This is a genomic window from Psychromonas ossibalaenae ATCC BAA-1528, assembly GCF_000381745.1.
GTDB classification, from domain to species: domain Bacteria; phylum Pseudomonadota; class Gammaproteobacteria; order Enterobacterales; family Psychromonadaceae; genus Psychromonas; species Psychromonas ossibalaenae.
Map to the genome: position 1 here is coordinate 1 of NZ_KB907000.1, position 55,618 is coordinate 55,618.

57 protein-coding genes are annotated in these 55,618 nt (G+C 42.2%); 25 read left to right on the forward strand and 32 right to left on the reverse strand.

The window, feature by feature from the left end; genetic code table 11:
- From G327_RS24885 to ppiC, 3 genes are all read right to left on the reverse strand, one after another.
- Positions 1-230 (reverse strand): transposase family protein (locus tag G327_RS24885; RefSeq protein WP_019615716.1); only part of this gene is annotated, 230 nt, incomplete at its 3' end.
- 587 nt (positions 231-817) lie between these two features.
- A complete protein-coding gene (locus tag G327_RS0115515) occupies positions 818-1,177 on the reverse strand; it encodes a hypothetical protein (protein ID WP_019615717.1) in 360 nt (119 codons plus the stop codon).
- Positions 1,178-1,238: 61 nt separating this feature from the next.
- Entirely contained in the window at positions 1,239-1,517 is a 279-nt protein-coding gene (gene ppiC, locus G327_RS0115520) for a peptidylprolyl isomerase PpiC (RefSeq protein WP_019615718.1), read from the reverse strand.
- 208 nt (positions 1,518-1,725) lie between these two features.
- Between ppiC and G327_RS0115525 the strand changes: the two genes are divergently transcribed.
- The gene (locus G327_RS0115525) at positions 1,726-2,565 is read left to right on the forward strand and encodes a 2OG-Fe(II) oxygenase family protein (protein WP_019615719.1); all 840 of its coding nucleotides are present in this window, start codon (positions 1,726-1,728) and stop codon (positions 2,563-2,565) included.
- A 314-nt stretch (positions 2,566-2,879) separates the two neighbouring features.
- A complete protein-coding gene (locus G327_RS0115530; protein ID WP_019615720.1) occupies positions 2,880-3,842 on the forward strand; it encodes a YeiH family protein in 963 nt (320 codons plus the stop codon).
- A gap of 40 nt (positions 3,843-3,882) precedes the next feature.
- Here G327_RS0115530 and G327_RS27075 read toward each other — a convergent pair whose 3' ends face one another.
- Positions 3,883-4,050, reverse strand: coding sequence for a hypothetical protein (locus G327_RS27075; RefSeq protein ID WP_019615721.1), 168 nt, complete (start codon positions 4,048-4,050; stop codon positions 3,883-3,885).
- Between the two features lie 240 nt (positions 4,051-4,290).
- Between G327_RS27075 and epd the strand changes: the two genes are divergently transcribed.
- Positions 4,291-5,403 carry an erythrose-4-phosphate dehydrogenase gene (gene epd, locus G327_RS0115540; protein ID WP_019615722.1) on the forward strand — a complete coding sequence of 371 codons (1,113 nt, stop codon included), beginning with the start codon at positions 4,291-4,293 and terminating at the stop codon, positions 5,401-5,403.
- On the opposite strand, the gene G327_RS0115545 is transcribed toward epd, so the two are convergent.
- The gene (locus G327_RS0115545; RefSeq protein WP_019615723.1) at positions 5,341-6,264 is read right to left on the reverse strand and encodes a LysR family transcriptional regulator; all 924 of its coding nucleotides are present in this window, start codon (positions 6,262-6,264) and stop codon (positions 5,341-5,343) included. The two genes, epd and G327_RS0115545, sit on opposite strands and share 63 nt — an antisense overlap.
- 100 nt (positions 6,265-6,364) lie before the next feature.
- Here G327_RS0115545 and chrA point away from each other — a divergent pair, with 100 nt between their 5' ends.
- The 6 genes from chrA to G327_RS0115575 all read left to right on the forward strand — a co-directional run bounded on the left by chrA (position 6,365) and on the right by G327_RS0115575 (position 13,073).
- Positions 6,365-7,519 carry a chromate efflux transporter gene (chrA, locus tag G327_RS0115550; RefSeq protein ID WP_019615724.1) on the forward strand — a complete coding sequence of 385 codons (1,155 nt, stop codon included), beginning with the start codon at positions 6,365-6,367 and terminating at the stop codon, positions 7,517-7,519.
- A 387-nt stretch (positions 7,520-7,906) separates the two neighbouring features.
- A complete protein-coding gene (locus tag G327_RS0115555; protein ID WP_019615725.1) occupies positions 7,907-10,354 on the forward strand; it encodes a DmsA/YnfE/YnfF family dimethyl sulfoxide reductase in 2,448 nt (815 codons plus the stop codon).
- A 10-nt stretch (positions 10,355-10,364) separates the two neighbouring features.
- Entirely contained in the window at positions 10,365-10,979 is a 615-nt protein-coding gene (locus tag G327_RS0115560; RefSeq protein ID WP_019615726.1) for a DMSO/selenate family reductase complex B subunit, read from the forward strand.
- Between the two features lies 1 nt (position 10,980).
- Positions 10,981-11,826 carry a DmsC/YnfH family molybdoenzyme membrane anchor subunit gene (locus tag G327_RS0115565; protein ID WP_019615727.1) on the forward strand — a complete coding sequence of 282 codons (846 nt, stop codon included), beginning with the start codon at positions 10,981-10,983 and terminating at the stop codon, positions 11,824-11,826.
- A 120-nt stretch (positions 11,827-11,946) separates the two neighbouring features.
- A complete protein-coding gene (gene dmsD, locus G327_RS0115570; RefSeq protein ID WP_019615728.1) occupies positions 11,947-12,531 on the forward strand; it encodes a Tat proofreading chaperone DmsD in 585 nt (194 codons plus the stop codon).
- A complete protein-coding gene (locus tag G327_RS0115575; protein WP_019615729.1) occupies positions 12,531-13,073 on the forward strand; it encodes a 4Fe-4S dicluster domain-containing protein in 543 nt (180 codons plus the stop codon). Before dmsD ends, G327_RS0115575 begins: the two co-directional genes overlap by 1 nt.
- Before the next feature lie 443 nt (positions 13,074-13,516).
- Here G327_RS0115575 and G327_RS0115580 read toward each other — a convergent pair whose 3' ends face one another.
- Positions 13,517-16,165 (reverse strand): beta-N-acetylhexosaminidase, encoded by a 2,649-nt coding sequence (locus G327_RS0115580; protein WP_019615730.1) that lies wholly within the window; start codon positions 16,163-16,165, stop codon positions 13,517-13,519.
- 960 nt (positions 16,166-17,125) lie between these two features.
- Between G327_RS0115580 and G327_RS0115590 the strand changes: the two genes are divergently transcribed.
- Positions 17,126-17,872: a phosphatase gene (locus G327_RS0115590; protein WP_019615732.1), complete on the forward strand. Its 747-nt coding sequence runs from the start codon at positions 17,126-17,128 to the stop codon at positions 17,870-17,872.
- Between the two features lie 43 nt (positions 17,873-17,915).
- Here G327_RS0115590 and G327_RS0115595 read toward each other — a convergent pair whose 3' ends face one another.
- A complete protein-coding gene (locus G327_RS0115595; protein ID WP_019615733.1) occupies positions 17,916-18,689 on the reverse strand; it encodes a type 2 periplasmic-binding domain-containing protein in 774 nt (257 codons plus the stop codon).
- Between the two features lie 247 nt (positions 18,690-18,936).
- On the opposite strand from G327_RS0115595, the gene G327_RS0115600 reads away from it, so the two are divergent.
- Both G327_RS0115600 and G327_RS26160 read left to right on the forward strand, forming a co-directional pair.
- The gene (locus tag G327_RS0115600) at positions 18,937-19,857 is read left to right on the forward strand and encodes a type IV pili methyl-accepting chemotaxis transducer N-terminal domain-containing protein (protein WP_019615734.1); all 921 of its coding nucleotides are present in this window, start codon (positions 18,937-18,939) and stop codon (positions 19,855-19,857) included.
- Positions 19,858-19,892: 35 nt separating this feature from the next.
- Positions 19,893-21,569 carry a methyl-accepting chemotaxis protein gene (locus G327_RS26160; RefSeq protein WP_019615735.1) on the forward strand — a complete coding sequence of 559 codons (1,677 nt, stop codon included), beginning with the start codon at positions 19,893-19,895 and terminating at the stop codon, positions 21,567-21,569.
- A 17-nt stretch (positions 21,570-21,586) separates the two neighbouring features.
- Here the strand turns inward: G327_RS26160 and G327_RS0115610 are convergent, their stop codons facing one another.
- Entirely contained in the window at positions 21,587-22,072 is a 486-nt protein-coding gene (locus G327_RS0115610) for a MarR family winged helix-turn-helix transcriptional regulator (RefSeq protein ID WP_019615736.1), read from the reverse strand.
- Positions 22,073-22,169: 97 nt separating this feature from the next.
- Between G327_RS0115610 and G327_RS0115615 the strand changes: the two genes are divergently transcribed.
- Positions 22,170-23,432, forward strand: coding sequence for a multidrug effflux MFS transporter (locus G327_RS0115615; protein WP_019615737.1), 1,263 nt, complete (start codon positions 22,170-22,172; stop codon positions 23,430-23,432).
- Between the two features lie 269 nt (positions 23,433-23,701).
- Here the strand turns inward: G327_RS0115615 and G327_RS0115620 are convergent, their stop codons facing one another.
- Positions 23,702-25,057, reverse strand: coding sequence for an Lcl C-terminal domain-containing protein (locus tag G327_RS0115620; protein WP_019615738.1), 1,356 nt, complete (start codon positions 25,055-25,057; stop codon positions 23,702-23,704).
- A 50-nt stretch (positions 25,058-25,107) separates the two neighbouring features.
- Complete coding sequence (locus G327_RS0115625; protein WP_019615739.1) at positions 25,108-25,551, reverse strand: hypothetical protein; 444 nt, start codon at positions 25,549-25,551, stop codon at positions 25,108-25,110.
- A 198-nt stretch (positions 25,552-25,749) separates the two neighbouring features.
- Between G327_RS0115625 and G327_RS0115630 the strand changes: the two genes are divergently transcribed.
- From G327_RS0115630 to cobT, 3 genes are all read left to right on the forward strand, one after another.
- Positions 25,750-26,418: a response regulator transcription factor gene (locus G327_RS0115630; protein WP_019615740.1), complete on the forward strand. Its 669-nt coding sequence runs from the start codon at positions 25,750-25,752 to the stop codon at positions 26,416-26,418.
- Positions 26,415-27,758, forward strand: a complete 1,344-nt coding sequence (locus G327_RS0115635) for a sensor histidine kinase (RefSeq protein WP_019615741.1) — start codon at positions 26,415-26,417, stop codon at positions 27,756-27,758. Before G327_RS0115630 ends, G327_RS0115635 begins: the two co-directional genes overlap by 4 nt.
- A gap of 125 nt (positions 27,759-27,883) precedes the next feature.
- A complete protein-coding gene (cobT, locus tag G327_RS0115640; protein ID WP_019615742.1) occupies positions 27,884-28,942 on the forward strand; it encodes a nicotinate-nucleotide--dimethylbenzimidazole phosphoribosyltransferase in 1,059 nt (352 codons plus the stop codon).
- A gap of 61 nt (positions 28,943-29,003) precedes the next feature.
- Here cobT and G327_RS0115645 read toward each other — a convergent pair whose 3' ends face one another.
- The 4 genes from G327_RS0115645 to ald all read right to left on the reverse strand — a co-directional run bounded on the left by G327_RS0115645 (position 29,004) and on the right by ald (position 33,237).
- A complete protein-coding gene (locus G327_RS0115645) occupies positions 29,004-30,128 on the reverse strand; it encodes a M14 family metallopeptidase (RefSeq protein WP_019615743.1) in 1,125 nt (374 codons plus the stop codon).
- 243 nt (positions 30,129-30,371) lie between these two features.
- On the reverse strand, positions 30,372-31,163 hold the full coding sequence (locus G327_RS0115650; RefSeq protein WP_019615744.1) for a substrate-binding periplasmic protein: 792 nt from the start codon (positions 31,161-31,163) through the stop codon (positions 30,372-30,374).
- 159 nt (positions 31,164-31,322) lie between these two features.
- The gene (locus tag G327_RS0115655; RefSeq protein ID WP_019615745.1) at positions 31,323-31,640 is read right to left on the reverse strand and encodes a hypothetical protein; all 318 of its coding nucleotides are present in this window, start codon (positions 31,638-31,640) and stop codon (positions 31,323-31,325) included.
- A 442-nt stretch (positions 31,641-32,082) separates the two neighbouring features.
- Positions 32,083-33,237 (reverse strand): alanine dehydrogenase, encoded by a 1,155-nt coding sequence (ald, locus tag G327_RS0115660; RefSeq protein WP_019615746.1) that lies wholly within the window; start codon positions 33,235-33,237, stop codon positions 32,083-32,085.
- A gap of 175 nt (positions 33,238-33,412) precedes the next feature.
- Between ald and lrp the strand changes: the two genes are divergently transcribed.
- Complete coding sequence (lrp, locus tag G327_RS0115665) at positions 33,413-33,877, forward strand: leucine-responsive transcriptional regulator Lrp (protein WP_019615747.1); 465 nt, start codon at positions 33,413-33,415, stop codon at positions 33,875-33,877.
- 94 nt (positions 33,878-33,971) lie between these two features.
- Here lrp and G327_RS0115670 read toward each other — a convergent pair whose 3' ends face one another.
- Positions 33,972-34,868, reverse strand: coding sequence for a hypothetical protein (locus tag G327_RS0115670; RefSeq protein WP_019615748.1), 897 nt, complete (start codon positions 34,866-34,868; stop codon positions 33,972-33,974).
- A 357-nt stretch (positions 34,869-35,225) separates the two neighbouring features.
- A complete protein-coding gene (locus G327_RS0115675; protein ID WP_019615749.1) occupies positions 35,226-36,236 on the reverse strand; it encodes an Acg family FMN-binding oxidoreductase in 1,011 nt (336 codons plus the stop codon).
- 236 nt (positions 36,237-36,472) lie between these two features.
- On the opposite strand from G327_RS0115675, the gene G327_RS0115685 reads away from it, so the two are divergent.
- From G327_RS0115685 to G327_RS0115700, 3 genes are all read left to right on the forward strand, one after another.
- Positions 36,473-36,922, forward strand: coding sequence for a MarR family winged helix-turn-helix transcriptional regulator (locus G327_RS0115685; RefSeq protein WP_019615751.1), 450 nt, complete (start codon positions 36,473-36,475; stop codon positions 36,920-36,922).
- Positions 36,923-37,158: 236 nt separating this feature from the next.
- Positions 37,159-38,994: a glycosyl hydrolase family 28-related protein gene (locus G327_RS0115695; RefSeq protein WP_019615753.1), complete on the forward strand. Its 1,836-nt coding sequence runs from the start codon at positions 37,159-37,161 to the stop codon at positions 38,992-38,994.
- A gap of 118 nt (positions 38,995-39,112) precedes the next feature.
- Positions 39,113-39,646, forward strand: a complete 534-nt coding sequence (locus G327_RS0115700; protein WP_019615754.1) for a hypothetical protein — start codon at positions 39,113-39,115, stop codon at positions 39,644-39,646.
- Here the strand turns inward: G327_RS0115700 and G327_RS26900 are convergent.
- The 13 genes from G327_RS26900 to G327_RS0115765 all read right to left on the reverse strand — a co-directional run bounded on the left by G327_RS26900 (position 39,643) and on the right by G327_RS0115765 (position 50,651).
- Positions 39,643-39,792: a hypothetical protein gene (locus G327_RS26900; RefSeq protein ID WP_019615755.1), complete on the reverse strand. Its 150-nt coding sequence runs from the start codon at positions 39,790-39,792 to the stop codon at positions 39,643-39,645. The two genes, G327_RS0115700 and G327_RS26900, sit on opposite strands and share 4 nt — an antisense overlap.
- A gap of 44 nt (positions 39,793-39,836) precedes the next feature.
- Positions 39,837-40,127 (reverse strand): ssr3402 family protein, encoded by a 291-nt coding sequence (locus G327_RS0115710; protein ID WP_026339392.1) that lies wholly within the window; start codon positions 40,125-40,127, stop codon positions 39,837-39,839.
- A gap of 71 nt (positions 40,128-40,198) precedes the next feature.
- Entirely contained in the window at positions 40,199-40,426 is a 228-nt protein-coding gene (locus G327_RS0115715; protein WP_019615757.1) for a hypothetical protein, read from the reverse strand.
- A gap of 197 nt (positions 40,427-40,623) precedes the next feature.
- Positions 40,624-41,055: a hypothetical protein gene (locus G327_RS0115720; protein ID WP_019615758.1), complete on the reverse strand. Its 432-nt coding sequence runs from the start codon at positions 41,053-41,055 to the stop codon at positions 40,624-40,626.
- A gap of 69 nt (positions 41,056-41,124) precedes the next feature.
- Positions 41,125-42,012 carry a DMT family transporter gene (locus G327_RS0115725; RefSeq protein ID WP_211217241.1) on the reverse strand — a complete coding sequence of 296 codons (888 nt, stop codon included), beginning with the start codon at positions 42,010-42,012 and terminating at the stop codon, positions 41,125-41,127.
- A 357-nt stretch (positions 42,013-42,369) separates the two neighbouring features.
- On the reverse strand, positions 42,370-42,624 hold the full coding sequence (locus G327_RS0115730; RefSeq protein ID WP_281167237.1) for a DUF3574 domain-containing protein: 255 nt from the start codon (positions 42,622-42,624) through the stop codon (positions 42,370-42,372).
- A 9-nt stretch (positions 42,625-42,633) separates the two neighbouring features.
- A complete protein-coding gene (locus tag G327_RS26905) occupies positions 42,634-42,771 on the reverse strand; it encodes a hypothetical protein (RefSeq protein ID WP_157601167.1) in 138 nt (45 codons plus the stop codon).
- Between the two features lie 53 nt (positions 42,772-42,824).
- Positions 42,825-43,043, reverse strand: a complete 219-nt coding sequence (locus G327_RS0115740) for a hypothetical protein (protein ID WP_019615760.1) — start codon at positions 43,041-43,043, stop codon at positions 42,825-42,827.
- Positions 43,044-43,116: 73 nt separating this feature from the next.
- Positions 43,117-48,144: a diguanylate cyclase gene (locus tag G327_RS0115745; RefSeq protein WP_019615761.1), complete on the reverse strand. Its 5,028-nt coding sequence runs from the start codon at positions 48,142-48,144 to the stop codon at positions 43,117-43,119.
- Between the two features lie 494 nt (positions 48,145-48,638).
- Complete coding sequence (locus tag G327_RS0115750) at positions 48,639-49,004, reverse strand: MmcQ/YjbR family DNA-binding protein (RefSeq protein WP_019615762.1); 366 nt, start codon at positions 49,002-49,004, stop codon at positions 48,639-48,641.
- Between the two features lie 94 nt (positions 49,005-49,098).
- Complete coding sequence (locus G327_RS0115755) at positions 49,099-49,506, reverse strand: GNAT family N-acetyltransferase (RefSeq protein WP_019615763.1); 408 nt, start codon at positions 49,504-49,506, stop codon at positions 49,099-49,101.
- Positions 49,507-49,639: 133 nt separating this feature from the next.
- The gene (locus tag G327_RS0115760) at positions 49,640-50,131 is read right to left on the reverse strand and encodes a DUF1993 family protein (RefSeq protein WP_019615764.1); all 492 of its coding nucleotides are present in this window, start codon (positions 50,129-50,131) and stop codon (positions 49,640-49,642) included.
- A gap of 52 nt (positions 50,132-50,183) precedes the next feature.
- Complete coding sequence (locus G327_RS0115765) at positions 50,184-50,651, reverse strand: hypothetical protein (RefSeq protein WP_019615765.1); 468 nt, start codon at positions 50,649-50,651, stop codon at positions 50,184-50,186.
- 96 nt (positions 50,652-50,747) lie between these two features.
- On the opposite strand from G327_RS0115765, the gene G327_RS0115770 reads away from it, so the two are divergent.
- Together G327_RS0115770 and G327_RS0115775 are read left to right on the forward strand one after the other, a co-directional pair.
- On the forward strand, positions 50,748-51,191 hold the full coding sequence (locus G327_RS0115770; RefSeq protein WP_019615766.1) for a MarR family winged helix-turn-helix transcriptional regulator: 444 nt from the start codon (positions 50,748-50,750) through the stop codon (positions 51,189-51,191).
- Positions 51,192-51,385: 194 nt separating this feature from the next.
- Positions 51,386-52,189: a hypothetical protein gene (locus G327_RS0115775; RefSeq protein WP_019615767.1), complete on the forward strand. Its 804-nt coding sequence runs from the start codon at positions 51,386-51,388 to the stop codon at positions 52,187-52,189.
- 235 nt (positions 52,190-52,424) lie between these two features.
- Here G327_RS0115775 and G327_RS0115780 read toward each other — a convergent pair whose 3' ends face one another.
- Positions 52,425-53,306 (reverse strand): aminoglycoside phosphotransferase APH(3'), encoded by an 882-nt coding sequence (locus tag G327_RS0115780; protein ID WP_033298457.1) that lies wholly within the window; start codon positions 53,304-53,306, stop codon positions 52,425-52,427.
- A 136-nt stretch (positions 53,307-53,442) separates the two neighbouring features.
- Positions 53,443-53,763 (reverse strand): DUF3024 domain-containing protein, encoded by a 321-nt coding sequence (locus G327_RS0115785; RefSeq protein WP_019615769.1) that lies wholly within the window; start codon positions 53,761-53,763, stop codon positions 53,443-53,445.
- 316 nt (positions 53,764-54,079) lie between these two features.
- Here G327_RS0115785 and G327_RS0115790 point away from each other — a divergent pair, with 316 nt between their 5' ends.
- Entirely contained in the window at positions 54,080-54,364 is a 285-nt protein-coding gene (locus G327_RS0115790) for a type II toxin-antitoxin system RelB/DinJ family antitoxin (RefSeq protein WP_019615770.1), read from the forward strand.
- Between the two features lie 102 nt (positions 54,365-54,466).
- Positions 54,467-54,619 carry a type II toxin-antitoxin system YafQ family toxin gene (locus tag G327_RS27205; protein ID WP_211217242.1) on the forward strand — a complete coding sequence of 51 codons (153 nt, stop codon included), beginning with the start codon at positions 54,467-54,469 and terminating at the stop codon, positions 54,617-54,619.
- A 240-nt stretch (positions 54,620-54,859) separates the two neighbouring features.
- On the opposite strand, the gene G327_RS0115800 is transcribed toward G327_RS27205, so the two are convergent.
- Positions 54,860-55,291, reverse strand: a complete 432-nt coding sequence (locus tag G327_RS0115800; protein ID WP_169337243.1) for a P-loop nucleotide/nucleoside kinase family protein — start codon at positions 55,289-55,291, stop codon at positions 54,860-54,862.
- Between the two features lie 83 nt (positions 55,292-55,374).
- Here G327_RS0115800 and G327_RS26590 point away from each other — a divergent pair.
- Positions 55,375-55,618 (forward strand): transposase family protein (locus tag G327_RS26590; RefSeq protein WP_019614455.1); only part of this gene is annotated, 244 nt, incomplete at its 3' end.

A 55,618-nucleotide genomic window follows, 5' to 3' on the forward strand; every position in this document is an offset into this window, starting at 1 on the left:
ATAACACGAGCAATAGTGTCATGCCGAGGTATCCCGGATTCAAAAGGACGATATTGACGAAGCCAATCAAGCTTTATATGGCCGAAGTTTTCAATATCCTCCCAGCCTTCAGAGCCAGACATAACGGCACTAATAGCGAGTAAAAGAATATCGAGTAAATTATGTTTCTTACATCGTTCAATACGAGGGTCTGAGATGGAATCGAAGTATTTCAAAAAAGTAGCGCTCATTATTATCACCAAATAGCGAATTGTTAGTATATGGTGATCAGATCGCTAGTTGGAGGAAAAGTTCAATTTATAATGATCTTGCCGTGACCCAGCTAAGGCTTTCAACAACTCTTTCACAAATATCTCCTTAGCAATATAAGCACTATTATATCGAGGCAGTTAACAGCTTTTTGTACGTCATAGCAGCACAATTACCCATTGTATCTATTTTCCGCCAAAACATCACAATAACCAAAAAATCAAATCAATTCAATTAATTGTAAATTCACATGACAAATTAGTGCATCGAAAAATACATCACTAGAAATATATGCACGTTTTTTGAGTCAATTTTAATAAAGGGAACGCAGAAAGATCCCTAATAACCTTTATAGTAATGCTTTTACCGGATTTCAGTCCAAAACAGGCGCTGTGACTTATGAAGTAAAAATTACTGAGGATTAATAGCTATACGGATATAAAAATGGAACTAGAAATAGCTGAAATCACAGATAATTAACGACGAACATTGTGAAAAATTCGTCGTCAACAAGCTAATAATAATGCTTTGCTTGTGGGGTTCTTAGTCTTGTGCGATGTGCTTTAAGCTATTTTTTGTTTTCATATTTGTTGCTGCCAGGATACATTTTAAAGTATTTTTCTACAGCAAGTGCTTTATCGCATATTGGTGAGCCCCAAAACATGCCAATTTGCATATACCCATTAGCTTCTATGTAGGTCTCACCATAGTCTTTATAAAATCGTGTACAGTGATCAGCTTCTTTACCCTGCTCATTAATACATTTATTTATTTCAATCGCTTTAAGCGGCTCGATTTCTTGCTTTCGAAACTCTTGACATTCAGCCATTAAATCATCTGCTTGCACTCGAGAAATAGAGTCTGCTTGTGCATATTGAAAAGACAACAACATCGAAATTAAGATAAAAGGTAATCTCAAATTCTGCATTTTTCCCCCTTAGTTTAGATAACGACTCAGTGATATAATCAATATGCTACAAAATGCACTATCAAGTACGGTACAAAACCTTAATAACATGCCAGCCGAATTTAGTTTTCACTAATAACGGGGTTAAGATTTCCCCCGTAAAGGCGGCTTTATCAAATGCCGGCACCATCTGCCCTTTCTTAAACTCCCCTAAATCGCCGCCTTTTTTACCCGACGGACAGGTTGAATATTTCTTTGCTAGCGACTGAAATTTCGCACCTTTCTTTAGCTGCTGAATAATATCGTCTGCTTGTTCTTTATGCTTTACTAATATATGCAAAGCTGCTGCTGTTCTTGCCATACCTACCTCATGTTTTATAACTGAGGCGATTGTAACACAACAAAACCGACCTCCATATTTTAGCGATAATCAATTTAATACACATATTTCAGCTGTTTCTTTCATTTTGTGCTCTATAACGCTTTTCAAATCTTTAATTATCAATACAATTGCCATGTTAACAAATTGTTAAAACAAACAACTTCCCTTTAACCTATAAGACAGAATTATGAAACTTGAAGCTATAGATTATACGGCAGATAATGCCGAGCAACTGTTTGTCGAATCTCTTCGCAACACAGGTTTTGGTGTATTAAAAAACCATCCGATCCAGAAACAATTAGTCAATTCAATCTATGATAACTGGTATCAGTTCTTTAACTCTCAAGATAAAAGCGACTTTCAGTTTAATGTACAAACTCAAGACGGTTTTTTCCCGGCTGAAATTTCAGAAACCGCGAAAGGCCATTCAGTAAAAGATATTAAAGAGTACTTTCATTATTATCCCTGGGGACAATGCCCAGCAGAATTAAAAATCGAGCTTCAGAATTATTATGAGCAGGCTAACAACCTGGCATCACAGCTTCTGGGCTGGGTGGAAAACAATTCTCCTGCTGAAATATCGCAGTTATTTACGCAGCCGCTTCCGGATATGATTAAAGGCAATGAGCAGACGTTATTACGCGTACTGCATTATCCGCCGTTAAAAGGTGATGAGGAGTTAGGTGCAATCCGCGCTGGAGCCCATGAAGATATTAATCTGCTGACTATTCTGCCGGCAGCTAATGAACCAGGCCTGCAGGTAAAGAGTAAAGACGGCGAGTGGTTAGACGTACCGTCTGATTTCGGCAATTTGATTATTAACATCGGGGATATGCTTCAGGAAGCATCCGGCGGTTATTTCCCGTCAACAACACATCGGGTAATTAACCCCGACGGCGCAGACAAAACTAAGTCACGAATTTCACTACCGCTGTTTCTGCACCCAAAACCAGAAGTCATACTGTCAGATAATTACACTGCACATGAATACCTGCAGGAACGTCTAAGGGAACTTGGCGTTATTTAACGACAATAAAAGCAGGCATCTGCTCCAGATGTCTGTTTATTCCTCACCACCTGCTGATAATGCAGGCAAACGTGCCGCATGATATGCTTTTCGTTTCGCTCATTCATATAATGCTTAATTCAGTATAATCATCTGCTTTGAATTTTATTAACATGGCGCTTACCTGGCTTATAAGCCTGCAGTACTATTCACTATATTGTGTGTTTTAACCAGAATTTCGTTAATCTTAACTTAACACATCGTTAATTATGTTCGAATATACTAAACAAAGATATAAGCACAAAATAGCCTCTCTTCCATTATCGAGATTCGTTATGTTAACAAATATAAAAAACATTCAGTTGTTTAAACAAATAACTAAAAAAGATACTGTTTTTATCGTGGCGGCAGTGCTTTGTCTGTCTCCGGTTATTTCATCTCCGATTGCTTTAATACTTGGCTTTGCTCTAGCAACTTTTGGGTTGGTTCCTAAACGGTTAAACTTGAATGCACTGACTAAAAAACTACTGGCTTATTCCATTGTGGGTTTAGGTTTTGGTATTAACTTAGAGCAGGCAATGGATGCCAGTAAAGGTAATATGGGCCTGATTATTACTTCAATTTTCAGTACGCTGCTTTTCGGCTGGCTGCTGACCAAAATGATGGGCATTGAATCAAAAACCGGACACTTAATTGCTTCAGGCACCGCCATCTGCGGCGGCAGTGCAATTGCAGCCGTGGCTCCTGCCATTAATGCTAAAGACGATCATACTTCTCATGCCCTGGCGACCGTTTTTATTCTTAATTCTGTCGCGTTATTTGTATTTCCACTAGTTGGCCATCTGCTCGATATGAGTCAGCATGCCTTTGGCGTATGGAGTGCTATTGCTATTCATGATACTTCATCAGTTGTTGGCGCAGCTTCTGCTTACGGTAATGAATCTTTACAAATTGCAACAACCTTAAAACTGGCTCGTGCATTATGGATAATTCCAATTGCTTTCCTGAGTGCCTTAATGTTTAAAGGCGACAGCAAGAAAATCACTATTCCACTGTTTATTGTTTTTTACTGCGCTGCGATTGTTTTCGCGCATTATCTACCGCAGTTTTCCGGGCTTTATCAGGAGGTATTTACAGCTTCAAAACGTTTACTGGTATTGTGCTTATTCTTAATCGGCTCAGGTATTACCTTTAATAAAATCAAATCAGCAGGATTCAAGCCACTGCTGTTAGGTATCATTTTATGGGTGATCATCGGCGGCAGCTCATTAGCTTATATCCAGATGTTTATGCCTTAACAAGACAACTTCCCCGTCTTTTTATAAAGGCCTAATATTCTTATTTAGGCCTTTTTATCAAGCTTGAATGTCTGTTATTACTGTATAAATAAAACAGCAGTAATGAGAATGCCGATAAATCAAAGGCTGCCGAAATAAGCCCGCTGCTGAACAGTGACAGCAATATACTCAGTAATACTGCCGCCATAATAAATTTGTTAACAAGCATAATAAATCCTTCTGTTTATAACCTGTCGTTATTATCACCCCAGCAGCCCTGAGTTACTAAATACCGTAATCTTCTAACTCATAACTATTTGAAAATATAAAATTTCAAACGAAGCGACCACCTGATTACGCCTTGCTTGTAATAATCAATTAATAAACATTCTCCTGTCTAAATATTGCTTATGGCGTTTTTTATTCTACAATGACGTTCGTTTTTATTTTTAGGTGTTTCCCCTCAATTATGTCAATTAAAATTGCTATTAACGGTTATGGACGAATCGGACGAAGTGTCGTACGCGCATTATATGAAAGCAGCCGCCAGGATGAGATCAAGGTTGTTGTTATTAATGAACCAGCTGAACCTGAGGCCATTGCGCATTTAACTCAGTATGACTCAACCCATGGGCGTTTTTCTTTTCCGGTAGAACTGGTTGACAACCAGCTTCAGATTGAAAATGACCGTATCAGTTTAGTTCAATTCACTGAGCTCAAAGACCTGCCCTGGAAAGAGCATGATATTGATATCGTTCTCGACTGTACCGGTATTTACGGCAGCCGCAGTGATGCACAGGCACATCTCGATGCCGGTGCAAAAAAAGTTATCTTTTCCCATCCGGCTGACTCAGACGTTGATGCAACTGTGGTCTACGGTGTTAATCATCAGGAGTTGAGCGGCGACGAGACCTTTCTTTCCGGCGCATCCTGTACAACCAACTGCATGGTGCCGGTCATCGATGTTTTAGACGCCGCCTTTGATATTAAGTGCGGGACCATCACCACTATCCATTCGGCAATGAATGACCAGCCGGTAATCGATTCCTACCATTCAGATCTGCGCCGTACCCGGGCAGCCAGTCAGTCTATTATTCCGGTAGACACTAAATTAGCCGCCGGTATTGAGCGCATATTACCCAAGTTTGCTAATAAGTTTGAAGCGATTGCGGTACGTGTACCGACTATCAATGTCACGGCAATGGATCTCAGCATTACCGTCAGTAAAAATGTCACTATCGATGATATAAATGCCTGTCTGCTGCAGGCTTCAAAAAACAAATTACAGGGAATTCTTGGTTATACAGAAGCACCGCTGGTATCCATCGATTTTAATCATGACCCGCGCTCCTGCATTATTGACGGCACACAGACCCGCGTCAGTGACGGCCATTTAGTAAAGCTGTTAGTCTGGTGTGACAACGAATGGGGATTTGCCAATCGTCTGCTTGATACCAGCGAGTATATAACAGCCTTAGCTGATTCAAATTGTCAGAATATAAAAAAACAAGCTGCGCATTTATCTGAGCACCTGCGCACTAACAGCTCTGCTGACAAGTTCCCGGAGCCACAGACTTCTTGAATGCTGATCGTTACGTCTCTGCCATAACATTTCGATGTCAAAATCAGGGACGTCAACCGGCGGTTTACCGAAATGAAGTTCATTAGAGAACAGATCCATTTTAGCCATTAATTCAGGCACTACGCACAGTAGTTTTCTGCCGCGGATAAGGTGACGCAGAGTTAAAAAACTGCGGCAGGTAGCACTAACCTGGCGCAGCAGGCCCAACTCAGCCAGTTGTGCATCAACCTGGCTGCTTAGCTGTCCACCCGGGTTTGCCAGCGCATGGGGAACACTAAGGTAATCATGCATGGAGACCGGCAAAGAGATACCGGTTGCCTGATGATCAAATAGACAGACATGCTGCTCGGTATAAAGAAACTGACGACTAAAGTTTTTATTCTCTTCACTGATGCTTCCGATCATCACATCCAGCTTATGCTGATCAAATACCTGCTGATAGTTGCCCTTGTCCACATGGTAAAAACACACCTGACTGTTAGATGCCTGTTCAGCCAGCAGATCAAACAAAAGTGGTGCAAAGAGCAGTTCAGCATAATCCGTTAAACCGATTTTAAAGGTACCGGAAAAGCTTGACGGTTCAAATTCCTGTAGGGACAAAACTTCTGTAGATATCTGATTTAAAATACGGCTGATCACCGGATCTAATTCCAGCGCTTTTTTACTCGGCACCATCAAGTGCCCCTGCCGGGAAAACAGCGGATCATTTAATAAACTGCGCAGCCGAGATAAACTGTGACTCATCGCAGACTGCCCCACTGCCAGTTTATCAGCCGCTTTGGTAACACTTCTCTGCTCCATCAGAGTCGTAAACGCAACCAGCAGATTTAAGTCAACGGCGCGCCAATTAATTTCATTCATAGTTTCAACCAAAACAATCAATTTGAATCATTATACAATTTTAATTATCTTCATGACATCTGTTTATTTCATTCAATTTTAGCTTTTAGGAAATGCACTTATGTTTGATATCTTCATTAAATTTTTCATGCTTGGCTGGGTAAGCTTCGGCGGTCCCGCTGCTCATCTTGGTTATTTCAGAAATGCCTTTGTAGAAAAACATAAATGGCTGAGCGATGAAAAATACGGACAGTTTGTGGCACTCAGCCAGTTTCTGCCCGGTCCGGGATCCAGCCAGGTAGGTTTCTCCATCGGTTATCACAAAGGCGGCTTAGGCGGCGCGGCGGCTGCTTTTATCGGTTTTACCCTGCCTTCTGTGATACTGATGCTGATAATTGCAGCGCTCAGCCATTCCTTAACCGACAACAGCTTGTTTATCGGGGCCGTGCACGGTTTGAAACTGCTTGCTGTTATTGTTGTAGCCGATGCGGCCTGGGGCATGTTCAATAATTTCTGCAAACGTAAAATCAGTATCGCTTTATGTGTGTTTACTGCTCTGGTGCTGCTAGTACTTCCCTCTATCGGTTCACAAATAGCCGTACTGACAGCAGCCGCGCTTGTCGGCAGAAAATATTTAATGACTGATAATCTCAGCAGTACCTCTTTCAATATCAAAACAGACTTAAGCTGGCCGCCGCTGCTGGTTTTCATTGCGCTGTTAATCGGGTTACCCGCTCTTGCTCATTATTCTCCACAAATTGCGCTTTTTTCTGATTTCTTTCAAGCGGGAAGTCTAGTATTCGGCGGCGGGCACGTTGTACTGCCGTTATTAGAAAATCTGGTGGGCGATCAGCTTACACAGGACAGTTTTCTAACCGGCTATGCGGCAGCTCAGGCAGTACCCGGCCCGATGTTTACCTTTGCTACTTTCCTCGGTTTTGAACTGCTGCCGATCAATCCGATATGGGGCGCATTACTAGCCACTACTGCCGTTTTCTTACCCGGATTTCTTCTGATATTGGTCGTTCTAAAGCACTGGCGTCAGCTGGCGGCGATTCCTGCGGTCAGCGGTGCAATGAATGGCGTTAACGCAGCTGTTGTCGGCCTACTGCTCTCTGCACTTTATCAGCCGGTATTTTCCAGTGCGGTGATTAACAGTGTCGACATGGCGTTAGTTATCCTGGGTCTGTATCTACTTAAAAGTCTGCGTTTACCTATCGTTGCTATGGTCGCTTTGTACCTTAGCGCCGGTATGCTTCTGAACGCAATCAACTAAAGGCCATAAAAAGGTAAGATAAAAGACATGAAGATCGCCGTGAGAAATTGATATTTTCACGGTGGTTTGTCTTGCTGCAATATTCACTCTCAAACGCTGCTAAACATTTTCCTTAATTTTCCTTAATTTTCCTGCAACCTGCACAAAACACTCCTATTGGAGTATGTAAAGACACTATCGCTCGGCAGTCAAAAAAGACAGATTATCGTCATATACATATGATTTTATTGTGCAAATAAATTTAAAAATGATTGTAAGCCTCATTTTATATCTGGTTTATGAATGATGTGATTATATTATTGATATGGAACAATATTATTAATGGGAAAAGATCGATACTGCGCTTGAAACAATATATCCAACCTATATGACCGAGAATATTATTTTATGAAAATCAATTTAAAATCACTGTTAAATCCACAGATTGACCGGCGCGGCTTTCTTAAATCCAGTGCTCTGTTTACTGGTGTTGCTACCGTTACAGCGGGACTAACCTTACCCTTTAAAACAACTAAGGTTCAAGCGGCTGCTCAGGCAAAACCCGAGAATAAAGAAAAAGTAGTGTGGAGCGCCTGTACGGTTAACTGCGGCAGCCGATGCCCGTTAAAAATGCATGTTGAAAACGGCGAAATCAAATGGGTCGACACCGATAACAGCGGCAGTGATAATTACGGCGAACATCAGGTGCGGGCATGTTTACGCGGCCGCTCTATGCGCCGCAGAGTCTATAACCCGGACCGTTTAAAGTACCCGATGAAACGAATCGGTAAACGCGGAGAAGGCAAGTTCAAACGTATCACCTGGGACGAAGCATTTACTGATATCGCAGCCAGCATTACCAGTATTAAAAAAGACTATGGTAATGAAGCCATTTACCTTAATTACGGCACAGGTACCCTTGGCGGTACGGTGACAAAATCATGGCCTCCCGGCGGCAGTCTGCTTGCTCGTTTAATGAATTTAAACGGCGGCTATCTGAATCATTATGGAGATTATTCTTCTGCGCAGATTGCAGAAGGTTTAAGCCATACCTACGGCGGCTGGGCGAACAACAACTCCCCGTCGGATCTGGAGAACAGTAAACTGATTGTTCAATTTGGTAATAACCCGGCTGAAACCCGCATGTCCGGCGGTGGTGTAATTCATCACTTTATGGAAGGTAAAGCGAAATCAAATGCCCGCTTAATCGTGGTTGATCCTCGTTATACCGATACTGCAGGCGGGCGTGAAGATCAGTGGATTCCCATTCGTCCTGGAACAGATACAGCATTTATTGCAGCCATGGCACATGTGATGATCACCGAGAACCTGGTTGATCAGGCCTTCCTGGATAAATACTGCGTCGGTTACGATGAAAAAACTTTACCGGAATCAGCACCGGCAAAAAGTGACTACAAATCTTACATCTTAGGTTTAGGTGAAGACACGGTAGAAAAAACACCAGAATGGGCATCTAAGATTACCGGGATCCCGGCTGATATCATTATAAAAGCAGCTCGTGAAATCGGCTCAACTAAACCCTGTGCCGTTATTCAAGGCTGGGGTATTCAGCGTACCGCTAACGGTGAAATTGCCTCTCGTGCAGTGGCAATGCTGTCTTTACTAACTGGTAATGTTGGTATTAACGGCGGCGGCAGCGGCGCTCGTGAAGGCGGCTCCAGCATTCCTTTTGTGCGTTTTCCAACCTTACAGAATCCCGTAGAAGCTTCAATTCCTATGTTCCTATGGACCGATGCGATTGTTCGCGGTCCGGAAATGACCGCAGTCAAAGACGGTATTCGCGGTAAAGACAAACTGGATGTGCCGATCAAGTTTATCTGGAACTACGCAGGCAACTGCATTATTAACCAGCACTCAGACATCAACCGTACACACGATATATTACAAGACGAAAGCGCCTGTGAAATGATTGTGGTTATTGATAATCATATGACTTCCTCTGCAAAATACGCCGATATCGTACTGCCGGATTTAACCACATCTGAACAGTCTGATTTCTGTATGGACGCATCAGCAGGCAACATGCCTTACTTTATCTTTGCTTCACAGGTTATCAAACCGCAGTTTGAAGCAAAAAGTATTTATGATATCTGCACCGGTCTTGCCGATAAATTAGGGGTAAAAGACGCCTTTACCGAGGGGCGTGATCAGGAAGGCTGGCTTCGTCATCTTTATCAACAGACCCGCGCTCAAGATCCAAGCCTGCCTGAATTCGAGGCAATGCGTAAACAAGGCATCTATAAACGTCTGGTAAAAGATCACTTTGTCGCTTATCAGGATTTCCGTAATGATCCTAAAGCGAATCCGCTGTCTACGCCGTCGGGTAAAATTGAGATTTACTCTGAAAAACTGGCTGAATTAGCAGAAACCTGGGTATTAGCAAAAGATGAAGTGATTCATCCGCTTCCGGTTTACGCACCTAACTTCGAAGGCTGGGAAGATTCAAAACAGGGTAACTACCCTCTGCAGTTAACCGGCTTCCATTATAAATCGCGTACTCATTCCACCTACGGCAATGTCAGTCTGCTTCAAGATGCGGCCCCGCAGGAAATGTGGATCAATCCGATGGATGCACAAGGCCGTGGTATTAATAACGGCGACTTAATCCGCATTTTTAATGACCGTGGTGAACTGCATATTGCCGCCAAAGTAACCCCGCGTATTTTACCCGGTGTAGTGGCATTAGGTGAAGGCGCCTGGTACGCACCGGACGGACAGAAAATAGATCACGGCGGGTGCATCAATGTACTCACAACACAACGCCCTAGCCCTCTGGCAAAAGGTAATCCGCAGCATACCAACCTGGTTGATGTGCAGCTTGTTAACAAAGTATAAGGGTTAACTAATGAAACAATACGGCTTTTATATCGATTCAAGCAAATGCACCGGCTGCAAAACATGCCAGTTATCATGTAAAGACAACAAAGACTTAGATATTGGTGTCAACTTTCGACGTGTTTATGAATACGCCGGCGGCGACTGGTTAAAAGAAGGCGAAATATATCGTCAGAGTGTCTACTCATACTACTTGTCAATTGCCTGTAATCACTGCGATCAGCCTGCTTGTACCAAGGTATGTCCGTCTGGTGCAATGCACAAACGTGATGATGGTTTTGTGGTTGTTGATGAAAAAGTGTGCATAGGCTGTAAGTACTGCTCCATGGCCTGCCCATACGGCGCGCCGCAGTACAATGAAGAGAAAGGTCACATGATTAAATGTGACGGCTGCTATGAACGCGTGGCACAGGGTATGCAGCCTGTCTGTGTCGGCTCTTGTCCTCTGCGGGCGCTGGAGTTTGGTCCTATTGCTGAACTGCGTGATAAATACGGCACAAATGCAGATGTAGCACCGCTGCCGTCATCATTAACGACAAAACCGAATATTGTTATTAAACAGAATCGTAATGCACGTCCGACTGATGATCAGAGCGGGCACTTAGCGAATCCAAAGGAGGTATAATATGGCTTGGCATGAATGGCCGTTAATGATGTTTACGGTATTAGCACAAACATCAGTGGGATCTTTTTTAGTACTAGGCGGAATATTGCTAAGCGGTCAGTTATCTTTGAATGAAGAGACCAGACTACATAAAGCGATGTTCTTTCTATGGGCTTTGATGGGACTGGGTTTTATGGCCTCAACGGCTCATTTAGGCAGTCCGCTGCGTGCTGTGAATGCACTTAACCAGCTGGGCAGCTCATGGCTTTCAAATGAAATATTCTTCGGCAGCCTTTTCTTTGCCGCCGGCGGATTTTACTGGCTGTTGTCAATACTCAATAAAGGTTCAGTGCAGGCTCGCAAAGGGCTTTTAGCTGCCGCTATGCTGATGGGTATAGTGTTTATGTATGCCATGATTAAAGTGTATTTAATCGATACCGTGCCGACCTGGAACAACATGTTTACACCGCTTGGTTTTATCTTGACCATGCTGCTGTCTGGATTGTTATTTGCGCAGTTATTACTGGCAGGTGCTCAGTCAAAACTGACCGGACTGTACAAGATATTACCGATTGCCGGCGCCGCCGCAGCGGTTATCAGTCTAGTGGTAACTGTTCTGCAGATGATTGACCTGAGCAGTATTAACTCCGCAGTCACAGCTGCCTCAGGTATTATCGACAATATGCAGCAGCTGCAGCTTATTCGCGGCGCTTTAATGCTGGCGGCTTTAGCGCTGTGGTTTAAGCCTCTAATAACAAAAAATAAACCGACAACTCTACTGCTTGTGCCGGCTTTTGTTTTAATATTTGTTTCTGAGTTTATTGCCCGCGGTATATTTTACGGCCTGCATATGACGATAGGAATGTAACTTAACCAAGAAAAAGCATAGTGATGACAATAAATATTGTTTCACTGTGCTTTTCATATTGGCATTAAAACACACTCGTGCACTCAGCGAGTCATTCAACCTTATGTTAGAGAACTAACTATGCACAATATTGCTATTACCGCCCGCTTATTAGGCAGTTTTTTTTACTTCCCGATGAGCAGTGACCATAACCAGCTGCTGTTAAAAGAGCTCCGGGAATGTGAAGATCTGTCTGAGAGTCCATTTGCTGATTTTATAAAGCACTATCAGAACACTTCTCAGGAAGTGTTATACAGCGATTATCAGAGTTTATTTGAAGGCTGTGATAATATGCCCGCACCGCCCTGGGGCTCTGTCTATTTAGATAGAGAGAAAGTTATTTTCGGCGATTCTACTCTGCGTTTACGCAGCTTTCTGGCGCTGCATAAGATTGAGACAGATACCGGTATGCGCGAACCAGAAGATCAGTTTGGTTTATCACTGTTTGCGGCCGCTCACCTTATTGAAAAACAGCAAAGTCTCGATGCGGCCGCTGTTTTATTCGCCGAACACCTTTTACCCTGGGCTTTCCACTATCTAGATACACTTATAACACACGCGCAAACAGACGTTTATAAAACCTTAGCAACAATCTGCCGAGACTGGTTAGAAGCGGTAAAACACGCCATGCACATTGAAATTAAACACTATCAGCTGTATCCCTAATGGCTGAACGCGATCAACGCTACTACCGTGCTTTTTTAGAGCATCACTCCGTCAGCCGCCGAGGTTTATTCCGAGGTATTTTTTCGGGTGTTAAAAAGGCATCCGAAAACGAGCAGATAAAGCAGCTGCAAAGAGAGCATCCAAGACCGCCGGGAGCGGTTGAAGAAGCACTTTTTGTGCAGTTATGTCAGTCGTGTGATCTGTGTAAAAATGCCTGCCCTGAGCAGGTTATCGATATATTAGAGAGCCGCCCGGTTATCACCCTTGATTACAATCACTGCTCGCAATGCACAAAGTGCAGTGCAGCCTGCCCTTCCGGCGCATTAGCGTCAGAGAGTAAAGATATCGGACTGCGCCCGTTTTTTCTTAAAAGCTGTATTAATTGTATTTCAGGAAACTGTCAGACTTGTGTTGATTCCTGTCCGCAGCAGGCGATAACCGTTTCTCAGAAGAAACGTCCAGAACTAGAGAAAAGTAAATGCGACGGCTGCGGCAGATGCCGTTCAGCCTGTTATGTCAGCAGTATAGAAATGAAATTTTAAATGTAACGGCCATCATTGATATCCTCTATTCCCATAGATACTTCAAGATGCAAAGTTAGCAAGGCAAATGGTGCCGAAATGCTAGGCATAAAATTGAGCCTTTCGAGCGATTATCTACGTTAATCCTCTGTCGATAGAATTATAATAAAGACTTTAATTATTTTATAATTATTCTACATATAGATTTTATTACAACGCAGATTGGTGCATGTTGCCTTACCCTTCGGGCCGTTAGTTCGAAAACCAGCCCTGCGTTGCAACAATCGAAAAATGAATAGCAATTACCTCATGTTTCGTCTTGCTCTCGTATCCGAGCTAACGCCTGACAAAGCATCTTGAGGTAACATGGCTATACATACTATTTTTTGAAGATAAACTACTACAAACAAAAAAAGCCGATAATAAATTATCGGCTTTTTAATACACTTAATTGTGAAAGGTATTTATTTTACCGTTGTTACTCGACTGCTGCGTTCACCCGACTCAGATACAGTACGGATTGCCACTTCGCCCGTAACAGACGGTTTAGCGGTTTCAGAGTAATTGTTCCAGGTTTTACCTGCATCTGTTGAATACTGCAGTGTTACACCCGGAAATTGTGAATTCATATGCAGCTTCGATGCAGCAATTTTCGCTCCAGGAACCGGCAGACGGTAATCAACACCGGCTTTCTCAAGCTTAGCTAATTCACGCTGTCCCATAATATTTGCAAAACGCTGCCAGTCAGCATCAAGCTGCGCCTGATCCACATAGTCTGACTCTAAAGTATATTTTTTACCTACTTTATAATCATTTTCCCAGTCAGCTCTGTGCCATGCACGCTCAGCAGCGGCCAGTACTCGCGGAAATACCATGTACTCATACTGTTCATCATTGCGCACTGTTTCACTCCACAGCTGCGCCGACAAACCGTAGAAAGGTTTGCTTTCTTCTATTTTACCTTCTCCGGTAAAACCATTACCATCACGATCTACCGATGTTTCAGCATTCTGAGGTAAGTTTTCCGGTGCAAAAGCGAACATTTTACGCGTATCTGTTGCGCGTGTTGCCCAGTAGTAGCCGCGTTCTTTCGGATCAACTTCATACGGGAAATCCATATACACATAATCCGGGTTAGAAATGATTACGTCGTAACCTTTTTCTGAGAACTCATAAGCAGATGCATCACCGCCCCAGTATAAAGTATCCCAGAAGTTTACTCGTGTTGAATCTGTCGCAAATGATTTTGAATCTTCTGAATGTTTCAGACCATCCTGCCATGCCTGAAAGTTAGCGATGTCGTGTTTTGCAACAATTTTAGATACTTTTTCAGCAAAGTAGCTTGGTAGATGCTCATAATCAGCGACAACTTCACTGTCAATAACCGCTTTACATAACGGCGATTTGGCAAACGGTGCATCTTGTTTGGAAAGATCTAAATCCCCTTTCCAGCCGATTTTCTTCTCATCATTAATATCCTGGAAACCAGCTCCAAGTTTAATGTTTTTAGCTTCATCACCACCGAAGTGCCATGTACTTAGCGGCATTCCAGCTTCATTATGCATAGCGGCAATTTCGCCGATCACTTTATCAACAAAGCGCGAAGAGGATTCCATACAAGGGTTGATAAAGCTTTGTTTATCGTAGAACTGTACTGTGGTGACATTAGATGTATCCAGCGGATCCATCAGACGGTATTCATTTGCACCGCTAAGGTCACCCGCTTCTGATAAACGTTTGAATCTGGCTTCCATAGAAACCACGGCAGCTCGTGCATGAGCCGGCATATCAAGTTCTGGAATGACTTCAATATTACGGTTTTTTGCATAGGTAAGAATTTCAATATAATCAGCTTTGGAGAAGAAACCTGAGCCGAAATTATCACTGTCTGCACCTGAGCCTAACTGCGGTAGTATACAGCTGGTTTCTGACTCATCAAAACAACGATTACTGCCCACATCGGTAAGTTCCGGCAAGCCTGGAATTTCAATTCTCCAGCCTTCATCGTCACTAAGGTGAAGATGCAGTTTATTCATTTTATAAGCGGCCATCTGTTCCAGCGTGGCAATAATCGCTTCTTTAGAGTGGAAATTACGTGCAACATCCACCATTACCCCGCGGTATTCAAAACGCGGTGCATCTTCGATGGTCAATGCCGGAATAACGGAATTTTCGAGACTGACTAATGAAAACAGTGACTGCATGGCATAAAAAGCACCTGCCTGATCAAAAGCGCTGATTTGAGTATTTTGTTCAGAAACATCCAGTTTGTACTGACCGGAAACAGCATCTTTTCCAAACTGCTCAGGAGCAACAGCTATGTTAATGTCGTAGCTGCCCGTTGTTGATAAGCCTAATAAAGCCGCACGGCTTTTAACTGCTTCCAGCTGGCCTGCATCAAGACCTGTAGTGACAAGATTCAGCCCCGAAGATAAATCTGCACTGCCGTTTTTATACACTGTTTTTTGCGGTGTCGGCATTACCTGCTGACTGATATCCTGATGTTTAACATCCGCATTTTTATCAAAACGGCTGTTCGCATCAGCGACAATATTATTATCACCAGCGGTACGTTTTAATAATTCGCCCTGCAGACCTGACACATAGCTGCCGGTATCTTCAGTATCTAAAGAGACGATACTGCGAGGCTCAGCATTCGGCGCGGTGACAAAAGCCCCCGGAAAGAAATCGGTTTCAAATAACTGCCAGTATTCACCGGTAATAGGGATAATCACTTCTTCACCGGCTGCAAAACCGTCAAATTTATCGGTCGGCTCTAATTTATGCAGGTCACCGGTAATACGTGTAATTTTAAACTGTTCATTATCCACAGCCAGAATTAAACGTACACTATGAAAATAGATAGACCAGTCTTTTGCTGTAACGGCATCACCACTGTTAGTTAATGTCATATTAACTGTATTACATGACGCCCATTCCGCTTCAAGGCCTTTACAGTCAACCCCGTCATTTGCAGCTGTATTGCTTAATACGGTGTAATTAATATCTAAATTATCAGCTAACTGATTAACACTTTTTTGAGAGTTGTTGATTGTTGAGCATGCAGACAGAGATGCGATCATCGATACTGCAATAAGCGATTTTTTAAACATTATGCTTCCTTACTTAACTGGTAGTTTGAAAGCCTTATTTGAATGCAAAAAACCTTTCTTCGCAAGCCGAATAAAGACTTATTAGATCAAGATCACGCAAATAATCGCAACTCACGCTTTTTGAGTGCGTATGTGACATTTTGATTACAAATATTGCAAAAGATACAAATCTGCAGATGAGAATGACTTTTACTATTATTGAGTTCTGTCTTTATTTTTCTCAAACATCCCTTTTTTAAGTAAAAAATCACACTCACCAGACTTTGTTTGCGCAGAGAAATATCCCAAGCTAACAGCTTGCTCATCAGCATTTTTGAAAGTTTCAACAATACAAGCGGCAGCGCTTCTTGAGCATAAATTTTACATTTCGCAGAGAATACACAAACTGATAATAGAATTAACTTACCTCGGCTAAACTAGGGGTTATGCACTTCAACGTTGAGCCCGTCATGTTTAATTATGACGGGACAGAGAAATATCTGTATCTGTATCTTCCGTTAGATGAAAGGTCAGCTGGTTAAATCTGCCGCTGATAAAGGCCGTCAGACAATACCCTATTTGAAAATTGGAATCAGTGGTGAGCATGGGGTGCCGAGTGTCCTGCCTGCAGCAGCCCTGCAGAATGATTAAATAATCATGACCGATAAATCCATCGCTCCAGCTGATTATCTACTGCTTTATCTGCCGGCTGAAAGTACTTTATTGCTAAAATTATGTCAGCTCTATTTCAAAATCAATTCACACAGTATAAAGTGAATTATCCTCCCGGAAGTTCTAAGTTAACGTGGCCGAAACGGCCTTGAAATGTAGACTAACAGCTGAAGTCAAATACTTAATCACATTTCGAGACTGAGCATTTTAAACAATATGGATTTTTAAAGCTTAGTTTTTCAGGGCACTAGAGGACTTATATATTTACCAGACTCTCCAGCTTTTCAATTAATTATTACACGAGGTTTTATGAAATTTGACGTCGATACCCACACTCATACCTATGCAAGCGGGCATGCCTACAGCACCCTGCTGGAAAATGCGCATGCGGCAAAAGAAAACGGCCTAAAGATGTTCTGCACTACCGATCATTCACAGTCTATGCCTGGTGCACCTCACTACTGGTTTTTTTCCAATCAGAAAATACTGCCGAGATTTCTTTGTGATGTGGCAGTGATCCGCGGTGTTGAAACTAATATTTTAAATATTAAAGGTGAGATAGACATCCCCTTAGAAACAGATTCTCACCTTGACTGGGTCATTGCCAGTCTGCATGAACCAGTATTCGGCCCGGCAGACAAAGCTGCACATACACAGGCACTAATTAACGTGATTAAAGGCGGACGTATTGATGCCCTTGGACACCTGGGCAATCCTAACTTTGACTTCGATTACCGTGCAGTAATTGAATGCGCTAAAGAGTTTAATGTCGCCATTGAGATCAACAACAGTTCACTTAAAGGTGCAAGCCGTATCGGCAGCCCAAGCCGCTGCCTTGAAATTGCCTGCATTGCGCGGGATGTCGGCGCTTATATAACCACAGGAACAGATGCGCATTTCTGCCAGCAGATAGGTGAATTAGAATTAGTCAGTGATCTGCTGGATAAAGTAGAAATGCCTGCTGAACAGGTAATCACTCATACAGCTAAGCAGTTTTTAGCATTTCTGCAGTTAAGAAAGAAACCCTTTATTGAAGAATATAGCGATCTATATTAACAGACCGGAACCGGCCTGAAATATACAGCCAACATAAAAAACATTATTCAGACTGATCTCCGGAAGCTTCTTGCATATAAAACTGATATAAACGCGCACCATGCTCCATGCGAACCTGTGCTAATGATTCCCAGAAACGCCCGGCTTTTAGCGGGCTTTTCCGGGTAAAATCTTTAGATAATATAATGTACCAGTCTTTAACCATAAACGGAGTTTCCAGTGTGGTTAACAACGAATCTAAATCATGGCGTTGAATCATTTTTTCGCCGATAGACTGCTCTATCACATAAGCATTTAAGCGCTTCCGCGCCACTAACTTCAAACCTTTAACTGCTTCCATGTTCAAGGCTGTTAATGAACGAATCTGTCCAAGCTGTTTGGAGACTATATAGCCCAGAGGTGAAGCGACCTGTATTTGAGACTGATTAAACGTACGCCCATCCCATTGCAGCGTACTGTCTTTATGTACAAAAACCGGGTAATTTACTGTCCATAATGCTTTAGAATTATCAAGAAGGCCGTCGTGCGTTTTGGGATAAGCAAACATCTGGTCACGTTTCTGAGTATAAATAACCGCAAAGGCACCATCGAATATCCCTAATTCAACTTCCCTTAAACAGCGTTTCCATGGTCTGCTGACCAGTTCAATCTGCTGATCACTTTGTTTATTCATTATCTTGATGAACTGATAGAACACCCCGTTTTCCTGATCCAGATCCATAAACGGCGGGTAATCCGCTTTCTCGACACACAAGACAATCGGCTCAGCACGACTCACTGCAGAGATAATTAAAAAAATTAAAAGTAGATATTTCATCGCAATTTCCTGTCACAACAACTATCCATTACTCTTGAGTATAGTCGCATGGGTTATTAAAACGTCACGATCTTCTAGGAAAAATTACAACAGATACACTTACTCACTATAATCTGACGTGACCACTGCAACATATTTGATATAAAAGCGAAGCCTACAAGGAATCTTAGTATGCACTCTACTAACCTATATCAACAAAAGGTTCATCTTTAATCTATTCATAACACTATGTTTTAGGAGAAAATAAATGCATATCGTAAAGACTAAAATGCTTTTAACACGCCCGGTCATCATTATTTACTTTTTACTGTTTTCTCTAACTCCCGCAACGACCGCCTTTGCAGCTGACGGCCCTACATCCGCCGAATATGGTGTTGTTCTTAATCTTTCAGGAAAGCAGCGCATGCTGACTCAGAAAATGTCTAAAGAAATTTTATTAATTGCACTGAATGAAAATAAAGCCGCCAACCTTGTTAATCTTAAAAACACATCCACTTTATTTGATAAGACCCTTAAAGGATTACGGGGCGGAAGCAGTGAATTACGTTTACCGGCAACCAGCAGCAGCCGCATTTTACGCCAGCTAGATAAAATAGATGAAATCTGGGCAGGCTTTTATCCTATCGTAAAAGATATCCTCGCGGCCGACAGCGCGAATAAAGAGCAAGTTGCACTGATTGCCCTGAATAATCTACCGCTGCTGAAACAGATGAATAAAGCGGTGGGACTTTATGAAAAAGATGCGAAAAAAGGCGGACTTAAAGCAGCTCCAGGTTTAGCGGCAACCATCAACCTTGCAGGCAAACAGCGCATGCTAACCCAGAAAATGAGCAAAGAATTTTTGTTAGTAGCCTATGGCTATAATGTTGAAGACAACAAATTAAGCCTGCTGGAAACCTACTCATTATTTGAAAATACCTTAAAAGGCCTTAAGGACGGAGATCACAATTTAGGTTTACCCGGCACTAAACCGCAGCATATTAGAGACCAGCTGGATGTTGTTAACGGATTATGGATAAATTTCAAACCTATTGTGGCCTCCGCTGCGGATTACAAAACTGCGAAAATAAGTGCTGATAAAATAACTGAATTAGCTGAAACTAATCTACCGCTGTTAAAAGAGATGAATAAAGCGGTCGGTATGTATGAAAAAGAATCTGGCAAATAAGCAGGCTAATAAATTAATTTTGTAAGGAGGTTATTTTGACTATCCGTATCAAGTTACTCGGCGGCGGCATCGCTATCTGCCTGTTATTAGCGGCGGTATTAATTTTGACCGTATACTCTTTTAATAACCTGACCGGCGGCTTTTCTGAAATTGTGAGCAAATCAGTAACAGGTGTGCAGAACTCACAAAAATCTGAAAGCGAAATAGTTAATGCCAATAAAAACTTGTCTGAGATTTCATCTCAAATGCTCCAGTTAGTTGATAATATTAATAATACTAATATGAACATCAAAGTACTTGAGAGAAAAATCAAACAAGTTTCGGCAACTTTAAATGAGTTAAGCGAAGAAGTCAGCGAAGCTGCCGAAGAGATACCCGAGGGACTTGCCAAAGATACCATAGAAGATGTCACCGATGCTGTGGGTGATATTGAAGAGATAATGCGCCGCGAAGCCCTGCTTAGTGTCAGTAAGGTGGTCACAAAAATGGGCGATTTTACCAGCAGCATTAACCGCCAGGTTAAAGGTATTAATCAGCTTTCAGCTGATTTAGAAAATATTAATAAGTTAAGTGCCGGTGTACTGGTCGCGAATACAAATATTCAAAGCACATCGTCTGATTTTGAAGAGCAGATCAGCTTGTCAAAAAATGCCGTTGTAATTGTATTAGTACTCGCGATTATCATCTGTATTGTCGGCGCCTTAATCTTGATTCACACGATTACCACCCCGTTAAAACATCTATCCGTCGCACTGCAGGATATTGCACAAGGTGAAGGCAACCTGACGCAGCGTCTCAATTTAACCAGTAAAGATGAAATTGGTCTGCTGGCTGATTCATTTGATCTGTTTATTGAAAAAATTCATCATATAGTCATAAAAACTAAGCAGGTAGCATCCAATTTACAAGATGCGGCTGCCGATGTAGATAAATTATCGACACGTTCTTCTCGGAGCATTGACTCTGAAAAAAGTCAGCTGCAGCAGCTGGTGACTTCAATGACACAAATGTCGGAGAATTCCAGGAATGTTGCACAGAATATTGAACAAGCTTCTAAGGCGGCCCGGCAGGCGAATGTTGACGCAGAATCCGGCTCGAATGTTGTGCAGCAGACCATCGAGGTTATTGAAGAATTAAATGAAAACGTTGAACAGGTCAATCAGGCAATGTCGCGATTAGCAAGCGACAGTCAGGATATCGGCACTGTACTGGAAGTGATAGAAAGTATTGCAGAGCAGACTAATCTGCTGGCGTTAAACGCGGCCATTGAAGCTGCCAGAGCAGGAGAACAAGGACGCGGTTTTGCAGTTGTTGCTGATGAGGTTAGAACCTTAGCAGCACGAACACAACAGTCAACTTTAGAAAGTAAATCTAAAATTGAAGAACTACAGAATGCAACTACAACGGCTGTTGATGCAATGACGTTAAGTAAAAATAAAACCCTGCAGGGTGTTGAACAGGCCTCACAGGCAGGTCAAAGCATCAGCACTATGCGCGGCAGTATTCAAATAATCTCAGATATGAACAACCAGGTTGCTTCAGCGGCTGAACTGCAGACAGCTGTTGCCGATGAGATAGATCAGAGCCTTAACAGCATCAGCAGTTCTGTTGAGAATACCACTGAAATTGCAGGAGACTTCTTAAAATCAGCAAACCAGTTAGTTGCAATGTCGGAGGAATTACAGGAACTTATTGGTCAGTTTAAAGTTTGATTGAGCATATATATAAGCTATTCATGCGGCAGTAGAATACGTTCTAATAATGAATTTAACTGCTGCTGCTCCTCTTTATTTAATACTGCTAATATACGCTGTTCATGCTGGTGCAGTTCCGGCAGCATTGTTTCCACCAGTATTTTCCCCTGCGCTGTAAGCTGCACTAATTTACTGCGTTTATCTTCCGGGTTATCCAGACGTTCTATCAGATCGATCCGGCTTAACCGCCCTAGTACTTTGGTCAGCCCGCCGGAGCTGAACAGCATCGACTGATACAGTGCGGTCGGGGAGAGACAGTAAGGTGCAGGACTGCGCCGTAAAGTACACAGCACTCCGAAGTCAGCTCTCTGCAGATTATAATTTTCGACATGCTTTTGAGCGCTATTTTGAAAAATATCGCTGACTCTCAGCAGCCGCAGTAATGCAGGAGAGGTAGATTCTGCACATTCAGGCCAGTTTAACACCCCCGCTTCAAGAATCTGCTTAATACTGTTATTCATTGTTTGCTTCCTGCAGAAAAAATATATTGGCAATATATCTTGCCAGAAAGGTAAAGTCCATATAATATCTTTCTGGAAAGATAAATAAGAGGTACTAATGACAACACAATCCATAACAGATGAAATTACAATAAAAACAACAAACCAGGCAGACAATGCTTTACAGAGCAAAACTATTTCTAAAACCCTGATCCTGACTTTAGCAACAGTTTTTGCTATCTCCCCCTTTGCAATAGACACTTACCTGCCTGCTATGCCGAATATGGCAGAAGCGATGCAGGTTGATATATCAATGGTATCCGTGACCGTCAGCTTATACATACTGGGTATGGCACTCGGTCAGCTGATAGGCGGACCTTTATCGGATCAAAAAGGACGCCGCTTTGTAATGATGCTCGGCCTGCTGATTTTTGCTGTCGGCAGTGTTCTACTGACCACCAGCACATCAATTGAAATTCTATGGCTGTGGCGTTTTATCCAAGCGGCAGGCGGCGGTATGGCGGTAGTCGGCGTTCCTGCAATCATTCGTGATGTCAGTAGTGGAAAAGAATCCGCTAAGCTTTTTTCATTGATTGCGCTGATTATGATGATTGCCCCCTCCATCGCACCAACCGTGGGTACATTGATCCTCTCCATGTCCAGCTGGCAGTGGATCTTCTATTTCCTTGCAGTGATCGCAGTTGTCGTTATCGGACTGGTCATGGTATTTATCCCGGCGCGCTCACCTCAAGTAAAAAATATAACCAGTACGGCTAAATCCTTCTCTAAAGACTCTGGGTTACGTTCGGTTTTCAGACAAAAAAATGCCCTGGGTTTTATGTTCGCTCAAGCTTTTGCCTATTCGGTTATGATGACCTTTTTAACCAATGCTTCAATGATTTATATGAAAATATTCGGGGTAAGCGCTGCGCATTTCTCAATGCTGTTTATCGCTAATATTTGCGGCCTGGTAATCATTAACCGCCTTAATACTCTGCTGCTGCGCTGGTATGAACCCGCGACGCTGCTGAAATGTTTTCTACTGCTTCAGGTCAGCGGCGGACTGATTTTAACAGCCTCAGTTTTTATTGCTCCAGATCTGCTCTATTTTGCAGTAATAGGATTTGTGGTAAGCATTGCGGCCAACGGCGGCATTATGGCCAATGCCAGTGCCTGCTTTCTAAAATACTATGCACATAATGCCGGTTCTGCATCTGCGGTGCTGGGAGCAATGCAGTATACAGTCGGAGCTGCGATCAGTGCATTTGCCGCGGTAATCAGTATGGGAAATCTGCTCCCCGTAGTGTTAGTAATGCTGCTGTCATCAACAGTTGCTCTAGCAAGTGCCGTTAGCGCCGATAAGAAAAGCCGAACTGAATAGGTAAATGCACAGCCCCAATAAATCAGTCTGGGAGAACTGCTGCCCGTAGTGTTAGTAATGCTGCTGTCATCAACGGCGGCTCTAGCAAGTGCTGATAAGAAAATCCGAGTTTTATAAAAAGACAGAACACTCATAGAACTATTATCTGCTGTTGGTTAAAGCAGCCTGCCTAAGGGAGACTGACAGCGGTGACCAGCAGCATTGAAATGGTGAGCGTTCTGCCAAAAAGTAGACCTTCAATTTTTGTTCTTAAGTATTTTTAACAGCAACTATGAAGCGATATTACGTACACACCTTACTTTATTATCCAGACGCAAAATATCTCCCTGCGGTCCCTTGCTATAAAAGGTTCCGTTAACCCCGCTAACGCTTTGCGCACCGGGCTCATCGGCAACGCTGGACTTACTGTTGCTGCGCTGTGCACCTGCACCATGCACATCCATAACCGTGCTGTTCATATAACCTAATGCGCGACCGAATGAAACATAAGCGGCACTGCGCCCTTCACCGTTATTATCAACATGGCTGGTTGAGCTCCAGTAATACCCCCAGTCGGTGACTCCCTCTTCATTAACAAATGAAGAGGCATTAAACAGCGGATCCACTGCGGCACTATTGCTGGTATCTGGTGAACGGCTGTAGTCTAAAAGAGTATGCAGTTCTTTGGCATTAGGTAAACGCCAGTTTTCATAAGAAGCTGTAGCAGCATTTTCACATGTAAGCACCGCCTGATCCCAGTTAACTGAATCACTGTCATTCTGCTGCCACATTAATCCGGTTGCACTGTCACTAATAGTCAGATCTCCGTTATCAGTGAATTGATTAACACCATACTCTTCATTAGCGGTGACACAGCGTACATAATATTCTTTAAAGTCTGCCGGATACCCCTTAATCCGCCCGTCAATATAATTAACGCCAAACATTGTGCTGTCACCCTGCATGGTCGTGCTGACATACAGACTGGTGGTGGCGTACTGGGCATCAATAATCCGGTCTCCCGCGTTAATGCCTTCACTGGTAAAAATATCCCCGAAAGCCCAGTCAAATTCAGATGCTATAAAAGGCACCAGAGTCGAAGTATCTACTCCCTGGTAATTACTTGCATCTTTACCACTGAACAAAATCAGTGAATACGCTTCTTTAACACTCGGCAGACGCCAGTCCTCCCGCCCTGCCAGCGTCAAGTTATCGCAATAACTCAGCGCTTCAACCTGATATAACTTATCGCTGTAATTGAGCTCCCCGTCCGCATTACTATCACTGCTCTGCTGCCAGATAAGGCCGGTTACATTATCAGTAACTGTTAAACCATCTTCACTGACCGTATAATCCGGCTGATTTCCTGCATAATCAGCGTCATGACCAGCTCCACTGCAGTTGCTGCTGCCTCCCGTAGCAGAGCTGTAACAACTGCTCTGGTTAGTATCCACAACGGCATAGCTGTATCCATCTGTGGTTGTAGACACAGTATCACCGCTGCTGACCGTTTCCTGTGAATCATCACTGCTGGCAGAACTGTCAGTATCAGAACTACTTCCACAGGCGCTTAAAGCGGCAGCGGCTGTAAATATCAAAGCAGCGCCCGTTTTGCCTTTAAAGGTTTTTGTGTTGAAAATATTCATAATATTTATTCCATTAAATTTTATAATTGAAGACTGATATTTGCCGAGGCTTACGCCGTTATATCGATAATTGAATCAGCAGAAGACAGTCCAAATTTTGACTGTACAGCGGCCAGTATCGAGTCTTTATCCGTATCACTTAATTTGCTTGAATCATATTCAGCAAGTATCTCTTCTAAATAAGTTAATATCTCTGCAGACTGCCCTTCGCCCGCAGGCGGCGGCATACGTCCACTCTCTGCGCCGGCCATTTCACCAATACTGTGTGCATCAAAACCATTGTCTTGCATCAACTCGGCCAGCTCTTTACCTGGGCTGATACCTGCATCAGCTAAACCTGCGACGATATAAACAGCATCATCGCTGCTTAATGCATCCGCATCAAAATTAGACAAGAGCTCAGTTGCTGTTTCGCGCTGTTCTGTTGACATAGAGGGTTTATTTATCTGTATAGAAGGCACCTGCATACCTGCTGAAATTGAGTTTATGCTCATCTGTTCCTCACTTATTATCAATAAAAAACTCGGAAAACCACATGAGGGCACAATAACAAAACCTTGGTGAAATCCAGGTGAACTGAGCGGCTTAATATTTATTTTCTTTTATTTTTAGACTTCACCTGTATTTATAAAATTATGCAGGCTTTAATTTTGCTGATAAATATATACTTAGCTAAACAGGGAAGGAAAATTATGATTTTAGTCATTGAAGATAACCGCTCGCTGGCGGCAAATATTATCGAGTATCTCGAAGCACACGGCTTTGAATGCGATTTTGCTCATCGCGGTGATCAAGGTTTTGCTCTGGCTCAGTCACACGCTTTTGATGCCGTTATTCTTGATATCATGCTGCCGGGACTCGACGGTATGAGTGTCTGTAAAAAACTTCGCGAACAGCACAATGACAGCCCTGTTCTGATGCTTACCGCCCGAGATACCCTAGAAGATAAACTCGAAGGTTTTACCGCCGGTACCGACGATTACCTGGTGAAACCTTTTGCACTGTCTGAACTGCTTGCCCGTGTGCAGGTTCTTATCCGCCGTTCCAAAGGCACTAAAACAATTCTCCAGGCTGCTGATTTAAAAATGGACCTGGCTCTTAGAGAAGTGTCCCGCGGCGGACAAAACCTTACCTTAAACCGGGCCGGCTGGAAAATTCTGGAAATATTACTGCGGGCAAGTCCGAAAGTGGTTACGCGCCAGGAAATAGAACAGCTTATCTGGCCGGATCAGGTGCCCGATTCAGATGTATTAAAATCACATATTTACCAGCTGCGTCTAGTGGTCGATAAACCCTTTACCACTCCGTTAATTCAAACAGTGCGCGGTATCGGCCTGGTAGTTAAGAGTCAGCCCCTATGATTGAGCATAAAAGCCGTCTGCGTTACCAGTTTAGAAAACAGCTTTTTATCAGTATTGGTTTACTGGTGGTGGTTTTTTCTATCCTGCTTTATAACCTCTATTTTATGGGCCATGCTAATGCAACACACCGCTCAATGATGATTTTAGCTGAACATTATGCAGCTCAACTCGAACTTCAACCTGATTCCCCTCTACCGCAAAGCGGCGGTGTCGGCGCTTATATCGGTAGACAAAACCTGCCTCACACGGTTCAGGATTACTTTAAAGAGCAGCCTTTAAATGATTATCAGATGCATATCTATCATGGAAATGAAAACTCTCCTACTCGGTACTTTATGCTGGCGTTTCCGCTTAACAATTCCAAGCACCAACTGCTTGTGCTTTACAACGACCAGGCGCTGCGTGAATTACCTAGGCCGTCCAGAAAAGGCTGGATAATAAACCTGCCCGGCGCCATTGCACTAACAGCAGTACTGGCTATTATTCTGGTTTTCTGGTTAGCACAGCGTTTAATTTCGAAGGTCTTAAACCCCCTTTATCAGCTTAGTGAAATGGCGAATCATTTAGACGAAAATAATCCAGAACTTTCATTTTCAATTATGTCTGATAAAACTGAAATCGGCGATGTCGCCAACACACTGCACAACTCTCTGCAGCGGATTCATCAGTTTCATCAACGCGAGAAAAAATTTCTACAGAATGCCAGTCATGAACTGCGCACACCTATTGCCGTTGTTGCCAGTTCATTAGATATTATTGCACTGCGTAGTTCTCGGGGAAATCAGCAGATAGAGGATCAGCTCCAGAATATCCGTCGTTCCAATCAATCGATGGCAGAGCTGAGCGAGGCGATTCTGTTAACCGGTCGGGATCAGCACAAGCCGGAAGCTGCTGAACAGGTCAATCTTTCTTACATAGTTAAAAATGTCGCGGCCGATCTTAATTATCTTCTTGAAGGGAAAAATGTCAGAGTGCAGTTAGCAGGATCCGACAGCGTTGAACTTCAGTTAGCAAAAACGCTCTGCCGCATCGTCCTTAGTAATTTAATTAGAAATGCCTTTGAACATACCGACAACGGTAAAATACAAATTAGTGTCTCAGACACAGTGGTCACTATTAAAGATACGGGCTGCGGTTTTGCTCAGGAAACGGCCGCTAAACTTCAGGAACGCGGCATCAGCGACGGTCAGGGATTTGGACTCGGCCTGGATATTGTACGCCAGATTGTTAAAGCCCAGCAGTGGAAATTCTCTCTGCAGGCAAACAGTGATATCGGCACTACCGTGATGATTGATTTCTCTTCACCGCTAAGCAGTAATGATTCAACCTCAGAGTTTTAGGTGCTTGAAATTAGCCGCTGGCAGTTGTTACATGCAGCAGGTCATAAATAAGCTTGCCTGATTTTGTATTGAATCTGCGTTATTATCCCCTTTAATATTCAATTACCTATACAAACGGATGTGACATGAAACTCCTAGAAACAACACTTAACCAAATCAGTCCCAGCTCAAGCGAGTGGCGTGAAAAAGCAGCACAGCGTATTGAAACTCTGATTATGCCTCACTGGGCATTAGGACGCAGTTTAGATCTAGCTGTTGATGTTGCCGGTATTACCCGCTCAATCACCCCGGACATCAGTAGACGGGCGTGCATCGTCATGGGCGCAGATCATGGTGTTGCCGCTGAAGGTGTAACCCCCTGCCCGCAGGAGGTTACACCGCTTATGATGGCGGCTTTCACTAAAGGCGGTGCGGCAATTAATGTACTGGCCGACCATATCGGCGCAGAGATGGTTATTGTAGATGTTGGTGTAAAAGGCGATCTGTCTGAGCTTTATAACGAAGGTAAAATTATTGACTTTTCGATAGCTCAAGGCACCGCAAACTTTGCCAAAGTGCCGGCAATGAGCCGTGAACAAGCCGTCGCTTCAATCGAAGCCGGCATCGAAGTGGTCAACAATATCAAAGATAAATTTGATCTTTTTGTGCTTGGTGAAATGGGTATAGGTAATACAACCGCCAGCAGTGCAATTGTCTCACTGCTCTGCGGGTTATCAGCCGATATCGTCACCGGCTGCGGAGCTGGTCTGGATGAGCCGGGAAGACAGCATAAAGCACAAGTTATCCGCGCGGCCCTTGCTCTGCACCAGCCGGATCCACACGATGCACTGGATGTTTTAGCAAAAGTCGGCGGCTTTGAAATAGGTGCAATGGCCGGAGTTATGCTGGCGGCGGCGGCCTTACACAAACCTGTAATACTGGATGGTTTTATCTGCACGGCAGCAGCACTCATCGCCCAGTCACTTAATCCGGATGTAGCCGATACGCTGATCGCCGGACACAGCAGTGTTGAACGAGGACATATCGCAGCCTTAGAAAAGCTCGATAAAAATCCAATTCTTAATCTGGAACTAAGGTTGGGTGAAGGCTCCGGTGCGGCGATGGCACTGCCTATTGTTGATGCAGGTGTAAAAGTGATGAAAGAGATGGCCACTTTTGCAGACTTAGGTGTTTCACTCAGCTAAGAGATCTCAGCTTCGGCATTAAAAAGACAGGCTGTCTGCCTGTCTTTTTAGACCACTACCTTTATAAATCTGCAGCTACTGCATATAACGCATCAATACTGGAAGCACCTAGTTTAGTACTTCTTTCCGGTGACCAGCCCTGAAGCGGTTGAGGCGTCTCAATAGTATCTTTAAACGGCATTTCCAGTGTAACCGCCGGGCAGTTAAATGTCTGTGCAATATAGTTAGTGCACACGGTCATATTAGCTTCACCGGGTTTATCAATGTCGTAGCCTTTCTCCATCTGAAAATCAGGATTAACCTGCATTAATGTATTAGCAAAAGAATGCTGCAGTTTCGCTAAGGTATCATTCCAGCCAGGGATACCTTCTGCACCGGCAATAAAGTTATAAGGCAGCGCTTCGTCACCATGCACATCCAGACAGAAATCAACACCAACCTGATGCATCTGCTCACGTACTAGATAAACTTCCGGACTTGATTCCATGCTCGGCTCCAGCCATTCACGGTTCAGATTAGCTCCAGCGGCATTAGTACGTAAATGCCCGCGGCGGCTGCCGTCCGGATTCATATTCGGCACAATATAAAAAACCGCCTGTTCTAATAAAGCGCGTGAGACAGGATCATTTTCATCGAGCAGGCGCAGGACAAAACCTTCCATCCACCAGGATGCCATAGTCTCACCCGGATGCTGTCTAGCCTGAACCCAGATTTTCTTTTTACCCGGCTCAGGTGTACCGATAATCAGCTGATCTAAATCCTGACCGTCTAATGTCTGGCCTAATGTTTTCAGCTGTACTTTATCATCGTTAATTGCCCAGCCGATAAAGTCTGCACAACGCTCCGTTGAATAAGGCGCAAAATATGCGTAATAAACAGACTGATACTCTGGGATATGATCGATTTGTAAGATACCGTCTTTATAGGTTGTCGGCACGCGGAACCAGTATTCTTTATCGTAAGAGGCAACCGCGTGGTAACCTTGCCAGCCGCTTGTATAAGATGCATTAGCTGCATTAGTAATTTTTAATGTACAGTCCAGTCCTTCGGCACCCGTTAAACGAAAATAAAACCACTGATAAAAATCACTGTTATGGTCTTTATTTATTTCTAACTCAATGTCAGACGGATGTTCACATTTCAGGCAACGGATATTTCCACCGTCGAAATTGCTGTTGATATGCATAGGATTTGGATTCCTTAAATTAAATATGAAGGCAGTATAGCGACTATAATTTTCAAGACGGCGCTAACATATTACAAAACGGCAGCAAAAACTAAACAAATCCTTAAAAAACAGATTAATGTCGAAATTTTCTTAGCAAAGATTTCAACTTTCAACTAATTCGCTGAATATATCAAAAGTAAGATTTACTAATATAGCAATAGGTAAGTTTAGAGGGCTGTGAAATAAGAGATATCAGCAGTATTATGGGAAATATTTTTTCAGAAATTCCTGCAGTTGACCCGATTTCTGCATCTCAGCAAGTGTTTTATTGACCAGCCGCATCAGCTTCTGGCCACGCTCGTTTCGGGTAAACATCATATGAAACGGAGTTGGCAGCGCCTCGGGAAACGGTCTATAACCCAAATCAGGATCATCGATAAAATTCTGCCCTATGAGTGAAAAACCGGCAATTACTTCCATGTTTTCCACAAAAAGATCGACCCTGTTTCGATGAAGTTTACCGATAAGATGTGCATAATCATTTGCATCTCGATCCACTTCAACCGTTTTTATTCCCCAGTAGTCATAATTATATCCGATAATGCAGCCTACCCTGTATTTACTCAAATCAGCCCGACTGCGGATAGTTAATCCATCAGGATTATGTTTCTTAGAATAAAAATAATACGGAGTTACCGCATAATAACTTGAAGAAAGGTAATATTTTCTGGCCCGATCATCATTAGAAGAGGCGTTTAGAAGCATGTCGTACTCGCCCAGTTCAACCTCTCGCAGACAGCGTTTCCAGGGGATCAGGTCAACACTGAATTGTATGTTATTTTCAGCAAAAACAGCCTCAATAACATCCACAGAATAGCCGACAACAGCGACACCTTTATCTGCATCTCTAGACTGATAATGAATAAAAGGCGGCCATTCACCGCTATCGTCACAAACACGTACCAGCTCTATTTCACGATCTGCCGCCTGTAATATACAGGGTACGAAAATAGATAAAATTACGGTTGTAATACACTGAAATATCTTCATCATTGGTACACCGGACAGTCCTCTGGATAAAAACTAGATCACTAGTGAATCACTATCCACAAACATAATCATGTCTGTTTTCAGTATAGGCGTTATCCTGCTCAGATATCATCTTAATTTCCCTGACGTTTGACCTGCCTTTATAAACACAGCCTGCTTGATTCAGCGGACCGAACTTAACTGTTCCTTTATTAACAGGCCGAGAATAAGGTGGCAGGCATGACGGATCTGCTGGTTATGCTGCTCCTGCAGCGCTTTGAACTGTGCCTCCAGCGGCGCCTGATGAATACCTAAACCATCCGGCAGCTCCGGCGCCCGGTTTTCTCTGACAAAAAGCTGGTCATAATATTCATGATACTCTTCAGTCACATGAGTGATCATCTCTGCAGACAGCCCCGCTTTACAGCCTACCTGAGAAATTAACTGCCTTACCGCTTGAAAATTTCCGGGATCAGTGGGAAATGGAATTATATTATCCATATCAGTACCTCATATTACTCACTTTGTTTCTGCTTAATACGTTCACATGAACGCTCAGTGTATCAACGGTTTCCTTGAATAAATCCAGCTCGTCAATAGACAGATCGTTTAACTGTTCAAGGTTGTATTCAATCGTATCAATAATCGAAGAATCGGAGTATGGGCTGAAATATCTTTCATAAATCGCTTAAACCGTCTTGAATGTTTTGCTGTTCTCATCATCCACCTCAGCATTCTATATATTCTAACTATAGAAGCTGTGTGCTTAATAACAGGCACTGTGTGAAAATATTGAACGGATAATACAGAATGATCTGCAAAGAATGCAGGGATAGAACGTAAAACAGAGGATAAACACAGAAAATGAACTCCTGTCGGCTTGATATTTGAGCACAAAAAAGGGAAAGCACAGAGCTTTCCCTTTTATCAGTCAATTGAAAATTTATGCAACCGCAGCTTCCGATTTCGCATAACCCAGTTCCTGAGCAAGCGCTATTTCCGGCGCAACATATTCCATATTGAGCGCTTGAGCAACACTTTCACAGGTTACTTTGCCGTTAATAACATTCAGTCCGTCTAAGAAACCTTTGTCACTGCTAAGCGCTTTCTGGTAGCCCTCATTTGCCAGCTTAATAATATACGGCAGTGTGGCGTTGTTAAGCGCAAAAGTTGATGTTCTAGGCACGGCTCCCGGCATATTAGCAACACAGTAATGCACCACTTCATCCACAATGTAAGTAGGATCCTGGTGCGTTGTAGCATAAGAAGTTTCAATGCATCCGCCCTGATCAATGGCAACATCCACAATCGCTGAACCTGGTTTCATCTTGGCAATATGCTCTTTAGTGATAAGTTTCGGCGCGGCGGCGCCCGGTATAAGCACACCTCCAATCACAAGATCAGCTGCAAGTACTTCTTTTTCTAATGTCGCAGCGGTTGAATAAAGAACTTTAGCTGTATTAGCAAACTGAATATTGAGATTACGCAGTGTATCAATATTACGATCTAAAATAGTCACGTCAGCACCAAGGCCCACCGCCATCTGCGCGGCATTATTACCAACCATACCGCCGCCGACAACCACTACTTTAGCAGGTTCAACACCCGGTACGCCGCCCAGGAGCATGCCGCAGCCCTGATTTGATTTCTCTAACGCCTGCGCACCGGCCTGAATGGCCATACGACCAGCAACTTCAGACATAGGAGCCAGCAGCGGCAGTCCGCCGTTTGCATCCGTCACCGTTTCATAAGCAATACACACAGCTTTTGAATCAATCAAATCCTGTGTTTGTGCAGGATCCGGCGCTAAATGCAGATAAGTAAACAGAATTTGTCCTTCACGCAGCATGGCACGCTCTACAGCCTGCGGCTCTTTTACCTTCACAATCATATCGGCTTTAGCAAAAATACTTTGTGCATCTTTTTCAATTGCAGCACCGACGGAAATATAATCTTGATCGGTAAAACCGATGCCGATACCGGCATTTACTTCAACAATCACTTCATGGCCGTTGTGAATCAGTTCACGAACACTAGCTGGAACCATACCAACACGATACTCATGGTTTTTTATTTCTTTAGGTACTCCGATAAGCATAACTATTTCCTTTCATTGATTGATGAGATGTCTTTATTACGTGCTGAAAGTATAAAAGCTTTGGCTTAGATTTTTTGACTGTATTTTTATCTCATTTAAAGATACATTAGAACATATCACTAACAAAAATATAACAAGCAGTTAATTACACTGCCTACCTGGAGTTTTGTGACACATGACACTAGATAAGATTGACCGCAATATTTTGCGTGAACTACAGAAAAACGGCCGCATATCTAATGTGGCATTAGCTGAAAAAGTCGGCTTGAGTCCTACTCCCTGTATAGAGCGTGTTAAACGCCTGGAAAAAAAAGGGGTAATAAAATCTTATACCGCACTGATTGACCCTAAATATTTAGATGCTTCTCTGCTGGTGTATGTTGAAATCAAGCTTAACCGCTCCAGCGCTGACGTTTTCGAGCGTTTTAATGCAGCGGCTAATCAGCTGGATAATATTTTAGAATGTCATATGGTATCCGGAGATTTTGATTATTTGGTAAAAACTCGAGTGGCAGACATGTCGGCGTACCGTAAGGTATTAAGCCAGACCCTGCTGGCACTGCCTGATATAAAAGATTCGCGTACCTATGTGGTAATGGAAGAGGTTAAATATTTAACCTCTATTAATATTCCAAGTTGACTACATTAATGAAAATAAGACATATCAGCGTATAAGCCCAGGGGTATCGATAGCGAGAAGCTTTCAGCCCATCGCCATCGATTATTTACAGGGTCTATTTTTCCTCACTAACCGCCGCGAGAGAGATTATGTTTTCATCATGAGTCAAAACAAGTCTTATATTCTTTCCTTCTAAGTTTGAAGAGTACAGCTCTTCATTTTCTGCCCAGTATATTTTCTTTCCTTCAAAATCAACAGTCATTGCACTAATCCTTCCCGCACTGATTTCATATAAGTCTTTTACCTTTCCATTATCAACGTTTAACTTTTGAATATAATTGTCATTAGACCAATAAAGAGTACTTTTTTTCTCGTCATATTCCATATCCTTAGCCGGCATATATTCACTCGGTTTAAAACCATCTTCAACGGTAAGCACGACTTCACCGCTTACACTTACATGATCTCCTAGGTTCACACTCTCTATTATTGCTTCTTCACCTAGTCTACTACTGTAATATAACTTTTGTTCCGTTTGCGATATTGCCATCGCTTCTAGCATACAATGTCCCCAGCACTCTTCACTGATCGGATCAAAAATAATATCATCTTCACCACCTGTCACTCCCGGCTCAGGGACAATAGCAATCCAGCCATTCAATGTTGAACTCATATAGATATCTTCAGTTTGTGCATCAACTTTTATCTGCGAGCTCTGTATATGTAGCTGGTTATAGAACTGAAAATCATCTCCATTTAAGTCTGAAGTATAAATTGAAGCCAAACCGGGAGTAGTAACGAGGGTATATAAAGTACCATTCGCTTCATCGATTGCTGACGCACTATCTAATACAAACAATTCATTAAGGGTATTTGTTTCTAATGAAAGCTGGCTTACAGTATTTCCACTATAGTTAGCACTAACCATATAAAGACTATTTGAATATGACGGCAAGGATATAAAGCTTAAAGTGATGGCAGATGCAATGGCAGTATTTTTAAATGGATTCATTTTTATTACCTTAAAATTTCGAATAACAAGTGGTTAACAAACAACCAGTGAATGATCGACAAACGACCGACAGCGCAAAACTAACACCACAAAGACAATACTTAAAAGTGAGAAAAAGTGATAAAAAGTGAATTTTGATGATTCAGGTAAAAAATAGTGTAAAACTGCAGTCTGTGAATATTTACCACCACTAATTACTCAAGGCTAAAACATTTAACTAACGGCATAATATTTACTAAAATTGATTGAAATATAAAGAGTCGTCAAAAGCAGTTTACAATTGCACTTGCGAACATGTGCATCTCCAAGCTGCAGATTTATAGTGACTCTTTATATGGATGGCTTAAAAGATACAGCTTATCCCAATACTAAGCTGCTGACTAAACGCCTCGGGGTATGTACGGTTTTTTCCGCTTTACCTAAACGCACTAACATCTGCACTGTATGATGCTCCTTAATCTGAAAATGCTGTTTAAACTGCTGCTGTAAATCAAGCATATCTTCATACTCTTCTAACACCTGACTCATGGGATGCTGCGCCAGCCCCATTGCAGCGGTAGTTAAATTTAAACGGCAGTAATCACGTCCAGCTTTCACCTGCTGCAGACGACTGTTACCTTTTGTGGTTATCCAGGCAAAACTGCTGGTTGAGGCACTGATAGAACGGGTAATATCCACGCTTTGCTTAGCAAATTCTGAAGGATCTTTCTGCGTTTTTTCGCGATCTAAAAAGAAACTTTCCAGCATTATTTTTTTAATACCGCTCACACCTGCATGCTCCAGCCCAAACCCGTCTCTAAACTTCTGCACCTCCTGATCGTTAAAGCGGAACATGTTAATGGTTTCTAAATCGCGGGCTTTATGCCCTGATTCAACGGCCATTGCCTCGGTTAATACCCGCTGCAGATACTGGCCGTCCGGCTCGGAGTCTACCAGCGTAAAACTGCTTTGTGTGGTATCTGCTAATGCCTGCAGCTGAGATTTTTGTGCCGGGTTTAAACGGCTGTTATCGTATTCACGTTTATTAGACTGACGTTTAAGTAATTGCACAAACAAAGGATCTGTTTTTACATCATCACTTTTTGTCAACACGACCCTAGCGACCGGCAGACTTTCAATTACGCGGTTGCTGTACTCACCTTGCGGAAAGTAGTCTATTTCAGCTTTGAAACCATAAGCCGTGGCGGCAATAGTTAGTGTTTCTAAGAAACAGCCCTGACCGATATGGATCTGCCGTGCAAAGGGATCTGTTTCAGGCAATAACCGTTGTTGATCCACAAACAGATCAAAGCTGTATTGATCATTTAATTTTATCAACCAGGGTTGAATATTATGCGGATTAGGAGCAAGTATGGCGTATGCAAGCACCTTTAAACGAATATCCGTCTCACTTTCGTTCGGGCCGTTCCAGCCGTAATCTAATTTTCATCCCCTGCCGAACAACTGCTTAAGGTGCTGGTTAACGTGACACCGGCCATACCTAAACCCATCAAACGAATAAAACTACGACGTTTCATAATTATCTCCTATAATCAATATACATTCCACAGAATATAAATTAGTATTCCTTGGAATGTTTGTCAACCTACTTTTTGGAGAATGCTGTGGATTCACGCCGGCAAAATGAAAGACGGATCATTATGCTGCAGGGGATCATTCAGCAGTTAATGACTACCCGCACCAGTAAGCTGTTTAAAAACTTTGCTGTTAACAGCTCAGAGTTTGCCCTGCTAAGTCATTTTAGCCATAAACCTGAACGCAGCTGGACTGTCTCGGAATTAGCCGAGGTGATGGAGATGAATCAGCCCGGCATCACTAAACTGACAGCAAGCTTAATAGAAAAATCTGCACTTAGCGCAGCCGTGGATGAATTTGATAAACGCAAACGCCACTTAACGATCACCAGGCAGGGACTGCATTTATGCTCGGAGATTATGAACAAACTTCAGCCCGATATCAGTTTATGTTTTGCCGACTGGCAGGATCAAGAACTGCAGCAGCTGCTGACATGCAGTGAAAAACTGATGAAATGGCTGGATGAAAACCGCTTATAAACTGACAGCTTATATTAAACAGCAGCAGGCAAATGCTTATCTGCTGCAGACGATTAAAGATATTAATCTGACGGGTTGATAAATAACTGATTTATTGTCAATTCAGTCAGTGACCCGATATGTATCTCATGACTTGGGCTGTTACCCATTAAAACAGCCAAAATAAAACAGTGTAGTTCAAACAACATCGCGTATATTATCTCCGGCACACCAAGGTATTTAATAAGAAGGTTTTAATGCGCCCCCCATTTAATCGATTTATTATTTTTTTTCTGATATTAGCACTGTCAGCCTGTGTTGCTAATCGTGAGGAGAATAGTTTGCTCGGTGATCAGCTAAACAATACTGACCGTGACAAACAAGGCTCGGCGGCTCCATCTCAAACTGTATATTCCAGCCTATGGGGCAAACAGGGGGAATTATGGCTTCCGGATTCCAGACTGCCCTTTGTCGCATTAGCAGGTTATGGCGAAGGTGCGGCTCTTCCAAGCTATACACGTATTGTTGCTAATGTCGTTACTGATTTCGGGGCATCTCCCCAAAAGGACAGCGCGGCCAACAGCAGAGCATTTCAAAATGCTCTGACATATGCGGCGTCTCTAGTGAGTACCGATAACCCGGGTGTCCTGTATATCCCGGGAGGCATATACAATTTAGACAAACAGCTGCACCTCAGCACCTCCGGCCTGGTTTTACGCGGCGCAGGTCGAGACAAGTCTGTGCTGCGGTTCACCACCGGTCTTGTTAATGATCCCGATGCGCTGGGCGATGATAAAAAGCGCCGCAAATTGATTGTGCTCGGGGGAGGCTTGGATAAAAAACACAGCTTAAAGTCTGGTGTAAACTGGCGCCAGTGGGATCCGGGCTACAGCGCGTCAGTAGATTTTAGTGCGTTACCGCAGCGGGGGGATTTTATCCTACGTCTAGCCAGACCGCTTAAGGCAGACTTAAAAGAAAACATTATTAATCAGAATTATCGTATCCGTTTAGCACAGCCGATGGGATACGGTAAAAATTCAGATACGCCGTTATTGGCCGCGGCCGTCTATGGCGGTAGTGATTTTTCTCCGCCTGGAAGTACAACAGGCGGCAGCCTGGTATCACAACAGTTTGTGGTTAACATTTGTGAAGATAATCAAACCTTGATACTGGATCGCCCGCTGCGTTTCTCCACTTCTGCTGAGATGCGCAATGGAGGTGCACGCATTGCAGTAAGAGATATTATAACCTCCTGGGACACTGAGCAGATAGGGCTCGAAAATCTCACTATCGACCTACCCGAGACCTCTTGGCTAAAGCACTTTGGAACGGAGGGACAAGGTGCTGTTGAAATAATGAGTGATAACAGCTGGGTACGGGATGTAAAAATTATTAATGCCGATAATGGAATCGAAATAGACAAAAACACCTTTAATAATACCATCCAGAATGTTCTGCTGAAAAGCAGTCGTACTCCGCGGCGATCCGGCCCGGCAGGCCGGCGTTATGATGCCTATGGCCATCACGGCATTACATTAAAAGGCCGAGACCATCTGCTAAAAGATTTTACCCTGGAAGTAAGCTTTGTACATGATATAACCATGAATAACTGCCACGGATGCGTAGTAACAAGAGGCAGTGCGCCGCAGATGAATATGGACCACCATCGCCAGGGGATTTATGACAGTGTATGGACGCAGTTAAACCTAGGTAACCCTGAGCGTATGTGGGAAAGTACAGGTAATCCGGCTGAAGGTTACAATGCCGGCGCCTATAACACATACTGGAATATTAAAAGTGAACAGCCGGGCAAAACCTATTGGCCTGAAGATGGTAAAAATGGATTATATCCGCAGTGGGGACAACACAAAATTAATCTGGTCGCTACGGAAATTCAACGTAAACCCGAAGCCGGCGAAGGTAACAGACCAGCCCCCTATCATCCTGACAATGCTTTTCTGGAAGTGATCAAACCGTCAGAAATATCCCCGCAAAATATTTACCAGGCACAAAACCAGGCTTACCTAAACGGCATGCTTAAATTAAAGCAAATCAAAGCTAGGCAGAAAACAACAGCGACCTGCCCTGATTAACAAATTTAGCATTTTTATTTATGCCGCAGAAAAACAAAGGAAAATAATAGCGACATTCAGCTATATTTAATTTAACACGTAAGTTTGAAGCTATTATATTTACATTAAAGGTCGGCTTATGGAACAACTTTCAGGCACTATTTTTGATTCTCACCTGTTATGGTTTGCAGCCGGTTTATCGGTTACCTTCCTTATCTGTCTGTTTAAAAACCTCTTTGAGCATAAAAATGCCAGTAAAAAGTTATTTTTAGAAAATGTTACTCGCGAGCGCAGCCTTTGGCGCGAATCATTACGCGAAGAGGTTGCAGAGTTCTGCGCCTTGGTTTACAGCATTCAACATGAATGTCAGTTCAAAGATGAACTGCTTATTGAACAATTGTTTTCCAAACATGTTTCCCGCTTAAATGAGTTGAAAGTAAAAGTAAGGTTGCGAATAAATCCGCATGAATCGATTAACCAGCCAGATGCGAAGTTAGTCCGTGCAATGAGCCGCGTCGTTAATCAGCTCAGCATGGGAGATTTTGATAATATTTCACGTCAGATGCTGCGTATTGAACGAAATACACAGCTTCTGCTTAAATCTGAATGGGATAAATCAAAAGGTGAAGCGATGCAGGGGAAATTAACGATGTCTAAAAGACATGTTCGTTAACTTTCTTCGGCAGAGACTACAGTTCTATACCACAAAATCAAACAGCGCATATATTTCAGCAGATAAAATAGATCATCATTGGCACCGGAAAATGAAATCCAGTTTCTGGCTATATTTGTAGAGCTATTAGGATATTTAAGACTCATATAAAACGCCTTGTTTTTTACTGACACTGCAGCCTGGATTATAACTAATCCAGGCTGCATGTTGAGAACTTAAACTCAAGAGGATCAGCCGGCCCAACCCATCCTGAAGGTTTAGGGATTTCTTTTCTAGCAAAAATAGCTTTACAGTCATCTTCGAAATAGATTACAAATTTTTCAAAGTCGACTGATGTTAAAGTAGATATTACTTTTTCATGTTTTTTAATAAATGCAGTTATCACATCTAAATCTCTGCTGTTTTGATATTGAGGCGGTAACGCCGCCGGTGAATTTGTTGATAATAAAAGAATAAATAACAGCACTATCATTCTTTTCATATTTACCTCACTGTAACCTAACACCTCAAGAAGCCGCCTGACTCACTGCATACACCTGTGATGCGTTTTGTTTATTTAAAATTAGAACGAGCCCAATCACTAAGCTCTTCAATTGGTTTAGGAAAACCAAGGGTATAAACAAAACGGCTTTCACTGTCTTCAAAAATACTATTACCGACACCAAGTAAAACAAACCCCTCTGCTAATAGGTTACCTGCGTCTTGCACGCATTCAGTTTCGATAATTTTTGTGATTTTCAGAAGTGTTTCTTGATATTTTGTAATTTCCACGTTGTCCATGATTCCTCCTGTGCAGATAGAGCGTTAGATACAATATATCCAATACGAATAGAATAGCAGTAGATTTAATCCACAACTTAGAGCACTATTGCGGCTGAAATACGAACTCTACAGCCTTATCCCCCTAGAGCAGAGAATATTTATAAAAAAGGTGACCCAAATTGAAGCCTTATTGTCCAGCCAGCGCAGCGGCATGTTTATTTTATCGTATGATCAATAAACAAAGCTTCTAAACCAGCTTTCCCTGTCTTGACGCCCGACTGATACCAGTGACAACTAAGGCGGGCATAGTTGTCTAAATCAGCTTGAATTAAGCAGGTTTCCTCATAGTTAATTCCACTTTCCATAAAGCGTATACGAAGAACTTGAGCATCTCCATTCAATGCCGGTTCAATGCTTCCGTTGGCTTCAGTCCGTTTGCCGTTGATTATCCGGCTTACTTTCAGGATGTCATTTTCAGTGTAGATTTCGACTTTGCCGTTATATGTACTGTCAGAGTCAGGAGACTGGCCGATTAAAAGATACTTACCAGCAACAAAGCTTGTAATAAAATCTTCTTCTTGTGCGTATGCAAAAGAAGAATTAAGTATTATCGCAGGCAAAGCAAGTCTGAGCATATTTTTATACATTAGTGTAGACCTCATTAAATAACAGATAACAGCGGCTGTTAATGTAGTGAAGTGAAACTCAGCCAGTTGTTATGAGTTTGATTTTAGTGACTTATAGTCTGCTCGTTTCAATTTTAACTGCTTGAAAATTTTACTGCCGAAAACATTGATTAAAGCACCGGCAATAATCAAAATACCGCCTATCCAGGTCCAGACTGACGGGATTTCACTAAAGAATAACCAGCCGAGTATGATTGAAAAAACCACCTGAACATAAGAATATGCGGTCGCTTTACTGGCCACTTCAGTCTGCATTGCTTTTGTAAGGCCAACCTGCCCTACTTGAGTAAAAATACCAACAAACAGCAGTAACAGCAGCGCTTCCATATCCGGCATGACAAAATCACTGCCAAGTAAGAAAACAGATAGCGGCAACGCAATAAGCGGAAAGTAAAAAATAATAACCGAACTGTCTTCACTGCTGCTGAGGCGTTTTACAATGACGTAAGCAACAGCGCTTCCGAAAGCGCCCAGTAACGCAGCCGTAACACTAAGCAAAGGTAGTTCTGCTGCATTTTCAAAGGTAAATCCCGGACTTACTATTACAAACAATCCTACAATACAAAAAATAATGCAAATTACCGTTGACAGCTGAACTCTTTCTCTAAGAAAGACTAACGCCAGAACAGCCGTAAAGACAGGATGCAGATATTGAAGAATAGTAGCCTCTGCTAAAGGTAGAGTAGTTACGGCAAAATAAACACACATCAAAGCAAATGATCCAGCAGCCCCTCTTGCTATCAGCAGCTTTTTATTATTTCCCCAGACTGAGATTTTTTTCCTTTTCACGTCTATAAAGCTAATGACTAATGAAACCAATGCTCTAGCTGCAACGATTTCAAAAACAGGAATACCATAAGTACTAACTAATTTAACGCAGCTAGTCATAAGTGCAAAAGCAAAAGCTGATATCAGCATATACCTGACACCGGCAGGGATATTGTTTATAAAGTGAGCAGGCATAATTACTAATTAATTTGAGGTGAGTAGAATCCGTGATTCTATAAAACAAATCACCGAAATGAAAGCGATGATTCGGCTGCAGGAGATGACTTATTAAGAACTAAACTTAAGTGAAGCAGGAGTATCGCCATGGCTAAACTATCCTTCGTATTTACTGCCCTTGTGAGCAGTCTGGCTGCAAAGCTTTGCACTACCTCCTGTAAGTGATAGTGCAGATATTTCCACCCCGGCAAAAGCCGGTTCATTTAGCAGCCTTATTACCAGAACATATGTTTCTTGTAGATGCTTGTATACCGATTAGCACTGAATAACTTACTCAGCAGTCACTACCTTCTTAGGTTCAATAAAGTCCCATTGCACTATCGGCTGTTTTATCATCATCACAGAGCCCTGCTGAAATTCTGCCGCATAAAATTGCGCAAGTTTAACCACTTTCTCTAATTCATTTTCATCAATTATAATGGTGACTATTTTTGAGTGCTCTGCTTTACCTTTATAAAAACCGGTTGAATCTACAACATTAAATCCCTCAAATGAGGCTGTAATTGTCTTTTTCATAAAATGCAGCCACTGTTGTTATGATACAGAGCCGCCGCCTGGAATAGACTGGCCAAAATAGAGCTGTACACTAAAAGCGTTGTCTGCGAATGATAATTTAGGCAGCAGTATGAACATCATGATCAGCAAAAAACGACCAGTTTTGTTATTTTTCATTATAATTCCAATAGTAGTTGCTGGTACAGAAGCCGACGTATCACACGTCGACTCTATATCTTCCAGCATGGTAAAATACCGCGTAGATAGCCTCTTTTTCTGCCGCCTTCCATCTCCCACTGCACACCATAGTGATCACGCCAGTAAAAAAATGCAACAGGAAACGGGTTAAGCATCATAGAAGCCCATAAAGGGATGGCTAACCCTTCAAACCAAAAAACTGTTTTCTGATCACCCCCGTCTAACTGAGTATGACTAGTAACAACCAGCAAAGCTGACTTTAAACAATTACCCTGTAAACCGTCTTTATTAACGAATCCATTCTTTGCTCTTTTCCTATATTTTTTATATTAAACTGTTAACCACCTCTGCAACGCGGTTTCTTCCGTTTGTTTTGGCTTTATACAAAGCAATATCAACACGTTTGAGCATGCTTGTTATACTGTCGCCGCTGATATATTGTGTGACGCCGAAACTGGCAGTAACAGTCCCCACACTGCCGATCTTTTCGCAGTGCATTTTGTCGCGTAACTTTTCTGCATTCGCTAACGCACCGCGACTGTCTGTTTGTAAAAGGATAATAAATTCTTCACCGCCCCAGCGCCCGGCTAAATCAACATTACGGGTATTTTGTTTAAGAAGATCAGCAACATGAACAAGTACAACATCGCCGACATCATGACCAAAGTTATCATTAACCTCTTTGAAGTGATCAATATCTAACATAATCAATGACATCTCCTGTTCGTAACGTTCACAACGGCTTAGCGCTATTGAGATCTGCTCTTCTACATGCCGTCGATTAGATAATCCGGTCAGTTGGTCTGTTATAGAAAGGGTTTCAAGCTCTCTATTTTTCTGCTGAAGTTCCTGCGTTCTCTCTTTAACAAGGTGCTCAAGATTTTTATTCATCAGCTCTAACTCATAATAAATACGCGCATTTTCAAGTGAGATAGCAGACTGTGATGCGATTACTTTTAACAGCTGTATGCGGTCAGATTTAAAGGCATAAGTTAATTGTGAATGTTCGAGATAGAGCAGGCCCACTAATATTTTCTGCTTAACAATCGGCACACAGCAGATTGATTTTATTTTATGTGTATTAAGATAATGACAGCGGCTGAACTGCTGATCTTTACTATCATCGTTAAATACAACGCTGTTTCCAGAATTTATCACATAATTAACTACCGCTGGTGACAGATATTTTGATTTATTAAATGCTAAATCCTGCTCTTCATTTTTAGCATTTATATCCATTTTATCGACCAGGCGTTTAACAATAAACTGCTGCTTCTCTTTTAACAGCAGCACTCCTCTTGTCGCGCCGACGTTTTCAATTGCCAGGTTTAAAAGTTCAACAGTTAATTTATCAACATCAATATGCTTCGAAACAGCCTGTGAAGCTTTAATTACAGAGGCAAGATCAAGTATATTGGAAAAGTCTTCAGTACCGAGAGAACTGCTCACTGTTGCCTGGCTGTCTGCTAATGCAGGAGCTGTCCGGAAATAATCCGGATACTGATCTGTTAAGCACTTCATTTTACCTGACGCCCCCCAGCTCTGATATACCGCCATAGCGCGTTCCATACGGAACTTCGTTAGATGGGGTTTAGCCAGCTGACTCCAGAACAGTGCCGTTAATTCATCGGTAAGTGCAGCATCCAGCAGAAAACCGGAGTCTAATGCCAATTCCCGCGCCTGTTCATAAAGTTCAATCGCGCTTAAACTCTCTTTTTCAATAGCGGCGACTTCGGCTTTGATCAACAGGTATTTATGGTGGAAATTCTCGGGGCATAACTCAGCCCACTGCGCAAATCGATTAAGATGAAAATCAATAGCGGCTTTATATTCTATTTTGGCCTGCTCGTCTAATGCTGGATAAGCAGCGGTAAGATGCAGGACCGCATACAAACTGGCGTCTATTTGAATGATTTGTGCCTGCACAGTGGCTTCAATAACAGGCAGCCATTTATTGATAACAGCAAGCGGCTGAATATCTCTTGCTAATAATGATGAGCGGAGCATTGAATAAACACAATGACCATAAAAGAATGGATTTTCCTGATAATCTTCGAGAAGAGTCCGGCTGCAAAAATCAGCAGAGTCTAAACTGTTAAAACTAACCGTTTCACCTTTTAAATGCTTCAACGGCTGTATTACGATCAGTTTCAGTAAGTGCACAATATCATCAAGTTTTGCATTAGTGAGATATAACAAACTCTCTTGAGCCTGTTTTTCAACTTCGTCTAGAGGTGCTCCCGATGCGAACAGAACATGCGCTAACTGCAGAAATACCCAGCCGGCATAGGGAGAGCCGGACTCCATTGAAAGCTTAGATGCTTCGTGCCAGTATCCGTGACTGCTTTTAAGTGGTTTTAACCAGTGATTAATACCCAGAGAAAAGACATGATAGGTATAATTTTTCATGCATGGATTCTGGTATTTATCTGCTAAGCGCATAGCAAGGCGCCCGACGGCGTGTCCTTCGCGGTATGAACCACTGGAGCATAAAATAGTCGCATAGTTAACATAACCCACAGACGTAACGGAGCAGTTACCTTTTTCCATCGATAATCTGGTGCTGATAGCAGCTGCGGCAGAGAGCAGAGGCCCGTTACCCAGAAGATAAGCATCTACGAACGTATCAAATAATAATTCATGGGTGAGAATAAAATCAGCATCCGTCACTTCCTGCTGCTGATATAAAATATCAAAATCCTTCTCCAGAAGAAGCTTCTCAATTTTCAGCTGCTCCTGAGAAAAGATCTGCATCAGCGCCTGCTGATCAGTTGGTAAATCAAAGCCTAATAACTGCAGTGCCTGATATTCAAGATTAACTGATTTTTGATATTGGCCTTGATGATGATACTGCTTAGCCTGCATATTACACAGCTTGAGCTTATCCTGGTCTTTTTTGAGGTTATCCCTGATGATCTGATAGAGGTTCTCTGCATTTTCAAACTGTGAAGTTAGATAGCAGGCTTCTGCTAACTCTAAGTGAAGCTGCATTGCTAATTCGTGGTTTATCTGCCAGCAGTTTTCACCGAGCAGTTTTGCGCCGTGTGTTAAACAGGCTTTAGCAACATTAAAGGCAGCTGATTTTTTCGCTTTTACTGCGGCTTTAAGGTTCAATTTAATCAGCTCATCTGTTTCTTGAGCCGGACAAAAACAATCCCCCTGATTTAAATGTGCCACAGCGCTGAATAATTGATCCTCAGATCCGCTTTTTTCTATATTTCTGAGCTGCAGGTTACCAATAATCCAGTGTAGACCTGCCTGCCTGTCTTTTGACAGCATATCGTATGCAGCTTGTTGAATACGATCATGTGCAAAACGAAATAACATGCTTGGCATCTGCACTGCCTGCTCTACCGTCAGTAGTTCAAAATCATCATGCAGTGGTTGAATTAACCCCGCAGAAACAGCTGGTAAAAGTGAGCTCGCAGCCTTCGCTCGTGATAATTCAGCTACGTTACTCAGCATTGCTAAATCAAAGAGATTGCCGATACAGCCCGCCAGCTGCAGCAGTTTTACACTTTGCAGCGGCAGCTTATTAATATTACCCTGGAGCATATCAATGACATTCTCAGCACAGGGCAGGTCTTCAATTGTTTTGCGGTTCCAGCTCCATGAGTTCAGATCGTAATCAAAGAAAATATGTCGATCGTTATACAAAGTATTAAACATGGTTTTGAAAAACAACGGATTACCATGGGTCTTCTCAAACAGTAAATGGTTTAACCGGTCTGCATCATCTCGAGATAACGGCAGCGTGTCTTTTACTAACTGAGCAAGAACAGAAGCATCCAGCTCAGCTAACTCAATCGAGACAATATTTCGAGTTGCAGCCTGCAGTATCGGCATTGACAGTAATAAAGGATGGCTGCTCTGTACTTCATTGCTGCGGTAAGCGGAAATAATAAACAGTGATTTCTGTTCTATATACGGCGCTAACGCTTCAAGCAGAGACAGACTTGCGCCGTCAACCCACTGCAGATCATCCATAAATATTAATAATGGATAACGGCAGTCCCCCAAACTCGATAACAGATTAAGAAAAGCAGTATTAAAACGTATAGACTGCTCTTCCGTACTAAGTTCAGCAACAGCCGGTTGTGCTCCGATAAGCAGCTGCAGTTCAGGAATAACTTCGATCAAAACCTGCCCGTTAACACCAATACCATTCAAGACTGTCTTTTTCCAGCTGGCTATTTTGTCGTCACTTTCCTCCATTATCTGTCTAAACAGGGCAGATAAAGCTTGAATGAAGGCTGAATAAGGCTGATGACGCAGAAACTGATCAAATTTTCCGGCTGCAATATAACCACCCTCTGCTGTCACTACACTGTAAAGCTCCTTAATTAAAGAGGTTTTACCCGCGCCCGAATGGCCCGCGACAAAAGCAAAGTGCCCGCAACCGTTACTCACCCTGGCAAAAGTATCGAACAGTTTGTTAGTTTCTACGCTGCGGCCGTAGAGTTTTTCAGGGATAATAAAGCGATCCTGCAGATCATCAGCTGCCAGCGGAAAAGCTTCTATCTGCCTGTTTAATTCATATTGCTGCAGACATTTACTAAGATCAGAGTGTAAACCCTGCGCACTTTGGTAACGATCCGCGGCATCTTTGCTCATTAACTTTGCAACAATATCCGATAAAACTTGAGGAATAGCAGGGTCAAGCTCGCAGAGGGGCCGAGGATGTAATGCAATATGACAGTGAATTAATTCATTGGAGTCATTTGCAGTAAAAGGCAGTTTTTTGCCCAGCAGCTCATAAAGCACCACCCCAAGGGAATAAAAATCAGTACGGTAATCAAGCCCGCGGTTCATTCTGCCTGTTTGTTCAGGCGACATATAAGCAAGACTACCCTCAATAAAGAGTGGTTTAATCATCGCCCTTGCACTGTGGGGAAACTCTAAAGCACAACCGAAATCAATAATGGTCACTTGTTCATTTTCAGGATTTATAATGATGTTATTAGGAGACAGATCCCGGTGACAAAATGACTGACGATGAATATCCGCAACTATCTCTGTTACACTTAGGCTGATTTTAAGAGCAGTTAACAGATCGATACTAGACAGCTTTTCATACTCTTTCAGCGAAATACCTTCTGCCCTTTTCGTTATCAGTGCGGCAGAGTTATTCGTTTCGATAAATGCTAAAGCCGATTGAATACCTTTTCCTTCAACGGCACTTAATATCTCATACTCACGACTTAAGCATGCTGCCTGACGCGGAGTTGGGAACGCTTGTGCAGAGGTTTTTATGCTGACTGAAAGGTTGTCTTGACTGCGCAGCGCATTAAAAACAATGTACTGCTGGCTTTTATATTTTTGCTGAATCTGTGAGTAATCTTCAAGCTGCACGGCTGATTTCCTCCCTGAAATTTTAACTGATCAATATATTACAATCCTATTATTTTATTGTGACAAAATAAGAAACATAACACTATGTTAACCACCCTTTTTTGTTACAGGTATCGTAAAGTGATAAAATTATTGTCATTAACCACAGTTTTTAAACCTGCTCAGGGAATGCATTACAACTAACGGATAAGAATAGATCACAAGACTTATTAAGGGCTGTTTACCCTTATGTGTTCTCTGGTTACATTTAATTCAGAACTAGTTTTCTGCTTTAAATTAGCCATGAAAATTAACCATCCCTTTTGGGATTTATTTGTTGAATGGTAAAACTAGAAAAACTGCGGAGGAATTCCTTCAAAATCATTTCGGGATAATTATTAAAATCTGCGCTTGTAACCTCAGCTGTTACTTCAATAGCTGAATATTGAATTTAGCCAGCGGCTGTATGCAAATACCCTGTCAGATTGATTGTTATGCATCCTGCTCTGCCGCTGTTATTCCTGATTTAAACCAAGCTCTCTCTGCTTTTTCTTGGTAAGCCCCAGGGAAACAATCCGATGAGACTCTTTAAGGTAATACACTAAATCTTCATCTGTTTGTTCTGAGCTGTCATAGTGCTGTATCCACTTCATTCCTCGAGAGGCAAAATAAGGGGCTGGTTTATAACCCGCTATTTCACTTAAAAAATAATAATTAAGCTCCGATGTTTTAAAGATAAAAGCCGGTTTATCATTCTCTCCCAAACCACCAATCGCGAAAACTTTACCGCCCACTTTCCAGACATGGGAGTTGTTCCATTGAACTACATATGTCGTCGCCGGCAGTGAAAGACAAAACGCATTATATTCATCATAAGTCACACGATTACTCCTCTTGAAGCATAACATCAGCAGATCCAGAAGGTCTGGATACCCTAAATTATATTTAGTCGGACTTTAACGGGTTCTTGTGCATTTAGTGCTCATTACCGGAGTAAATCCACATAGACTCGGTTTTACCGGCCCGCTCAAATCCCAGCGCTTTATAAAAATCAATCGCGTCTCCATCGGCAGTTAACATTTGCTGGTGAAATGAAGCATATTTTGTCTGCAGCGCCTGCATCATTCTGCTGCCGATACCTTTACCATGGTATTCAGGATGAACAAGCATATGCGGGTAATACACAACCAAATGACCATCTGAAACTGCATTACCTAAACCCACTAATTTATTACCATAACGAGCTGTAACGAGAGAATGAGAATTTTGTAATGCAGCCATTAGTTCCACAGGCTTCTCTGCGGCTGACCATTTATTAGCTCTGTAAAGCTCAAGCACTTCTGATTCTTCAATTACATCATTTAAACTGACTGCTAACTTCATAAAATACCCAATGCCTACTTTTGATATCTAACACCATAACACATTTACCACTAACACAACGAAATACAAATCATCACCTAATACACTGAAAAATATAAAAACTTAATAAAGCACATTGACGACTTTATCAAGACTATTTCACCAAGGAAAAACCCTGTGGATATGAATGAATTCCATCATAGTCCTCTTTACTCAGCGCCACACCATTGGTTTTTGCTATCGCATAAACCATACTTATGTGAAACAAGAAATTGGGGAATATATATTGATAAATGTACTGTGACTGGCACAACTCAATGTCTGAAGTACCAGCTTTATCCTTTATAAGCTTTTTATCATCAAACACTTTGATATCCGGCATTTCATTAAGATACTTCATTGTTTCGGCAAGTTGTTTTTTTACCGCTTCTTTGCCCGTATTATCTTCGAAAAATGAAACCACCTCTTGATCCAAAAGCGGGCAATAGCCCCTCAATACAAAATTCGCAGCAATTTTGGCATTCATTTCCAGCGAAAACATATCTTCAGATAACGCGAGGGAAAACTTCTCCGGGGGGATTTTTGCTGCTATCACATCTAACTGCAATAGGTAATGTTGAAACAATCCTTTGATATTATTTTTCATTATTTCCTCTAAAACATGCAATGCCTACTCATCAATGATAATCTGAGAGCTGTTAACTGCTTGATTGATTGGCTTTATTATAGGGGCGCAGTTTACCTGACATTCTCAGTCCATCTTTCATGTTCATTGCCATTAGAACCAGGTTAATGCCCCCGGCAATTAGCTCAACCCCTTGCACTATATAGAAACTTGTATCAAACGTACCGGATGAAGCTAATATGTTCAGATAAACAGCTGACGGCATCAAGATCAGAATACCATTTAGCGCAATGACCGGCATTTTTTTCATTTTTCTCTTTACCAGTTTTCCTTTTCTATTTTTTCCTAACGCAAAACCTGTTGCTCCCGTTGCGGCAATACTGGGAACCAAAATAAATAATCCAGGAAATACGACCAGCTCTTTTACTTTCGCCACAGCTTCTATTGAACCGAATACTTCTACTAATACGGTCGACGTAAAAAAAACGAGAATACACAGCGTAGCCGATAACGCTCCAACCAAGTGAATTACTTTTTTCATTACTCTGCTCCTTCAAACAAATGTGACAACACATTGTCATAATAGATCACCCAAGCTACAATTGACAACATATTGCCAACTTGGAGTTCAGTTACTATGAGTAAAGCTGATAAAAGTGAAGTATTTACAAATGTAATATTAGAGATTTTTAAGTTAGGAGGACTACTCATTAGCGAAGGAGATCAACTATCCAAAGAATATGGAACTACGAGCGCTCGCTGGAAAGTATTAGGTGCTATTGCTCTAGCAGATTCTCCGCAAACAGTCTCTCAAATAGCTAAAACCATGGGGTTAAGCAGACAGGCTGTTCAACGGTTAGTGGATGTAATCAGCAAGGAGGGGCTGCTTGAGTTTAGAGCGAACCCTGTACATAAAAAAGCCAGACTAATCAGCCTTAGCGACAGCGGCATGGATATTTACGCTAAACTTGATAAAAAACAAGTTAGATGGGCAAAAGACAATTCACTAAATTTCAGCAAAAAGGATCTGCAAACTACCCTGTCGGTTCTGAAAGATGTCTCCCGACAATTCGAACCATAATGTCGTGTTAAGACGCTAAAGTTTGTAAAGCACAAACAAAACAAGCTGTTTTTGTTCCCTTAATATGAGAAACAACATTCACAGACAATGAGAAATAGCGAGATTAGCGCTTTGCTGCCGGGCATCGTAAAGGTAAGATATACGCAATAATTACCTTCTCAGCTATCATTCTGACAAACAAAATAAGAAGCTTTATGTTCACATTATTTGCAAGTAAACCATTACTAAATGACGATGAAAGCCAATGGATATTTAGTACTTTTCACTGGGCGCTCATTCATTTTGATAAAGACGAATTTTTTCAACGCAGCCGATTGATTCAACCAACGGATCAGTTTTTCAAAGGGCAGGTAGACAGTCATCAAGCTTTAGCTCAAACCGTGTTTGAATGCTGCGTAAAATATGCAGGGTTACAACATTGGCCTCTGCAGCTGCAGCACCCGGAGCAATATACGAATCAAACAGCAGAATTAATGGCGCTGGATAGCATTGAAGGTGCACTAAAACGCAACTCACAAAACAATAATTTAACGAAGTTAGTTTCACCTCAGCCTATCGTATTAACCTATAACAGACATCAAACAGGCAAACCGGAAGATCTTGCGGCAACTTTTACCAGTCACTTTGCGCAACATCTGATCGTACAGTCACAACAGTTACCACCAGGTGGTGCTAATCTACTTGTAGAAAGCAGTGAAGTACTTGCCGTCTTTATGGGGTTTGGTGTGATGATGTGTAATTCAGCCTATACCTACCGAGGCGGCTGCGGCAGTTGTTATAATGCCCAAGCAAATCGCAGCGCAAGCTTAACTGAAGATAAAGTCGTGTTTGCATTTGCACTATTTTGTAAATTAAAAAACATCCCGCATAAACAGGCGATGAAACACCTTAAAAAATATTTACGAAGTCTTTATAAACAAGCCGCAAAACAAATAGATAAAGAGCCGGAAAAAGTGCAGTATCTGCTCGATTTAAACTTACAGAAACAACTGATTTAAACGGGAACACAGTGCACCGCTCTGTAAACATGATGTAAAATATGAGCTTATTTCGTCTCAAACTGCATGAACTGTATCAAGCAAATAGCATCGGCGTAACACTCCATATAGGTAGTTGGTTAAACCTTACCTGACAGGGACTTACACCCTGCAAGATGCATCAACGCCTGCATGTGGACTGCTGCCGAAGGCGGCAGTCCCTACGATGCATTTGTTATGTGCGGGCTGCCTCGGACTAGCCAAGTTGGAGTTGATGGTCTATTACAATTTCACGAACAATTTGTTCGACTTTATTTCTGTCGCTTTGGTTTGAGTCTATGCCTGACCATATAATCAAGGCTTTCCATAAAGCCCAGCCCCGACCTCTATTCCATGTGTAAGCATCAACATTTCTTTTTTCTTCGAAAATCCTGCGACTATTGCCCTCGAACAAAGTCCATGCAATTGCCAAGTCACAAGCTGGATCGCCAACGGCACTGCATCCGAAATCTATAATAGCCGATAACTTACCATCTTTGACCAAGATATTTCCCAAACTCATATCCCCATGGAACCATACAGAAGGCTGAGACCATTCATGCTCACTTGCTTTATCCCAAACGGCTATAACGGTTTCTGTATCGATCTCGTTTTTCAAAACTTCTAATGATTTGTAAATGTCTTTTTCGTAATTATTGAGTGAGCAGCCTCTATAGAAATTATGTTTTCCCGCCAGAGGCGCTCCTTCCGTATCAGCCTTATCCAGTGAGTTTAAGAACTCTGCTAAATCATAAGCGATAGAGTCTAAATCCTTAGGACATTTATTAAGAATAGTTTCACCTTCTATCCACTCGTAAACAGACCACGGTCTCGGAAAATCTGTACTGGATATTCCTTTGGCTACAGGCCTCGGTATTGGGAGTGACGCTACTTTTGCTAGTTCAGGAAGCCACCTTTGCTCTTTTTCTACTTGGGAAACATAATCGTCTGAACTGGGAAGTCGTACCAGCATATTTTTACCCAAGTGAAATGTTCTATTGTCCCAGCCTGACTTCTCAACTGGTGATATACCTTCCGAAGACCACTGGGGAAATTGCTTATCAACCAATTTTTTAACAAGTGTCGTATCTATAAGCATGGGTCGCCTTTCGCTAATTTCTATGAACAGTGGATTGTATATGAAATTCTGCTTGAGCACATATACGCTTGCGTATGGGTATTTTATGAGCGTTTTGGCGGGAACCGCCAGCGAATAAAATTCCCGCATGACGCACTTATGTTGCAGATGATAGCTTCCAAAAACACCCGTCTGCATCTTCATTTACAACAAATAATGCTTCATTCAATTTTCTCGCCTCTGGACTTCTTCCATACCCTTGCCATTTTAAACTGCCTCTCATCCAGAATATTTTCCATATATCCTTAGTCCTAATAAATGTGAGTTTTGCAACTGACAAGTTAAAAAAGCCTTGTTCATTATGGGTACTAGGATGAATCTCGAACAACTCGGTACTTTGATTGTTAAATTTGCAGCCTAAATCAAAACCATTTTTAATGGCTTGTTCTTTTCGGTTTTCGATAAGCTCATAAACCAAATGCTCGAATTCATTTCATTCCGATTTTGTAAATGCCATATATTCCTATAATTGCATACTAGATTATTGACTCATGCCTAAAGCAGCATACGCCTCTGTTAAGGCGCAAAATATTGTTGGCTATGATTTGTGAGGCACGAACAAAAGCCAACTGTTTTTTGTCCGATTTAATTGTCTTGTAAGCGGCGTGGAACAGTTGGCTAAACTTGCGAGGAACGAGCGTGAGCCAACTATTCCACGTCCGTTTAAGCAACTTATGTGCAAATGCTTACGTTTGTACTGCAATGTATTACAAATAGACTCAATGGACAATATTATGAAAACAGAAATGCTAACAACTCGCATTGACCATGATACCAAATTAGCTTTCACACACATTTGTGATGAAGTTGGATTAAGCCCATCACAAGCAATCAAGTTATTTGCTCGTGCAGTAATTAATTATGGTGGCATTCCCTTCGAGCTTAAAGCAAAACAACCTAACGATGTGACTGCAAGTGCGATTCTCGAGCTGTCACAAGGAAAAGGTAATAAAGCAGAAAGTGTTACTAGCCTAATTTCAGAATTAACTGAGGGCAAAGTAAACAATGTTAACTCTTGAATACTCAAACCAGTTTAAAAAGGACTTCAAAAAAATAACTAAAATGCTAATCCCCGATATCATTGAAGTTGGCAACGTAATTTCAACACTTCAAAAGGATTAATACTAGAGGCTAAGTATGTAGATCCCCCTCTATCTGGTAACTGGAATGGGTTTAGGGATTGCCACGTTAAGCCGGATTTAGTGTTAATCTACCGAGCTAATGAAACCACATTGCAATTGGCACGTATCGGTTCGCATAACGACGTATTCTAGCTAGGATAACTTGCACATAACGAGGCTGTAGAATTACTCATTTTCAGCCAGGTTTGTAATTGGCCATTACATTTCACTCTAGGCGAATAATAACCATTAGATCACAGACGATCAGCACAATAAAGTACGTTTTTTATACAATCAAATAAAATTAGAAAAAGAGCGAAAAACGCTCTTTTTAGAGAAATTCTACAGCCTCAACGCCGCAAACAACAGCGCATAGGTTTGGCGATGTTGTTGCTATATTTCATGCTTGTCAAGGATGACTTCGACTTGTAAGCCCTCAGATTCAGATGGTTTTTCAAACCAATCAAGCTGCTTATCGAACTCTTGGATAGAGATCTCAACAGAGTCAGTATCCAAAGCTTTATTACGAACCAGTATACGCTCCCGCCGAAGTGCTTCCGGTGTATCGAGAAAGTGTATGATTGCCGCCGCTCCAACAGAAGACGCTAAGTTCATGGCAGCAGTACGCTCACGTTTGTACCAAAATCCATAGTCTAAAATTACATCTATTCCTTGCACTAGCAGTTTGCTCGCAATTTGGGCTAGGGCTCCATACACTTTTTCTTCAGCATCACTCCATCCCCCCATGGATAGGCCTCTTCCATAAAGCGAAACTATCCACTGATCCTTACTGAACCGAATTGCCCTTCTTTCCACTTCAAGCACGGCAAGATCATTATAAATTGAACTTTTCCTCCAACTAGCGATCTGATCACCATATACTAACAATTAGCTATTTGGTGATAATAATGAGCGCTACTTTTTTGAAATACTTCGATTCCATCTCAGACCCTCGTATTGAACGATGTAAGAAACATAATTTACTCGATATTCTTTTACTCGCTATTAGTGCCGTTATGTCTGGCTCTGAAGGCTGGGAGGATATTGAAAACTTCGGCCATATAAAGCTTGATTGGCTTCGTCAATATCGTCCTTTTGAATCCGGGATACCTCGGCATGACACTATTGCTCGTGTTATCTGTCGTTTAAAAG

Excerpts from the sequence above, each read along its gene's own strand:
- G327_RS0115515 (WP_019615717.1), bottom strand. The coding sequence starts at position 1,177 with ATGCAGAATTTGAGATTACCTTTTATCTTAATTTCGATGTTGTTGTCT.
- ppiC (WP_019615718.1), bottom strand. The coding sequence starts at position 1,517 with ATGGCAAGAACAGCAGCAGCTTTGCATATATTAGTAAAGCATAAAGAA.
- G327_RS0115525 (WP_019615719.1), top strand. The coding sequence starts at position 1,726 with ATGAAACTTGAAGCTATAGATTATACGGCAGATAATGCCGAGCAACTG.
- G327_RS0115530 (WP_019615720.1), top strand. The coding sequence starts at position 2,880 with ATGTTAACAAATATAAAAAACATTCAGTTGTTTAAACAAATAACTAAA.
- G327_RS27075 (WP_019615721.1), bottom strand. The coding sequence starts at position 4,050 with ATGCTTGTTAACAAATTTATTATGGCGGCAGTATTACTGAGTATATTG.
- epd (WP_019615722.1), top strand. The coding sequence starts at position 4,291 with ATGTCAATTAAAATTGCTATTAACGGTTATGGACGAATCGGACGAAGT.
- G327_RS0115545 (WP_019615723.1), bottom strand. The coding sequence starts at position 6,264 with ATGAATGAAATTAATTGGCGCGCCGTTGACTTAAATCTGCTGGTTGCG.
- chrA (WP_019615724.1), top strand. The coding sequence starts at position 6,365 with ATGTTTGATATCTTCATTAAATTTTTCATGCTTGGCTGGGTAAGCTTC.
- G327_RS0115555 (WP_019615725.1), top strand. The coding sequence starts at position 7,907 with ATGAAAATCAATTTAAAATCACTGTTAAATCCACAGATTGACCGGCGC.
- G327_RS0115560 (WP_019615726.1), top strand. The coding sequence starts at position 10,365 with ATGAAACAATACGGCTTTTATATCGATTCAAGCAAATGCACCGGCTGC.
- G327_RS0115565 (WP_019615727.1), top strand. The coding sequence starts at position 10,981 with ATGGCTTGGCATGAATGGCCGTTAATGATGTTTACGGTATTAGCACAA.
- dmsD (WP_019615728.1), top strand. The coding sequence starts at position 11,947 with ATGCACAATATTGCTATTACCGCCCGCTTATTAGGCAGTTTTTTTTAC.
- G327_RS0115575 (WP_019615729.1), top strand. The coding sequence starts at position 12,531 with ATGGCTGAACGCGATCAACGCTACTACCGTGCTTTTTTAGAGCATCAC.
- G327_RS0115580 (WP_019615730.1), bottom strand. The coding sequence starts at position 16,165 with ATGTTTAAAAAATCGCTTATTGCAGTATCGATGATCGCATCTCTGTCT.
- G327_RS0115590 (WP_019615732.1), top strand. The coding sequence starts at position 17,126 with ATGAAATTTGACGTCGATACCCACACTCATACCTATGCAAGCGGGCAT.
- G327_RS0115595 (WP_019615733.1), bottom strand. The coding sequence starts at position 18,689 with ATGAAATATCTACTTTTAATTTTTTTAATTATCTCTGCAGTGAGTCGT.
- G327_RS0115600 (WP_019615734.1), top strand. The coding sequence starts at position 18,937 with ATGCATATCGTAAAGACTAAAATGCTTTTAACACGCCCGGTCATCATT.
- G327_RS0115610 (WP_019615736.1), bottom strand. The coding sequence starts at position 22,072 with ATGAATAACAGTATTAAGCAGATTCTTGAAGCGGGGGTGTTAAACTGG.
- G327_RS0115615 (WP_019615737.1), top strand. The coding sequence starts at position 22,170 with ATGACAACACAATCCATAACAGATGAAATTACAATAAAAACAACAAAC.
- G327_RS0115620 (WP_019615738.1), bottom strand. The coding sequence starts at position 25,057 with ATGAATATTTTCAACACAAAAACCTTTAAAGGCAAAACGGGCGCTGCT.
- G327_RS0115625 (WP_019615739.1), bottom strand. The coding sequence starts at position 25,551 with ATGAGCATAAACTCAATTTCAGCAGGTATGCAGGTGCCTTCTATACAG.
- G327_RS0115630 (WP_019615740.1), top strand. The coding sequence starts at position 25,750 with ATGATTTTAGTCATTGAAGATAACCGCTCGCTGGCGGCAAATATTATC.
- G327_RS0115635 (WP_019615741.1), top strand. The coding sequence starts at position 26,415 with ATGATTGAGCATAAAAGCCGTCTGCGTTACCAGTTTAGAAAACAGCTT.
- cobT (WP_019615742.1), top strand. The coding sequence starts at position 27,884 with ATGAAACTCCTAGAAACAACACTTAACCAAATCAGTCCCAGCTCAAGC.
- G327_RS0115645 (WP_019615743.1), bottom strand. The coding sequence starts at position 30,128 with ATGCATATCAACAGCAATTTCGACGGTGGAAATATCCGTTGCCTGAAA.
- G327_RS0115650 (WP_019615744.1), bottom strand. The coding sequence starts at position 31,163 with ATGATGAAGATATTTCAGTGTATTACAACCGTAATTTTATCTATTTTC.
- G327_RS0115655 (WP_019615745.1), bottom strand. The coding sequence starts at position 31,640 with ATGGATAATATAATTCCATTTCCCACTGATCCCGGAAATTTTCAAGCG.
- ald (WP_019615746.1), bottom strand. The coding sequence starts at position 33,237 with ATGCTTATCGGAGTACCTAAAGAAATAAAAAACCATGAGTATCGTGTT.
- lrp (WP_019615747.1), top strand. The coding sequence starts at position 33,413 with ATGACACTAGATAAGATTGACCGCAATATTTTGCGTGAACTACAGAAA.
- G327_RS0115670 (WP_019615748.1), bottom strand. The coding sequence starts at position 34,868 with ATGAATCCATTTAAAAATACTGCCATTGCATCTGCCATCACTTTAAGC.
- G327_RS0115695 (WP_019615753.1), top strand. The coding sequence starts at position 37,159 with ATGCGCCCCCCATTTAATCGATTTATTATTTTTTTTCTGATATTAGCA.
- G327_RS0115700 (WP_019615754.1), top strand. The coding sequence starts at position 39,113 with ATGGAACAACTTTCAGGCACTATTTTTGATTCTCACCTGTTATGGTTT.
- G327_RS26900 (WP_019615755.1), bottom strand. The coding sequence starts at position 39,792 with ATGAGTCTTAAATATCCTAATAGCTCTACAAATATAGCCAGAAACTGG.
- G327_RS0115710 (WP_026339392.1), bottom strand. The coding sequence starts at position 40,127 with ATGAAAAGAATGATAGTGCTGTTATTTATTCTTTTATTATCAACAAAT.
- G327_RS0115715 (WP_019615757.1), bottom strand. The coding sequence starts at position 40,426 with ATGGACAACGTGGAAATTACAAAATATCAAGAAACACTTCTGAAAATC.
- G327_RS0115720 (WP_019615758.1), bottom strand. The coding sequence starts at position 41,055 with ATGTATAAAAATATGCTCAGACTTGCTTTGCCTGCGATAATACTTAAT.
- G327_RS0115725 (WP_211217241.1), bottom strand. The coding sequence starts at position 42,012 with ATGCTGATATCAGCTTTTGCTTTTGCACTTATGACTAGCTGCGTTAAA.
- G327_RS26905 (WP_157601167.1), bottom strand. The coding sequence starts at position 42,771 with ATGAAAAATAACAAAACTGGTCGTTTTTTGCTGATCATGATGTTCATA.
- G327_RS0115755 (WP_019615763.1), bottom strand. The coding sequence starts at position 49,506 with ATGAAGTTAGCAGTCAGTTTAAATGATGTAATTGAAGAATCAGAAGTG.
- G327_RS0115760 (WP_019615764.1), bottom strand. The coding sequence starts at position 50,131 with ATGAAAAATAATATCAAAGGATTGTTTCAACATTACCTATTGCAGTTA.
- G327_RS0115765 (WP_019615765.1), bottom strand. The coding sequence starts at position 50,651 with ATGAAAAAAGTAATTCACTTGGTTGGAGCGTTATCGGCTACGCTGTGT.
- G327_RS0115770 (WP_019615766.1), top strand. The coding sequence starts at position 50,748 with ATGAGTAAAGCTGATAAAAGTGAAGTATTTACAAATGTAATATTAGAG.
- G327_RS0115775 (WP_019615767.1), top strand. The coding sequence starts at position 51,386 with ATGTTCACATTATTTGCAAGTAAACCATTACTAAATGACGATGAAAGC.
- G327_RS0115780 (WP_033298457.1), bottom strand. The coding sequence starts at position 53,306 with ATGCTTATAGATACGACACTTGTTAAAAAATTGGTTGATAAGCAATTT.
- G327_RS0115790 (WP_019615770.1), top strand. The coding sequence starts at position 54,080 with ATGAAAACAGAAATGCTAACAACTCGCATTGACCATGATACCAAATTA.